This window comes from Bradyrhizobium sp. USDA3010 (assembly GCF_056429065.1).
This window is the reverse complement of the sequence record NZ_JBWJZD010000002.1, coordinates 446000-503670: the sequence shown is the minus strand read 5'-3', so window position 1 is coordinate 503670 and position 57671 is coordinate 446000. Positions and strand designations below refer to the sequence as shown.

At 64.9% G+C, this 57671-nt stretch carries 51 protein-coding genes and 2 pseudogenes (2 of these 53 running past the window's edge); 25 read left to right on the top strand and 28 right to left on the bottom strand.

The genetic code is table 11. The features are described from left to right. The 6 genes from trpD to AC066Y_RS05410 all read left to right on the top strand — a co-directional run. Nucleotides 1-839, top strand: the 3' portion of a protein-coding gene (gene trpD / locus AC066Y_RS05435) for an anthranilate phosphoribosyltransferase (RefSeq protein WP_092114575.1). It extends 175 nt beyond the left edge of the window; the window shows 839 of its 1014 coding nt (coding positions 176-1014); the start codon falls outside the window, past its left edge; the stop codon is at nt 837-839. An 11-nt stretch (nt 840-850) separates the two neighbouring features. Beyond that, nucleotides 851-1672, top strand: a complete 822-nt coding sequence (trpC, locus tag AC066Y_RS05430) for an indole-3-glycerol phosphate synthase TrpC (RefSeq protein ID WP_478272969.1) — start codon at nt 851-853, stop codon at nt 1670-1672. 4 nt (nt 1673-1676) lie between these two features. Then, nucleotides 1677-2192, top strand: a complete 516-nt coding sequence (gene moaC / locus AC066Y_RS05425; protein ID WP_478272968.1) for a cyclic pyranopterin monophosphate synthase MoaC — start codon at nt 1677-1679, stop codon at nt 2190-2192. Nucleotides 2193-2590: 398 nt separating this feature from the next. Further along, a complete protein-coding gene (locus AC066Y_RS05420; protein ID WP_478272967.1) occupies nt 2591-4156 on the top strand; it encodes an ABC transporter substrate-binding protein in 1566 nt (521 codons plus the stop codon). Between the two features lie 108 nt (nt 4157-4264). Continuing rightward, nucleotides 4265-4393, top strand: coding sequence for a hypothetical protein (locus AC066Y_RS05415; RefSeq protein WP_478272966.1), 129 nt, complete (start codon nt 4265-4267; stop codon nt 4391-4393). A gap of 92 nt (nt 4394-4485) precedes the next feature. Continuing rightward, complete coding sequence (locus tag AC066Y_RS05410; protein WP_478272965.1) at nt 4486-7218, top strand: bifunctional diguanylate cyclase/phosphodiesterase; 2733 nt, start codon at nt 4486-4488, stop codon at nt 7216-7218. Between the two features lie 105 nt (nt 7219-7323). Here AC066Y_RS05410 and AC066Y_RS05405 read toward each other — a convergent pair whose 3' ends face one another. Then, the gene (locus AC066Y_RS05405) at nt 7324-8673 is read right to left on the bottom strand and encodes a S41 family peptidase (RefSeq protein WP_092114580.1); all 1350 of its coding nucleotides are present in this window, start codon (nt 8671-8673) and stop codon (nt 7324-7326) included. Between the two features lie 186 nt (nt 8674-8859). Then, complete coding sequence (locus tag AC066Y_RS05400; protein ID WP_478272964.1) at nt 8860-10038, bottom strand: NADH:flavin oxidoreductase/NADH oxidase; 1179 nt, start codon at nt 10036-10038, stop codon at nt 8860-8862. 455 nt (nt 10039-10493) lie between these two features. Between AC066Y_RS05400 and AC066Y_RS05395 the strand changes: the two are divergent. After that, nucleotides 10494-10676: pseudogene (locus tag AC066Y_RS05395) on the top strand (hypothetical protein); the annotation flags it as partial. Nucleotides 10677-10786: 110 nt separating this feature from the next. Here AC066Y_RS05395 and AC066Y_RS05390 read toward each other — a convergent pair. Beyond that, nucleotides 10787-10921 (bottom strand): hypothetical protein, encoded by a 135-nt coding sequence (locus AC066Y_RS05390; protein WP_478272963.1) that lies wholly within the window; start codon nt 10919-10921, stop codon nt 10787-10789. A 429-nt stretch (nt 10922-11350) separates the two neighbouring features. Continuing rightward, on the bottom strand, nt 11351-12367 hold the full coding sequence (locus tag AC066Y_RS05385; RefSeq protein WP_478272962.1) for an ABC transporter substrate-binding protein: 1017 nt from the start codon (nt 12365-12367) through the stop codon (nt 11351-11353). A gap of 351 nt (nt 12368-12718) precedes the next feature. Here AC066Y_RS05385 and AC066Y_RS05380 point away from each other — a divergent pair, with 351 nt between their 5' ends. Further along, entirely contained in the window at nt 12719-13168 is a 450-nt protein-coding gene (locus AC066Y_RS05380) for a GNAT family N-acetyltransferase (protein WP_478272961.1), read from the top strand. A 102-nt stretch (nt 13169-13270) separates the two neighbouring features. Here AC066Y_RS05380 and AC066Y_RS05375 read toward each other — a convergent pair whose 3' ends face one another. Both AC066Y_RS05375 and AC066Y_RS05370 read right to left on the bottom strand, forming a co-directional pair. After that, entirely contained in the window at nt 13271-14182 is a 912-nt protein-coding gene (locus AC066Y_RS05375) for an amino acid ABC transporter substrate-binding protein (RefSeq protein WP_478272960.1), read from the bottom strand. Nucleotides 14183-14330: 148 nt separating this feature from the next. Continuing rightward, complete coding sequence (locus tag AC066Y_RS05370) at nt 14331-15266, bottom strand: DUF3280 domain-containing protein (protein WP_478272959.1); 936 nt, start codon at nt 15264-15266, stop codon at nt 14331-14333. Between the two features lie 223 nt (nt 15267-15489). Between AC066Y_RS05370 and AC066Y_RS05365 the strand changes: the two genes are divergently transcribed. The 9 genes from AC066Y_RS05365 to AC066Y_RS05325 all read left to right on the top strand — a co-directional run bounded on the left by AC066Y_RS05365 (nt 15490) and on the right by AC066Y_RS05325 (nt 24214). Then, a complete protein-coding gene (locus AC066Y_RS05365) occupies nt 15490-16899 on the top strand; it encodes a sensor histidine kinase (protein ID WP_478272958.1) in 1410 nt (469 codons plus the stop codon). Next, nucleotides 16896-17558 carry a response regulator gene (locus tag AC066Y_RS05360; RefSeq protein WP_478272957.1) on the top strand — a complete coding sequence of 221 codons (663 nt, stop codon included), beginning with the start codon at nt 16896-16898 and terminating at the stop codon, nt 17556-17558. The genes AC066Y_RS05365 and AC066Y_RS05360 overlap by 4 nt, the downstream gene beginning before the upstream one ends. A 265-nt stretch (nt 17559-17823) precedes the next feature. After that, complete coding sequence (thrS, locus tag AC066Y_RS05355; RefSeq protein ID WP_478272956.1) at nt 17824-19026, top strand: threonine--tRNA ligase; 1203 nt, start codon at nt 17824-17826, stop codon at nt 19024-19026. A gap of 387 nt (nt 19027-19413) precedes the next feature. Then, the gene (locus tag AC066Y_RS05350) at nt 19414-19551 is read left to right on the top strand and encodes a hypothetical protein (protein ID WP_478272955.1); all 138 of its coding nucleotides are present in this window, start codon (nt 19414-19416) and stop codon (nt 19549-19551) included. Between the two features lie 819 nt (nt 19552-20370). Next, nucleotides 20371-21009, top strand: coding sequence for an HAD family hydrolase (locus AC066Y_RS05345; protein WP_478272954.1), 639 nt, complete (start codon nt 20371-20373; stop codon nt 21007-21009). Nucleotides 21010-21022: 13 nt separating this feature from the next. After that, nucleotides 21023-22234, top strand: a complete 1212-nt coding sequence (locus AC066Y_RS05340; protein ID WP_478272953.1) for a molybdopterin molybdotransferase MoeA — start codon at nt 21023-21025, stop codon at nt 22232-22234. Between the two features lie 231 nt (nt 22235-22465). Next, entirely contained in the window at nt 22466-23170 is a 705-nt protein-coding gene (lexA, locus tag AC066Y_RS05335) for a transcriptional repressor LexA (RefSeq protein WP_076857656.1), read from the top strand. Nucleotides 23171-23412: 242 nt separating this feature from the next. Further along, a complete protein-coding gene (locus AC066Y_RS05330) occupies nt 23413-23841 on the top strand; it encodes a hypothetical protein (protein ID WP_092114590.1) in 429 nt (142 codons plus the stop codon). A gap of 145 nt (nt 23842-23986) precedes the next feature. Further along, complete coding sequence (locus AC066Y_RS05325; protein ID WP_478272992.1) at nt 23987-24214, top strand: hypothetical protein; 228 nt, start codon at nt 23987-23989, stop codon at nt 24212-24214. Here AC066Y_RS05325 and AC066Y_RS05320 read toward each other — a convergent pair. Next, complete coding sequence (locus AC066Y_RS05320) at nt 24211-26496, bottom strand: ComEC/Rec2 family competence protein (RefSeq protein WP_478272952.1); 2286 nt, start codon at nt 26494-26496, stop codon at nt 24211-24213. The genes AC066Y_RS05325 and AC066Y_RS05320 overlap by 4 nt on opposite strands. A 430-nt stretch (nt 26497-26926) precedes the next feature. On the opposite strand from AC066Y_RS05320, the gene AC066Y_RS05315 reads away from it, so the two are divergent. Next, the gene (locus AC066Y_RS05315) at nt 26927-28255 is read left to right on the top strand and encodes an MFS transporter (RefSeq protein WP_478272951.1); all 1329 of its coding nucleotides are present in this window, start codon (nt 26927-26929) and stop codon (nt 28253-28255) included. Between the two features lie 233 nt (nt 28256-28488). Here the strand turns inward: AC066Y_RS05315 and AC066Y_RS05310 are convergent, their stop codons facing one another. The 3 genes from AC066Y_RS05310 to AC066Y_RS05300 all read right to left on the bottom strand — a co-directional run bounded on the left by AC066Y_RS05310 (nt 28489) and on the right by AC066Y_RS05300 (nt 31262). Further along, nucleotides 28489-28851: an SPW repeat domain-containing protein gene (locus tag AC066Y_RS05310; RefSeq protein WP_176531062.1), complete on the bottom strand. Its 363-nt coding sequence runs from the start codon at nt 28849-28851 to the stop codon at nt 28489-28491. Nucleotides 28852-29160: 309 nt separating this feature from the next. Continuing rightward, on the bottom strand, nt 29161-29547 hold the full coding sequence (locus AC066Y_RS05305) for a YybH family protein (protein ID WP_478272950.1): 387 nt from the start codon (nt 29545-29547) through the stop codon (nt 29161-29163). A 35-nt stretch (nt 29548-29582) separates the two neighbouring features. Beyond that, nucleotides 29583-31262, bottom strand: coding sequence for a glutamine--tRNA ligase/YqeY domain fusion protein (locus AC066Y_RS05300; protein WP_478272949.1), 1680 nt, complete (start codon nt 31260-31262; stop codon nt 29583-29585). A 180-nt stretch (nt 31263-31442) separates the two neighbouring features. On the opposite strand from AC066Y_RS05300, the gene gltX reads away from it, so the two are divergent. Then, entirely contained in the window at nt 31443-32864 is a 1422-nt protein-coding gene (gene gltX / locus AC066Y_RS05295; RefSeq protein WP_478272948.1) for a glutamate--tRNA ligase, read from the top strand. 160 nt (nt 32865-33024) lie between these two features. Then, nucleotides 33025-34326, top strand: a complete 1302-nt coding sequence (gltA, locus tag AC066Y_RS05290; RefSeq protein ID WP_478272947.1) for a citrate synthase — start codon at nt 33025-33027, stop codon at nt 34324-34326. A gap of 32 nt (nt 34327-34358) precedes the next feature. Here the strand turns inward: gltA and AC066Y_RS05285 are convergent, their stop codons facing one another. The 5 genes from AC066Y_RS05285 to lpxA form a co-directional block, all read right to left on the bottom strand. After that, a complete protein-coding gene (locus AC066Y_RS05285; protein WP_478272946.1) occupies nt 34359-34694 on the bottom strand; it encodes an ArsR/SmtB family transcription factor in 336 nt (111 codons plus the stop codon). A gap of 6 nt (nt 34695-34700) precedes the next feature. Beyond that, nucleotides 34701-35360: an SRPBCC family protein gene (locus AC066Y_RS05280; protein WP_478272945.1), complete on the bottom strand. Its 660-nt coding sequence runs from the start codon at nt 35358-35360 to the stop codon at nt 34701-34703. Between the two features lie 114 nt (nt 35361-35474). Then, nucleotides 35475-36653, bottom strand: coding sequence for a lipid-A-disaccharide synthase (gene lpxB / locus AC066Y_RS05275; RefSeq protein ID WP_478272944.1), 1179 nt, complete (start codon nt 36651-36653; stop codon nt 35475-35477). Then, nucleotides 36653-37510: an LpxI family protein gene (locus tag AC066Y_RS05270; protein ID WP_478272991.1), complete on the bottom strand. Its 858-nt coding sequence runs from the start codon at nt 37508-37510 to the stop codon at nt 36653-36655. Before AC066Y_RS05270 ends, lpxB begins: the two co-directional genes overlap by 1 nt. 19 nt (nt 37511-37529) lie before the next feature. Next, entirely contained in the window at nt 37530-38324 is a 795-nt protein-coding gene (lpxA, locus tag AC066Y_RS05265; protein WP_478272943.1) for an acyl-ACP--UDP-N-acetylglucosamine O-acyltransferase, read from the bottom strand. Nucleotides 38325-38461: 137 nt separating this feature from the next. Between lpxA and AC066Y_RS05260 the strand changes: the two genes are divergently transcribed. Then, nucleotides 38462-38785, top strand: coding sequence for a KTSC domain-containing protein (locus tag AC066Y_RS05260; protein ID WP_478272942.1), 324 nt, complete (start codon nt 38462-38464; stop codon nt 38783-38785). 8 nt (nt 38786-38793) lie between these two features. Here the strand turns inward: AC066Y_RS05260 and fabZ are convergent, their stop codons facing one another. The 12 genes from fabZ to AC066Y_RS05200 all read right to left on the bottom strand — a co-directional run bounded on the left by fabZ (nt 38794) and on the right by AC066Y_RS05200 (nt 51744). Next, nucleotides 38794-39252 carry a 3-hydroxyacyl-ACP dehydratase FabZ gene (fabZ, locus tag AC066Y_RS05255; RefSeq protein ID WP_016841580.1) on the bottom strand — a complete coding sequence of 153 codons (459 nt, stop codon included), beginning with the start codon at nt 39250-39252 and terminating at the stop codon, nt 38794-38796. After that, a complete protein-coding gene (gene lpxD / locus AC066Y_RS05250; RefSeq protein ID WP_478272941.1) occupies nt 39252-40313 on the bottom strand; it encodes a UDP-3-O-(3-hydroxymyristoyl)glucosamine N-acyltransferase in 1062 nt (353 codons plus the stop codon). Before lpxD ends, fabZ begins: the two co-directional genes overlap by 1 nt. A gap of 32 nt (nt 40314-40345) precedes the next feature. Continuing rightward, on the bottom strand, nt 40346-42889 hold the full coding sequence (gene bamA, locus AC066Y_RS05245) for an outer membrane protein assembly factor BamA (RefSeq protein WP_478272940.1): 2544 nt from the start codon (nt 42887-42889) through the stop codon (nt 40346-40348). Between the two features lie 177 nt (nt 42890-43066). After that, nucleotides 43067-44218 carry an RIP metalloprotease RseP gene (rseP, locus tag AC066Y_RS05240; RefSeq protein WP_478272939.1) on the bottom strand — a complete coding sequence of 384 codons (1152 nt, stop codon included), beginning with the start codon at nt 44216-44218 and terminating at the stop codon, nt 43067-43069. A gap of 44 nt (nt 44219-44262) precedes the next feature. Beyond that, on the bottom strand, nt 44263-45489 hold the full coding sequence (dxr, locus tag AC066Y_RS05235) for a 1-deoxy-D-xylulose-5-phosphate reductoisomerase (RefSeq protein ID WP_478272938.1): 1227 nt from the start codon (nt 45487-45489) through the stop codon (nt 44263-44265). A gap of 4 nt (nt 45490-45493) precedes the next feature. After that, nucleotides 45494-46282 (bottom strand): phosphatidate cytidylyltransferase, encoded by a 789-nt coding sequence (locus AC066Y_RS05230; RefSeq protein WP_478272990.1) that lies wholly within the window; start codon nt 46280-46282, stop codon nt 45494-45496. A gap of 80 nt (nt 46283-46362) precedes the next feature. Beyond that, nucleotides 46363-47121, bottom strand: a complete 759-nt coding sequence (locus AC066Y_RS05225; protein WP_478272937.1) for an isoprenyl transferase — start codon at nt 47119-47121, stop codon at nt 46363-46365. Between the two features lie 21 nt (nt 47122-47142). Next, nucleotides 47143-47706, bottom strand: a complete 564-nt coding sequence (frr, locus tag AC066Y_RS05220) for a ribosome recycling factor (RefSeq protein ID WP_028334007.1) — start codon at nt 47704-47706, stop codon at nt 47143-47145. A gap of 52 nt (nt 47707-47758) precedes the next feature. Further along, complete coding sequence (gene pyrH, locus AC066Y_RS05215) at nt 47759-48475, bottom strand: UMP kinase (protein ID WP_478272936.1); 717 nt, start codon at nt 48473-48475, stop codon at nt 47759-47761. Between the two features lie 69 nt (nt 48476-48544). Further along, complete coding sequence (tsf, locus tag AC066Y_RS05210) at nt 48545-49468, bottom strand: translation elongation factor Ts (protein WP_456722913.1); 924 nt, start codon at nt 49466-49468, stop codon at nt 48545-48547. A 127-nt stretch (nt 49469-49595) separates the two neighbouring features. Then, nucleotides 49596-50588 (bottom strand): 30S ribosomal protein S2, encoded by a 993-nt coding sequence (locus tag AC066Y_RS05205; protein ID WP_478272935.1) that lies wholly within the window; start codon nt 50586-50588, stop codon nt 49596-49598. A 472-nt stretch (nt 50589-51060) separates the two neighbouring features. Continuing rightward, a complete protein-coding gene (locus tag AC066Y_RS05200) occupies nt 51061-51744 on the bottom strand; it encodes a TetR/AcrR family transcriptional regulator (protein WP_478272934.1) in 684 nt (227 codons plus the stop codon). Nucleotides 51745-51857: 113 nt separating this feature from the next. Between AC066Y_RS05200 and AC066Y_RS05195 the strand changes: the two genes are divergently transcribed. The 4 genes and pseudogenes from AC066Y_RS05195 to AC066Y_RS05180 form a co-directional block, all read left to right on the top strand. Next, on the top strand, nt 51858-52751 hold the full coding sequence (locus AC066Y_RS05195; RefSeq protein ID WP_478272933.1) for an NAD(P)/FAD-dependent oxidoreductase: 894 nt from the start codon (nt 51858-51860) through the stop codon (nt 52749-52751). 61 nt (nt 52752-52812) lie between these two features. Beyond that, entirely contained in the window at nt 52813-53613 is an 801-nt protein-coding gene (locus AC066Y_RS05190) for an SDR family NAD(P)-dependent oxidoreductase (RefSeq protein ID WP_478272932.1), read from the top strand. Nucleotides 53614-53828: 215 nt separating this feature from the next. Further along, the gene (locus AC066Y_RS05185) at nt 53829-54692 is read left to right on the top strand and encodes a class I SAM-dependent methyltransferase (RefSeq protein WP_478272931.1); all 864 of its coding nucleotides are present in this window, start codon (nt 53829-53831) and stop codon (nt 54690-54692) included. Nucleotides 54693-54887: 195 nt separating this feature from the next. Continuing rightward, nucleotides 54888-55088, top strand: a pseudogene (locus tag AC066Y_RS05180) (SDR family NAD(P)-dependent oxidoreductase); the annotation flags it as partial. Nucleotides 55089-55135: 47 nt separating this feature from the next. Here the strand turns inward: AC066Y_RS05180 and dnaE are convergent. Continuing rightward, nucleotides 55136-57671, bottom strand: the 3' portion of a protein-coding gene (gene dnaE, locus AC066Y_RS05175; protein ID WP_478272930.1) for a DNA polymerase III subunit alpha. 989 nt of this gene lie beyond the right edge of the window; 2536 of the gene's 3525 nt are visible here — the last part of the coding sequence; its start codon lies off the right edge, out of view — the gene reads right to left on this strand; it ends in the stop codon at nt 55136-55138.

Here is a 57671-nt window from a genome sequence, read left to right as displayed (position 1 = left end):
CGGTCAGCGCGATGCGCGGCAAGATGCTGCGGGTCACCGCTCCGGCGGAGGCCGTCGACATCGTCGGCACCGGCGGCGACGGCTCGGGCTCGGTCAACGTCTCGACCTGCGCGGCCTTCATCGTGGCCGGCGCCGGCGTGCCCGTTGCCAAGCACGGCAACCGCGCGCTGTCGTCGCGCTCGGGCGCCGCCGACGTACTTGCCTCGCTCGGCGTCAAACTCGACCTGACGCCGGCGCAAGTCGGGCGCTGCGTCAAGGAAGCCGGCATCGGCTTCATGTTCGCGCCTTCGCATCATCCGGCAATGAAGAACGTCGGCCCGACCCGGGTCGAGCTCGCCACCCGCACCATCTTCAACCTGCTCGGGCCGCTGTCGAACCCTGCCGGCGTCAAGCGGCAGATGGTCGGCGTGTTCTCGCGGCAATGGGTGCAGCCGCTGGCGCAGGTGTTGAAGAACCTCGGCTCCGACAAGGTCTGGGTGGTGCACGGCTCCGATGGCCTCGACGAGATCACACTCACCGGCCCGACCTTCGTCGCAACGCTCGAGAACGGCGAGATCAGGACATCAGAGGTGACGCCGGAAGACGCGGGCCTCGGCCGGGTCGGCGGCGAGGCGCTGAAGGGCGGTGATGCCGATGCCAATGCGATCGCGCTGTCGAGCGTGCTCCAGGGTAAGCCGAGCGCCTATCGCGACGTCGCGCTACTCAACGCGGCTGCCGCGCTGATCGTGGCCGGCCGTGCCAAGGATTTGAAGGAAGGCGTGGCGATCGGCGCGCAGTCGCTCGACAGCGGTGCGGCCGCGGCGCGGCTGAAGCATCTGGTCGCGGTTTCCAACGGTTGAGAGCGAGAGACATGTCCGACATCCTGACCAAGATCGAGGCTTACAAGCGCGAGGAGATCGCCGCCGCGAAGCGCGCGCGTCCGCTCGCCGAGGTCGAGGCGCAGGCGAAAGCGGCCTCAGCTCCACGCGGCTTCGTCCGCGCCCTCAAGGACAAGCATGCACGCGGCGACTACGCGCTGATCGCGGAGGTGAAGAAGGCCTCGCCCTCGAAGGGGCTGATCCGGGCCGACTTCGATCCGCCGGTGCTCGCGAAAGCCTATGAGGCGGGTGGCGCGGCGTGCCTGTCGGTGCTGACGGATGCGCCCTCGTTCCAGGGCCATCTCGACTTCATGGTCGCGGCCCGCGCAGCGACCAATCTGCCGGTGCTGCGCAAGGATTTCATGTTCGACACCTATCAGGTGGCGGAGGCGCGTGCCCATGGCGCCGACTGCATCCTGATCATCATGGCCGCGCTCGACGATGCGGCGGCCAGCGAGATCGAGGACGCCGCGCTCGGCTATGGCATGGACGTGCTGGTCGAGATCCACGATCGGGGCGAGCTCGACCGTGCCCTAAAACTTCGCTCGCCGATGATCGGCGTCAACAACCGCAATCTGCGCACCTTCGAGACGACGCTTGCGACCAGCGAGGCGCTGGCGCCGCTGATCCCGGACGACCGCCTGATGGTCGGCGAGAGTGGGATGTTCACGCCTGAGGATCTCGCCCGCCTCGAGCGCGTCGGAATGTCGACCTTCCTGGTCGGCGAGAGTCTGATGCGCCAGCAGGACGTCACCGCGGCCACCCGCGCCTTGCTGACGCGGCAGGCCACACCGCGCGCCACCGGCACGCGCTGACGCGATGGCGCGCAAAGCCAAAGCCGGATCGAAAGGACTCGGCACCGCCCTCACCCATATCGACGCCAAGGGCGAGGCGCGCATGGTCGACGTCTCGGCCAAGCCGGCGACCGAACGGACCGCGATCGCCGAAGGCCGCGTCCTGATGAGCAAGGCAACGCTCGCGCTGATCGAGTCCGGACAGGCCAAGAAAGGCGACGTGCTGGCGACCGCGCGGATCGCCGGCATCATGGCGGCGAAGCGGACCTCGGAATTGATTCCGCTCTGCCATCCGCTGGCGCTAACCAAGGTCACGATCGATATCGCAACCGACCGCAAGCTGCCCGGCTGCATCGTCCGCGCCAGCGTCAAGGTGACGGGGCCGACCGGCGTCGAGATGGAGGCGCTGACCGCGGTTTCGGTCGCCTGCCTGACGATCTACGACATGGTCAAGGCGGTCGACCGCGGCATCCGGATCGAAGGCATTCACCTGGTCGAGAAGATCGGCGGCAAGTCCGGACACTATCGCGCCGGCAAGTGATCGCGACCGACGCGCAGCGCCGGCAATGATGGCGATGACAATGCCGGTTGCGATCAAGCTAGATTCGATCGCGGTGGCCCAGGTCTCGTCGGTACAAGAATTCTGCGAGAGCTCATGGTGACTCGCCACTGAACTCCGCACGACGACACGCAAGCAACGTATCGGCGATGACGTCGAGCGTCGTGATAGACCAGGCCGTGAATCGATAAATCTGCCGTCCGACCGAGAAATTCAGGATTACTACTTAAGCCGTCGGGACTTCGTTCGCACCGGAGAACTACGGAAAGCCTCCTTCCTGTTCATGCATTATTGTGAAAGCAGCGAAGTAGTTCTCGTGGGAGTGGTACATGACTCATGTACTCCGCGCGACGAGACGTTCCATCGCATGGACGGGCGCAGTGGCCTCACTGCTGTTGGCGCTTTCTGCCGGGCATCCGGCCTGCGCGCAGAACCGCGGCGGCATCCTGCGGCTCGCGAGCCCTGCGAGCCCGGCCAACATGTCGATCCACGAGGCAGCGACCATCGTTGCCGAGATGCCGATGATGGGCGTGTTCAACAATCTCATTGTGTTCGACCAGCACAAGCAGCAGGTCAGCCTCGACACGATCGTTCCCGATCTGGCGACGAGCTGGTCGTGGAACGAGGATGACACCGCGCTGACCTTCCAACTGCGTCAGGACGTCAAATGGCATAACGGCAAGCCATTCACCGCCGCCGATGTCAAATGCACCTGGGATCTGCTGCTCGATAAGGTGCCCGACAAGCTGCGGCTCAACCCGCGCAAGACCGCGTATGAGAACCTGGCCGACCTAACGACCAACGGCGATTACGAGGTCACGTTCAAACTGAAGCGGCCGCAGGCTGCCTTCCCGATGCTGCTTGCCGGCGGGTTCTCGGCGATCTATCCCTGCCATATCACGGCGACGCAGATGCGCCAGCATCCGATCGGCACCGGCCCGTTCAAGTTCGTCGAGTTCAAACCCAATGAACGCATCAAAGTCGCCCGCAATCCGGACTACTGGAAGAAGGACCGGCCGTATCTCGACGGGATCGAATACACCATCATCCAGGAGCCGTCGACCGCGGACCTGGCGTTTGTTTCCGGGCAGTTCGATATGACATTCCCGTTCGAACTGTCGGTTCTCCGCTACAAGAACATGCAGGCGCGGGTGCCGGAGGCGGTGTGCGAGTTGTCGCCCGGCACCGTTAACACCCACTTGCTGATCAACCGTGCCCAGCCGCCATTCGATCATCCCGATCTGCGGCGGGCGATGGCGCTGACGATCGACCGCAAGGCCTATGTCGACACGATCGGACAAGGCGAAGGCGAGATCGGCGGCATCTTGCAGCCGCCTCCGGCCGGGCTGTGGGGCATGCCCCCGGACGAGATCGCCAAGCTGCCGGGCTACGGCGTCGACGTGCACAAGAACCGCGAAGAGGCTCGCGCCCTGATGCGAAAGCTCGGCTACGGCCCCGACAACCGGCTCAAGATCAAGGTGACGACGCGTGACTGGTCGATATACCGCGACCCGGCGGTGCTGCTGATTGATCAGCTGAGGCAGATCTACATCGACGGCCAACTCGACCTCGTCGACACGGCGCAATACTTCCCGAAGATCCAGCGCAAGGAATATACGGTCGCGCTCAACCTGCAGACGGCAGGGCCCGATCCCGACCCGACCGTGCAACTGTTCTACGGCTGCGGCTCCAACCTCAACTGGGACAGCTATTGCGACCCCGAGATGGACAAGATGATCGAGGCGCAATCTCGCGAGGATGACACGGCCAAGCGCAAGCAGATGCTATGGATAATCGAACGCAAGCTGGCCAACGACGGCGTGCGGCCGATCATTTTCTACCGCCGTGGCGGGACGTGCGAGCGTCCATATGTCAAGGGTCTGACGATCATGGTCAACAGCATCTTCAACAGCTGGCGCATGGAGGATGTCTGGCTCGACAAGTAGCGAGCAGATGAATCCGCTCGCAAAGAACGCCAGGCTTTGGCTGGCCTGGGGCCATACGCGACCGGGTCGCGTCGGCAGCAAGCCTGGCGTGGCGTCCGGGACCAGATCATGGCCGCGCAACAATCCGGCGGTGGCAGTTTCCTCAATTCGCCCGATTGCAGGGCCGTCTTTGGCGTCAACGCAGAAGCTGCCGAATTCAACCAGTTCGAGCAACCATTCGTTAACCAATCCCGCTAACCTGCGCTCCATCTCGTTTGGATACGACTTTCGCGGGCCGGAGGTGCGCGAAACCTACTTCCGGGTGAAACGCCTGGAAGCGATAGCGTCAGATGAAGCAAAACGGCAGCGCCTCGTTCAACGTCACCTCGGTGATCGGCAGTGGTCCGATCCGCTGGCTGATCCTTGGCGGCGCCGTATTGATGGCCGCGATCGCGATCGGCGCCACCCTGATGGCCGAGAATTTCCGCGAGCGCGCCCTGCACAACAGCGAGCGCGAACTCGAGAACACCGTGCTGCTGCTGGCGCGGCATTTCGACCAGCAGCTCGAGGATTTCGAGGTCGTTCAGAAGGACCTGATCGCGTTCATGCGCGACAGCGGGATCGCGACGCCGGAGAACTACCGGCGCCGGATGTCGGCCGCGGACATCCATGCGATGCTCAAGTCCAAGATGGACGCGCTGTCCAATGTCGGCAGACTCAACGTGTTCGACGCCGACGGCATGCTGATCAACAGCTCCGGCGACTGGCCGTTGCCGCAGGTCAGCATCGCCGACCGCAGCTACTTCCAGACTTTCAAATCGAGCCCCTACTCGCCCGACATGCTGGTCGCCCCGGTGGTCAGCCGCGTCAGCGGAGTCTGGACCACCGCCATCACCCGCAAGGTGACCGGCCCACGCGGCGAGTTTCTCGGCGTACTCGTCCGTGGCGTCGAGCCGGCGACCTTCGAGAAATTCTTCTCGACCGTTGCGCTCGGCGAAGGCGCCGCGATCTCGATGCACCATCGCGACGGCACGCTGCTGGCGCGCTATCCCCATGTCGAGGAGATGATCGGGAAGATTTTTCGGAGCGGCCCGGCCGGTCAGCAGCAGGTGTTCGAGCTGCCGCAGAGCACTTCGCGGCTGACCAGCCCGGTCGACGGCAAGGACCGCCTGGTGTCGTCGCGGGCGCTCACCAAATTCCCAATCGTCGTCGTCGCCACGACCACTACCGAAGCGGCGCTCGCCAACTGGCGCGAGCAGATCGGCATCCTGATCGCGGTAACCGCAGCATCCGTGCTGGCGATCGCGATCCTGCTGACGCTCGTGGTGCGCAAGCTGTTGCAGCAGCACCGCACCCAGCAGCAGCGCCTGACGCTGGAGAAGCTCCGGCTCGACACCGCCGTCAACAACATGACGCAGGGGCTGTTGCTGTTCGATGCCGCGCAGCGGCTGGTGATCTGCAACAAGCGCTATATCGAGATGTACGGATTGTCCGCCGACGTCATCCGGCCGGGCTGCAGCTTCCGCGACGTCATCGTGCATCGCCACCTGACCGGCTCGTTCCAGGGCGACGTCGAGCGCTACGTCAACCTCGTGCTGCGCGACGTCGGCATCCGCAACACCATGGTGATCGCGACGCCCGACGGGCGCTCGATCCAGGTCGTCAACGAGCCGCTGGCCGATGGCGGCTGGCTTGCGACACACGAGGACGTCACCGAGCGCCGCCGCGCCGAGGAGCGCATCACGCATCTTGCCCACTACGATGCTCTCACCGACCTGCCGAACCGCGCGCTGTTCCACGAGGAGATCAAGCGCGAGCTGCCGCATGTCGCCCCCGACAGCCAGCTCGCGGTGCTCTATATCGACATCGACGAATTCAAGGGCGTCAACGACTCGCTCGGCCACATGGTCGGCGATGAATTACTCAAGTCCGTTGCGCGGACGCTATCCGGCGTGATCGGCGACGGCGATTTCGTCGCCCGGCTCGGCGGCGACGAATTCGCGATCGTGCAGACCGGCGTGAAGAGCGAGGTCGAGGTCACCGACCTCGTCGCGCGCATCTACGAGGTCATCCGCTCGCCCTATCAATGCCTCGGCCACCAGGTCACGACCGACGCCAGCATCGGCATTGCGCTGGCGCCGAAGGACGGCACCGATCTCGACCAGATCTTGAAGAACGCCGACCTTGCGATGTATGCGGCGAAGTCGGCCGGCCGGCGCGTCTCGCGGTTCTTCGAACCGGCGATGGACGCCGATGCCCGCGCCCGCCGCGAACTCGAGGTGGAGCTGCGGCAGACCATCGCCGCGGGCAGCGGGCTCGAAGTGTATTACCAGCCCTGCGTCGACCTGCGCAGCAACGAGATCACCGGCCGCGAGGCGCTGGTGCGCTGGCGCCATCCGGTGCGCGGCATGATCTCGCCGGCCGACTTCGTGCCGATCGCGGAGGAAACCGGCCTGATCAACCAGCTCGGCGAATGGGTGCTGATGACGGCCTGCAAGGAAGCGGTGAACTGGCCCGATCACGTCAAGCTCGCGGTCAACGTCTCGCCGGTCCAGTTCCGGACCGGCACGCTGGCGCTCAAGGTGATCGCCGCGCTGGCGGCATCGGGCCTGTCGGCGGGCCGGCTGGAGCTCGAGATCACCGAGGCGGTGCTGATCCGCGACGACGAGACGGCGCTGGCCGCGCTGCATCAGCTCCGCGCCATCGGCATCAGGATCGCGCTCGATGATTTCGGCACCGGCTATTCGTCGCTGAGCTATTTGAAGCGCTTCCCGTTCGACAAGATCAAGATCGACCGCTGCTTCGTCACCGACATCGCCGATCCGCAAGGTTCGGCCGGCATCGTCGAGGCCGTGGTCAACATCGCCGCCGAGCGCAGCATGACCACGACGGCGGAAGGCGTCGAGACCGCCCAGCGGCAGCAATTGCTGCGCGAGCTCGGCTGTTCGGAAATGCAGGGCTATCTGTTCAGCCCGCCGAAGCCGGCCGCCCAGATCCGCGAACTCCTGGCCGGGCACCGCCGCGGCCCCGCTGCAGGTCCAACCGCCACGCGCCGGCGGAGGCCTGTCGCCGGCGCGGCGTGAGTTTCGGAAGGACTGGGCGACCTCCTCGTCATGCCTGGACGGAAGCGCGAAGCGCGTCTTCGCGCCAGACGTCCCGGCCACGACGTCGTGAGGAAACGTCCGCGCCTAGTTCGGCACCGGCCGCTTCTGCGCGGCCTTGTCGGCGTTCTTGGCGTCGGCGTTCACGGTGACGCCGCGCAGCTGGTTGAACGCCGCGGCCAGCGCCTTGTCGTTCTTCTCGTCCGGCGGCACGTAGGATTGCGAGCCGGTCTGCTCGGCGCCCTCGGCGGAGAGATGGCCGCGCATCGAGGCCTCGCCCTTGATCTCGGAGCGGGTCTTGAACTCGTCCGGCACGTCCTGCAGCACCTCGATGTCGGGCTTGATGCCAAGCGCCTGAATCGAATGGCCCGACGGGGTGAAATAGCGCGCGGTGGTCAGCGCCAGCGCGCCATTGCCGGCGCCGAGCGGAATGATTGTCTGCACCGAGCCCTTGCCGAACGAGCGCGTGCCGATCAGGGTCGCGCGCTTGTGGTCGTGCAGCGCGCCGGCGACGATCTCGGAGGCCGAAGCCGAGCCGCCATTGATCAGCACCACGAGCGGCTTGCCCTTGGTCATGTCGCCGCCATGGGCGGTGAAGCGCTGCGTCTCTTCCGGATTGCGGCCGCGGGTCGAGACCACCTCGCCCCGCTGCATCAGCGTCGAGGTCACCGAGACCGCCTGGTCGAGCAGGCCGCCCGGGTTGTTGCGGAGGTCGACGACATAACCGTCGAGCTTGTCCTGCGGGACCTGCTTCTGGATCTCGCCGATCGCCTTGCGCAGGCCTTCGGTGGTCTGCTCGTTGAACGAAGTGATGCGGATATAGCCGATGTCGCCGCCCTCGACGTGATACTTCACCGGGCGGACGCGGATGATCTCGCGGGTGATCGAGACCTCGATCGGCTTGTCGGCGTCCTTGCGGATGATCTTGAGCCGGATCGAGCTGTTGGGCGCGCCCTTCATCTTGTTGACGGCCTGGTCGAGCGTCAGGCCCTGGATCTGCTCATCGTCGATCGAGGTGATCACGTCGCCCGACATGATGCCGGCGCGCGAGGCCGGAGTGTCGTCGATCGGCGCCACCACCTTGACGAAGCCGTCCTCCATCGTGACCTCGATGCCGAGCCCGCCGAACTCGCCATGCGTGGTCTCCTGCATCTCCGCCCAGCCCTTCTCGTTCATGTAGCGGGAGTGCGGATCGAGCGAGGAGATCATGCCGTTGATCGCCCCTTCGACGAGCTTGGAGTCCTCGGGCTTCTCGACGTAGTCGGTCTTGATCTTCTCGAACACCTCGCCGAACAAATTGAGCTGCGAATAGGTGTTGTCGGCATGCGCGGCGGCATTGGCGACGGCGAACAGATGCGCCCCCTGCGGCGAGGCCACGAGCAGGGTGAGACACGCCCCCGCAACCGTCCCGAGGAAGAAGCCAACATGTTTGCGCATTATCCGCGATCCTTTTTCGCTATCGGCCGGCAACGTTCCGCAACGTTCGCCTGCCCCACCCCGACGGGGGCACCACACAACGGCTTTTTGGTCGGATCAAGGCCGCCTTGTCACTGGACCATTACGGTCCTGTCACGATGCCCTGGTCAGCCCCAAAATCAGCATTTAGTCAGCACCAAATCAGCCTCAAGTTAGCTCCCGGTCGGCCTCTGGCCCAGCCTCCCGCAGCCCGTTCTGCCAGGTCGACGGCAGGGTCCCGAATCCGCGCTTGGCCCGGGTGCCCAACCAATAGCCAAACTGCGGGGGAACATGGCGAAATGGCCCTTCAACCCCGAGTTTTAGCGCGGCATCCATCGGCCAGTTGGGGTTATTGAGGATCTCCCGGCCGACCGCGATCAAATCTGCTTGTTTGTTGCGCAGGATTTGCTCGGCCTGGTCACCATGAATGATCAGGCCGACCGCCATGGTCATGATATCGGCATGCCGGCGCACATATTCCGCCAGCGGCACCTGATAGTTGTATTTGATCTCCTTGCCGAGGATCGGCGCCATCTCGCTGATTCCCCCTGACGAGCAGTCGATCACATCGACGCCCTTCCCCTTCAGGATCGCCGCCAGCCGCGCGCTCTGCTCCGGACTCCAGCCGGCATTGTCCTCGACCGACAGCCGCACGAACAGCGGCTTGTGGTCCGGCCAGTGCGTGCGCACGGCCTCGGTCACCTCGATCAGGAAGCGCATCCGGTTGGCTTCCGAGCCGCCATATTCATCGCTGCGCTGGTTCGAACGCTCCGAGAGGAATTCGTGCACGAGATAGCCATGGGCGCCGTGCAGCTCGAGCACCTCGAACCCGGCCTCGTGGGCGCGGCGGGCCGCCTGCCCCCAGGCCGCGACGAGGTCCTTCACCTCATGCGTTTCCAGCGCGCGCGGCGCCGGCCAGCGCTCGCTATGGGCGATCGCGCTCGGCGCCACCGGCGTCCAGGCATCCCAATCCTCGATCGCGGCGCTGCGTTCGAGCGGACGGTCGCCCTCCCAGGGGCGGCTTGCGCGCGCCTTGCGGCCGGAATGGCCGAGCTGGATGCCGGCGACCGCGTTCTGCTGCTTGATGAAGCCGACGAGCCGGCTGAGCGGCGCGATGAACTTGTCGTCCCAGATGCCGAGATCGCCGATCGTTCCGCAGCCGCGCCGCTCGACCTTGGTCGATTCGACGATCACGAGACCGGCGCCGCCGGCGGCGAACTTGCCGGCGTTCATCAGATGCCAGTCGGTCGGAAAACCCTTCTCGGCCGAATACTGGTGCATCGGCGGCACCACGATGCGGTTCCTCAGCGTGACGCCGCGGATGGTCATCGGCGAAAACAGCAGCATAACAGCAGCATATCGGACATCGCTTCCTCATGGAGGTCGTTACCCGGTTCGCGCGGGAACCTATACCGGCCGATCCCGTAGTTGCTGCCGACGATATACGCGCCGCGCGATCGTCGATAGAGGCACGGAAATTTCTGTTCCATCGCAACGAATTTTTGCGCGCGGAGGAAATGATGATCGCGGTGCGTGTTGTCCCGGGCAACCTTGAGGAGGACGCACCCATGAGAACCCGCACAACCGCACTGCTCATAGCCGGTGTCATGGTAACCGGCCCGATGCTGGCCCAACACGCGGCGGCCCAGAACCTGCCCAGCCAGAACCTGCAAAACGAGGCCGACAAGGGCGCGAAGACCCGCAACTCCGGCGAATCCGGCTACGTCGGTGATCAGGACAGACCCGGCGCGGCGGCAACGCCTCCGGGACGCCCTGATACCGCCGGTTCCACTGATGCCGCGACATCTCCAAGCGCCCAAAATTCCGGGACCGGGATCAGCGGCGCGCCGGGCAACAAGAACGGGCCGGCTGCAAAGCAAGGCACGGTCGGCTCGAATTCGCAGAACCTGCATGTTCGGGAACAGGATCCGTCGAACGTCAAGGGATTGCCCGGCAACAAGAGCGGCCCACCTGCAAAGCGCTAGGCCAGGCGCCGAGTTGTCAAGCGATCGTCAACCGAGACGGCGCCGGCGGAGCTCGATGAGCTGGATCGGCGCCGGCTTGAAATCGGACCGTTGATCGAAGCCGCTTGACCTTATTGAACCGGTTTGCGGTTCGCCGACAGGTCGGTCGGACAGTTTGCTCCGCATTCGATCGACTTCCCCTGGTCGGCGACGCGCCACACGAGCAGCGCGACAAGGACAATGATGGTGACGGTGAGCTTTGCCAATGCGTCGTGATTCAACTTCGACTCCGAACAGCAAACGACGTTAACAATAAAAATCATCAGTAGGTGAATGTGACGCCAGCAACCTTGGGAACGTGGAGGCGCGTGCGGTCGACGCGCCCGCATTCGGTAGCTGCACGCCATCATGGTACAGGCGTGCCGATGCCGGCAACCTCATCGGTCTGCATGGCAGCATGGCACGGCGGGCGGCGACTGCATTGGAACATTGTTAGCCTGTGTGCCGTTCGGTGGCTGTCCTCTGATCATTGGCCCAGAGGCACGAACACCTACTGCGGCCCCAGCCGTCACGCCGGGGCCGCAAATATTTGCAGTTCCAGGTGGACCGGAATTTTACGCTGAAGAATGCCGCGATCTCCGGGAACCTGCCCGTCCATCACCTAGCCCATATGGGCTACATCCTCACCGTGGCGATCAACTCCGCACGAGCCTTGCTGCGCCCGCGGCGATCGCGTCGTTGAAGCTCGTATCCCAGAATCTTCCGACCTCGGCGCGCGCGTCGAGCACGCCGAGCTTGAGGAAGGTGTCGGCAACCTTCTGGTGGGTCTCCGGCACATCGGGCGTTACACCAGCCAGCGAGAAGTCGTCGCTGCGGCGGGCGAATTGGTCGAGAATGTCCTGCAACGGCAGATGGGTTTCGGCGACCTGCGCCGCTGCATACAGGGGAAAATTCTTGTCGGCGAACGCATAGGCGCGCTGGATGCGCAGCAACAGATCGCTCACGGCCGCGTGGCGCAGCGGATCGTCGACCGCCTTCGGATTGGCGTAGATCGGGAAATTGCCGGAGAGATAGCCGACGCCGGTCTTGAGCAGCCGCGCGCCTTGCCTCGCGATGGCGAGCTGCCCATTGTAGCCATAGATCGCCCAGGCATCGAGCTTGCCGGAGGCGAACGCCGAGTAGCCGTCGGACGGCGTCAGATTGATGGCCTCGATATCGCTGAACGCGAGCCCGGCTTCCTCGAGCTGTTTGGCGAGGAAGTAATGTGCCGTGGTCGCGCGCACATAGCCGACGCGTTTTCCCCTGAGGTCGGCGATCGAATGGATCGGCGCATCCTTTGCCGCCACCGTGACCTGGATGTTGAGATCCTCATGGGTGACGGCGATGAAGCGCACCTTGGCGTTCTGGCGCGCGGCAAACATCGCAGGGATCTCGCTGCCCGATCCAATGTCGAGCGCATCGCCGTTCAAGGCCTCGATGTGGAGCACGCCATTGTTGAGCTCCTTCCATTCGATCTTGTAGGGCGTCTTGTCCTCGCCGGCGGCCTGCAGCAGCGGACGCCAGCCGCCCTTGTAATAGGCCACCCGCAAGGTGACGCCGCCGAGATCGGCGCCCCCACCCGCCCCGGCTTCCGCGCGCACGCCGCCGGCAACCAGACTTCCGGCGAGCACGCCGAGCGCAGAACGTCGCGAAAGGACAAATGGCGTGGTCACCGGCTTAGGCTCCTGATCAGCAGTTACATTGCCTGCAAGCTTAGGAGAAAACTCGACCATGTATATGAGACGCTATTTCGTTTTTCGTCTCGCGCGCGAAAAGCTCTTCCAAAGATTGCGGACGCGGCGCGGAAATCCATTTCCGGTGACGCAATCGTAGCCCGGATGAGCCTACGGGTCGCGCGAACACGCCCGATGACGGGCTCCGCGACATCCGGGGCCACTCAATGGCTGACTACGGTTGGCACCCCGCATATCGCTTCGCTCGTGCGGGCTACCCGCTATTCGCAGCTAGGAACACGAATGATGGCTTCTGATAGTATCCCCGCAGAGAATCCCTGGAATCGCTCCATGACCGAAGCCATTATCCGCTCCGCGGCGGAACACGATCTGCCGGCGGTGTTGAAGCTTTACCGGCATCTTCATCCGCACGATCCGGAGCTGGACACAGCCACAGCCAAGCGCGTCTGGTCGAGCTTGCTGACGTCCAGCTTCATGACCGTGATCGTGGCGCAGGCAGCAGAGCTGCTGGTGTCCTCATGCACGCTCGCGATCGTGCCGAACCTGTCTCGAGGCGGCAGGTCATACGGGGTGATCGAGAACGTCGTCACGCACGCCGACTACCGTCAGCTGGGGCTCGGCCGACGGGTTCTCGCGCATGCGCTCGAGATTGCCTGGCAGGCCGACTGCTACAAGGTCCTGCTGGCGACAGGGTCGCAGCGGGAGACCACCCTGCGCTTCTACGAAGGAGCCGGCTTTCAGCGTGGCGGTAAAACCTATTTCGAAGTACGCCGTCCCTAACAGGCAACGTGGCCCGAATGAGCGAAGCGATATCCGGGGCAGCTTCCAACGGCTGACCACGGGTGAGACCCGCATGTCACTTTCGCTCATGCGGGCTATAAACTACTTCGCAACCTCGTACACATCAGGATCGTAGCTCGAGCTCGGATTGGCGAACGCGTGGCGCAGCGCCGGCGAGATCGGGACGTTGTAGTTGATGCCGTTCGGCGGGGTCGGCTGCTCCAGCCACTTCTTGTACATGACCTCGATCTCCGGGCTCTTGTAGAGCTCTGCCGTGGCGCGGTCGGCGAGCGTCTTGAACGGCGCGTCCTCCCGGCGCAGCATGATGCCGAACGGTTCCGCCTTCGAGAAGGCCTCCTCGCTGATCATGTAGAGCGCCGGCTGCTTGGATCGCGCGATCGCCACTGCAAGCTGCACATCGTCGAGCGCGTAGGCCTGGGCGCGATCGGTCTCCAGCATCAAAAACGCCTCGGCCTGGTCCTTGGCCGGCTGAACGTTGATGCCGAGCTTGCGTTCGGTGTTGACCTTGATGAGCTGCGTGAGGTTCACCGAGCCTGCAACGGCGGTGACCGACTTGCCTTTGAGGTCGTCGATGGTGTTGATGCCGGCGGACTTTTTGGCGGCAAAGCGCGTCGCGCTCAGGAAGTGCGAGTTGGTGAAGGTCACCTGCTTCTGGCGCTCGGCGCTGTTGGTGGTCGCCGAGCAGTGCAGATCGATCGTGCCGTTGACCATCAGCGGGATGCGGTTCGACGAGGTCACCGGGAGATAGTCGACCGCGATGTCGGGCATGCCGAGCTCCTTCTTCACGGCACCGACGATCTTGAGGCAGATATCGAGCGCGAAGCCGATCGGCCGCTGATTGTCGTCGAGATAGCTGAAGGGAACCGAGGCTTCCTGAAAGCCGAGCGTGACCTTCTTCGCCTCCTTGATCTTCTGCAGCGTGCCCGAAAGCTCCTCGGCGGCCGCGGGGCTCGCGGCGAGCGTGAGGGCGAAAACGACGGCGGGCAAACGCATCAGCGGCTCCTGGGCGGTGATCAGACGGTGGTGATAGCCCACACACAGGCCTGGCGATAGAAGATGATGTGTCTATCAGCTATCGCGCTTTGCTATGGTTCGCCTGCCGAGCTTGCGACCACAGCCCGAGACATCCACACCCGGATTGCTACTTCTGCGCCCCGCCCTCGAGCAGGCGGTCGCCGACCAGGTGAACCGCGCCGCGGGTCCAGGAATAATCGGCGCCCATCCGCAAGCCGCTGTCGCCGCGTGAGACGACCGCGCCGCTGCGGGCGTCGCGCACCTGGAAGCCGACCGTGTATTCGGTCCGGCTGACCCGCCTGATCACGCCGATCAGCGATTGATCGGCGCCGAGCTGTTGCGCGATCGCCGCCTCGCATCCGTCACAGTCGCGCAGCGCCCGCGCCTTGACGGGCTCGGCGATTGCGCCGCCGGTATCGACCAGGCGGTAGCGGCCCGATTGCGCAAGCCGGTCGCGGACGCCCCGGGTGACATCGGCCAGCGTGGCGGCATCGGAGCCGGCAAGGCCGGACGACGGTGCCGCGGAATTGTCCTCGAGCTCGAACTCGAACACCGCAAGCCCGATCAGCGCCACGGCGGCGGCCGGTGCCGTCGGCAGCGCAGCGGCAAGAACGGCGCGCACCTCGCGCGACACGAACATCCGCGCATGGTCCCATGCCTCGTCATTGTCGCCACGAAACGTGTAGAGCTTTTCATACAGCACACGGCTCGCGCCGACATCGATGACCGCCACCTTGGCCCACTGCACCAGCGTGCTCATCTTCTGCACGCCGCCGACCACCTTGATTTGGGCGTCGCCGGCGGGCGCCGCTGGCGGCACCAGGCGATAGCGCGGCTCCGCGGCAATATCGGCGCGCAGCGCCGCCATGAACGCATCCAGCCGCTTCTGATGCACGGCGGTCTGGTCGATCACCTCGCCCGAGGTGTCGACATAGCTGAAATCGTCGATGCTGACGCCGAGCGGGGGAGCCACGGCGGCGCCGGTCTCGGCGCGCAGCGGGCAAGGTCCGGCCAGAAGACCGACCAACGCAAGGGCGTGCAAGACGAAGCGGGACTGGCGCATGATTGAGGCCTTTCAGGTGCTGGCGCGGGGTCGATCGCAGCCTAGGCCTGCGGCCTCCGTCCCGCAGCGGAGCGCCTCCCGGCCGCTGCCGGGAAAATTTCACGACGGTGGTCCGCACTCAAGGCGACGCTTCTCGACGCCTTCGTTCTGCCGTTTAATGGGCGTGACGGCCCTGCCCGCAACCACGCGCCGAAGGTCGTCTGCGACCTCTGAGGATACGCCCATGCGGAATTGGTCCGGAAGCGATCTGAAGCTGCGGCTGACGTTGCGCGTGGCTGTGGTGTCGATGCTCTGCTTTGCAGCGATCTCCGGCTACTTCCTGATCGACACCGACCGCTCGGTGCGCGCCAGAATCGCTGCCGTTGCCGATGTCGCCGCCAGGACGCTGGAGCTGCAGCAGAGCAAGATCCAGTGGCTGAACAATCCGCGCTCCGATTTCCCCGATCTCGACAGCGTTGCCGCCTCGGTCATGGCGCCCGGCCTGTGCCTCGCGTTTCGCAGCAATAGCGGCGAGATCAGCCAGCGCTTCTGCGGCGGCACGCAGACCGATACGGCCGCGCCGCCGCAGGCCTTTGCGGCGCTCTATCGCCGCCTGTTCGATCCCGGCCGGGAGACCGTGCGCCCGGTGATTGCGCGGGGCCAGGCGATCGGCGAGGCCGTGGTCTGGGTCGATCCAGGCGTGTTGACGACTGAGGCCTGGCACGATGCCGGCCGGCTGATGGCGGTGCTCATGATCGCGCTGCCGCTACTCTGCGCCCTGGTCTACGCGGCGCTGTCGCGCGCGCTGCGTCCGACGCGGCTGATCCGCGACGGGCTCGAGCGGATCGCCACAGGCGACCTCGCCGCGCGCCTGCCGCCGTTCGATCTCGCCGAATTGTCGGCGATCGGCGACGTCTTCAATCATCTCGCCGAGCGCCTCGCCGCCGCGCTTTCCGACCGCAACGCGCTGACGCAAAAACTGATCCTGGTGCAGGACGAGGAGCGCCGGCATCTCGCACGCGAGCTGCATGACGAGTTCGGGCAATCGCTGGCCGCCATCCGCGCGCTCGCCGCCTCGGCGCGCCTGACTGCGGTCCAGGATTGCCCGGCCCTGCTCACCGAATGCGACGGCATAGCGCGGACCGCGACCGACATGATGGAGACGTTGCGCGGCGCCCTCTTCAGGTTGCGCCCGCCCGATGTCGACGAGCTCGGCCTTGCGGCCAGTCTGGAGGGCCTGATCGCGGGCTGGAACGGCCGCAGCCGGGGACAGCCGCGGTTCGAGATCGCCATAGCGGGATCGCTCGAGCGCATCCCCGCCTCCACCGGCGCCAACCTCTACCGCATCGTGCAGGAGGCGCTCACCAACGCAGCCAAGCACGCCGGCGCCACGCGCGTCATGCTGCGGCTTGAGATGCGCGAGACGGCTTCGGCCGGCGGCGGCAGCGAGATCGTGCTCGCGATCGATGATGATGGCGGGCCGGGTGATCCTCCAGTGAAGTCCGGCATGGGCCTGCTCGGCATGCGCGAGCGGGTCGCGGCGCTGGGCGGGCGGCTGAGCTTCGAGGCCGGACAGTCCAACGGCTCGTCGCTCCGTGTCAGTGTACCCGTCGCGGCCGGCCGAGAGGCCGCACCGGTGGAACGCGCGGCATGAGCAACACGGCGCGAACCATCATGCTGGTCGACGACCACGCCGTCGTTCGGGAGGGCTACCGGGCAATGCTGCAGAAGCAGCCGGGGCTCTCGGTCGTCGCCGAAGCTTCCGACGGCGTCGAGGCCTACCGCCTTTACAAGGAGACCGGGCCCGACCTCGTCATCATGGACCTGTCGATGCCCGGCATCGGCGGCATCGAGGCCATCCGGCGCCTCAGGCAGTGGGACAAGCGGGCAAAGGTCCTGGTGTTCACCATGCACCAGAACGCGGCGTTTGCCGTGCAGGCGATCCGCGCCGGCGCGAGCGGCTATGTCACCAAGACCAGCCCGCCGGAGACGCTGGTGCATGCCGTGATGGAAGCGTTGTCGGGCAGGATCGCGATCAGTCCGGACATCGACCATGAGCTCGCGCTCAGCCACCTTGCCGGCGAGACCGCCGCCGCCGACCTCCTCACGGCGCGGGAATTCGAGGTGCTGCGCATGTTGCTCGCGGAAAAGACCACCGACGAGATCGCCGAGGCGCTGCATCTCAGCCCCAAGACGGTCGCGAACCTGCATTCCCTGATCAAGGACAAGCTCGGCGTCGGCACGGACATCGAGTTGGTCCGCCTCGCGCTGCGCCAGGGCATCCTCACGCCGATCGATCTGGGCGAACGGTGAGCCTTCATCGCCGAATGACTGAGGCTGCCCCACAGCCGTTCTTGCCTTACGGGCAGGTTGACGAAACCGGGGAGACAATCCAGAATAGCGACATGCGCAACATCTGTTCCATGTCTTTGACCACCGCGACGACCAGCCTTGGCGGGTCGTCTCCTGGTCGTATGCGGTAACAGACTGCATAACCAGACAAGGCCCCGCCGGCGACGGACGGGGCTTTTTTCATGCGCAAACTCGTCCGCGCTGCTTCCAATCAGGAGAGCAAGCTATGGACGATCTCGATCACAGAAGCCTCGGAACGCGTCTCGATCTTTGGCACATCCAGGAGGATGCGCCAGGGATGGTGTTCTGGCATCCGCGTGGCAACACGCTTTATCGTGTGCTGGAGGACTACATCCGCCGCAAGATGCGCCGGTTGGGCTATGCCGAGGTTCGAACGCCCCAGCTGCTGCCCCGCGAGCTCTGGATTCAAAGCGGCCATTGGGAAAAATTCGGCGCGTACATGTTCGGCTTTGCCGGCGGCGAGCGCGCAATGGCGCTCAAGCCGATGTCGTGTCCCTGCCACGTCCAGATCTTCAACAAGGGCCTGCGTTCCTGGCGCGACCTGCCGCTGCGCTACGCCGAGTTCGGCGTCTGCCACCGCGATGAGCCGTCGGGCTCGCTGCACGGGCTGATGCGCACGCGCGGCTTCGAGCAGGACGACGCCCATGTCTTCTGCTGCGAGCAGGACGTGCCCAACGAAGTCGCCCGCTTCGTTGCGCTACTGTCCGAAGTCTATGCCGAGTTCGGCTTCCCGGCGCCCGAGGTGTCGCTCTCCACCCGGCCGGCTGCGCGCGCCGGCTCGGACGAATTATGGGATTGGGCGGAAGCGTCCCTTGCCGCGGCCGCGCGCCAATGCGGGCTGTCATACGCGATCCAGCCCGGCGAAGGCGCCTTCTACGGGCCCAAGCTGGAGTTCGCGCTGCGCGACCGGCTGGGCCGGTCCTGGCAATGCGGAACGGTTCAGCTCGACAGCGTTCTGCCGGGCCGTCTCGACGCGTCCTATGTCGGACCGGACGGCGATCGCGCGGTCCCGGTGATGATCCACCATGCGGTGTTCGGTTCAATCGGTCGCGTCATCGCGATGCTGCTTGAACATCATGCCGGCGCGCTGCCGTTCTGGCTGTCGCCCGACCAGGTTGCGGTCGCTCCGGTCTCGCGTGATTACTCTGAATACGCGGTCAAGGTTCTCGATGCGCTCGAAGCAGAAGGCATCAGAAGCGTCCTGTTCGCCAGCGCCGACACGTTGTCGCGACGGATCGTTGCCGCGCATGAGGCGAGTATTCCAGTCGTGTCCGTCGTCGGGCAACGTGAAGCGCAACAAGGCACCGTGAGCCTCCGCGAGCGCGCCGGAGCCGTTTCCGTTTTGCCGCTAAATGACGCCGTCCGGGCGCTTCGAGCGCGTGCTCGTCCGGGCAAGGTCGCCGAGTGAAAATTCGCTGTGCGTTGCCCGCTGTGCCGGGGAGCTCCGCGACCCAAACAAAGGGCCCCAGCGAGGGGGTACACGCTGAGGCCAGAGCAACTTGGTCACACCATCCTAGACCTCGCCCCGGCGCTTTCCTTTGCTCCTTCGGAGTTACCGGATTCATACGGGTCGAAGACTGAACCTTATTGCTCGCTCGCGCGTATCCATAACATCAGGATTTTGCCATTCCTCCTGCGGCTAGAACCAACGCCGCCCGTCGTATTTCAATGCGGGCGGCGTTGCGCGTCTCCGCCCTGCGGCGAGACGCGACCCCGGCGTGCCCACACAGCTGACACGAATGAAAGTTCCCCGGCAGGAACCGGAACGGATATCAGCCGACGTGAGTTGGACAGCATGATCCTTGAAGGATGGAGCACCATCGCCGTGAGCCGAAAAACCCTGCAGGCACGTTCGGAGCAGGCGCTCGTCGTCGTCATCCTCAGCACCGGCGCGCTCATCGCCTACCTCGGCCTGGCGCTTTCCAGGATATGAGAGGTCTGCCCGGCAAGCAGCAAGTCGCTTGACGCACCAAAAGCCCGGAAGGCCCAATCACTGATTTGCCCGACGGCGCAAGCCTCGCAGGATCGAGGGGCGGATCGCGGTCGTCACGAACGTGGGTCGAGATGCGGTGGACGCGGAGCGTTGCGACTGACGAGCGCAGGCAATGCGGACGGCGAAGTCGTGTGGTCCTGACGTCCTAGCGGCGTGTCTCCCGCGAGATGCGAAGCATCGTCGCGAGGCGGTGACAAGCAAGCCTGGTCTCGCCGGGGAGAGCACGAAATAAGCCGTAACCCATCGCGCAGGGAAAGCCGGAGTCTCCGGTCACACCTGTGGTCCTACCCCCGAGCTTTCTACCTTTTGCTCGGGGCCCATGAGTGCGATCGGCACCCGGCTTTCCCTGCGTCCTCTTCAAGAGCGAAGGCGAAACGAAATGCAAAGCTCGGGCATTCATGTCGCGAGAACGTCGATGTGTGACTCACGGATCGTGCAACACATTCGCTGTCGTCCCTGCGAAAGCAGGGACCTATAACCACCGAAGGTGATTGTTGCGCGACGCTGGGGCCACAGCCCTCTTTTACAACACGACCCTGTGGTTATGGGTCCCTGCTTTCGCAGGGACGACGCCGGGAGAAGCCGCCGCTCCTCGGTTCAAGCACAGGCGTCTCTGGAATACTGGATCACCCCATGCGCGGGTGATGACACCGCGTGAATGGACCGAGCCGGGCCAACGTCAGCACCTTGGTCGCATGTCTGCCGCACAAATCGAGGACATTGCCGGCCGCCCGCAATTCTCGTACACGGTTTCACGCAATGACCTCGCAACTCTCTCCCGATTCCGTCGACGTGCTGCTGTTCGATATCGGCCGCGTCGTGCTTGACATCGACTTCGAGAAGGTGATGGCGCACTGGGCGCGGCATGCCGGCTGCGCGCCGGCCGACCTCGCCACGCGCTTTGTCGTCGACGACAGCTTCAAGCATCACGAGATTGGCCGGATCGACGATGCGGCGTTCTTTGAAAACCTGCGGCGGACGCTCGGCATCAACCTCACCGATACGCAGTTCCTGGAAGGCTGGAATGCGATCTTCACCGGCGAGATGCCGGGGATTGCCCCCCTGCTCGCCACCGCCGCCAGGCGGATGCCACTCTACGCCTTCTCCAACACCAATCCGGCTCATGTCGCGCATTTCTCGGTCACCCATGCCGAGCTGCTCAGCCATTTCCGCACCGTCTTCCTGTCCTCGACGATCGGGTTTCGGAAACCCGACGCCGAGGCCTACGATCATGTGGTAAAAGCCATCGGCGTGCCGGCGTCGCGGATCCTGTTCTTCGACGATCTGGCTGCCAACATCGAGGGCGCGCGGGCGCGCGGCCTTCATGCCATCCACGTGACATCGACGGATGACGTGGCGAGGGCTCTGACTGCACTTGGTCTTGAACATTTGGATTGAAGGAGCTCCGAGCGTGGCCCTGATGCCGGTTGCCGATGCCCTGTCCGCTGTCCTCGCCGGCGCCGAACCGCTGCCGGAGGAGATGGTCGCGCTCGATGCCGCCTACCACCGCACCCTGGCGCGCGACCTCGCCGCCCGGCGCACCCAGCCGCCGCAGCCGATGTCGGCGATGGACGGCTATGCCGTGCGTGCGGCCGACGCTGGTGATCTGAAGGTCCGGCTCAGGGTGATCGGCGAAGTCGCCGCCGGCCGGCCGTTCGAGCGCACGGTCGGCGCCGGCGAAGCGGTGCGGATCTTCACCGGCGGCGTGATCCCCCATGGCGCCGACGCCGTCATCATTCAGGAAGACACCGCCGTCGACGGCGACCACATCACGATCACGGAGCTAGCTGCCGCCGGACGGCACATCCGCCCGGCCGGCGTCGATTTCCGTGAAGGCGACGTGCTGCTCGCGGCCGGCAGCCGCCTCTCCGATCGCGCGCTGTCGCTGGCGGCCGCCATGAACCATCCGGAGCTCGCGGTGCACCGCCGTCCCAAGGTCGCGGTGCTGGCGACCGGCGACGAGCTGGTGATGCCGGGCTCGACGCCCGGCCCCGGCCAGATCGTCTATTCCAACGGCTATGCGCTGCGGGCGCTGGCGCGCGCCGAAGGTGCCGAGACCGTCGATCTCGGGGTTGCCGCCGACACGGTGGAAGCCACCACCGCCGGCATCCGCCGGGCGCGCGAGACCGGTGCCGACATCCTGATCACGACCGGCGGCGCCTCGGTCGGCGACCACGACCTGGTCAAGCAGTCGCTGGAGGCCGAGGGCGTCGAGATGGCGTTCTGGCGGATCGCGATGCGGCCCGGCAAACCGATGATGCATGGCCGGCTCGGCGCGATGCGGGTGATCGGCCTGCCCGGCAATCCGGTGTCCTCCTATGTCTGCGCCTTCCTGTTTCTCGTGCCGTTGATTCGGGCGCTGAGCGGCCGGAAAGCGATTCACCATCGCCGCGCGAGCGCATTGCTCGGCCGCGACCTCACCGCCAACGACCAGCGCGAGGACTATCTGCGCGCTCGCCTCGAGGAGCGCGAGGACGGCACGCTGATCGCAACGCCTGTCACGCAGCAGGACTCGTCGCTGCTCGGGAATCTCGCTGCGGCACGGGCACTTCTCGTGCGTCCGCCGTTTGCGCCTGCCGCCGTCAAAGGCAGCGAATGCGAGATCCTGACGCTGCCTGAGTGACAGCGCAGTTTGGATCGCTTGAGCGCTCACCGGATGCGTTCACCGGAAATTAAGTGGTTGCGGAACACATATCGAACATATAGTGTCCGTTCATGATTTGTTTCGAGTACTGGTGTGTACAAATGGGAGGCCGCGAGGGAGCGCTTGTGATGAGCACCGTGCTCCTGAGGTCAGGCCCCGCCTGAAAAGTCTCGGAATCGAACGACGCTACCAACCGGGGGAATACTCGAGATGCTCACGCGCAAACAGTACGAACTTCTGCGTTTCATCAATGAACGTCTGAAAGAGGCCGGCGTACCGCCCTCCTTCGACGAGATGAAGGATGCGCTCGACCTGCGCTCGAAGTCCGGAATCCACCGCCTGATCACTGCACTGGAGGAGCGCGGCTTCATCCGCCGCCTGCCCAACCGCGCCCGCGCCATCGAAGTCATCAAGCTGCCCGAGCTCTCGGCCGGCGGCGGCAACGGCCGCCGCGGCTTCACCCCGAGCGTCATCGAAGGCACCCTCGGCAAGCGCACCAGCACGCCGCCGATCGCCGAGGACGACGGCAACCGTCCGGTCGCGGTCCCCGTGATGGGCCGGATCGCTGCCGGCACGCCGATCGAGGCGCTGCAGACCCGCAGCCACACCATCAGCGTGCCGCCCGACATGCTCGGCTCCGGCGAGCACTATGCGCTGGAAGTGCGCGGCGACTCGATGGTCGACGCCGGCATCCTCGACGGCGACATGGCGCTGATCCAGCGCAACGACGTCGCCAATACCGGCGACATCGTGGTGGCGCTGATCGACGAGGAGGAAGCCACCCTGAAGCGCTTCCGCCGCCGCGGCGCGTCGATCGCGCTGGAGCCGGCCAATACCGCCTATGAAGTGCGCATCCTGCCGCCGAACCGGGTCCGCATCCAGGGCAAGCTGATCGGCCTCTATCGCAAATACTGATGGCGGCAAGGAACGAGCGACACATCGGATCGTTCCTTGAATGATAGCGTAACGTGCGGCCTACCCGATGCGCTCCGATACCTCTCACGCAGCGTCGCGTGTTTGTGATCGGGAGCGTTGGGCGACCAGTCGTACAATCGCCCAGAAACGAGGAGACACTCGTTCGCTATCGTCCACTCTGGTAGAGGCCCTATGCCTCAAGGAGAGGCACGGGTCGCTACCTCGATTTGAGGAGCCATCCGATGTGTGACTATAGTCTGCACGCCGTGGCGTCGCGCCCCGCCATTGTTGGAGAGACGCTGATCACCACGACTTTCCGCGGGACGTCGACCCGCGGCTTTGCTTCGGAGACCGATCCCACTGTCGCGGTCTGCATGCTGCCGGGCACCGAGCTCGCTTTCGCCGAGAACGTTCGCTACGACAGCCGCTGGATCTGGACCAAGACGATGAACTTCCGCGTCGGCGTGTTCAACGAAGTCGAGCCCGACGTTCCCGATCGCCATCATGACGCGGTCGAATTCCCCGACGGCAGCCATGTGCTGGTGACCCAGCTCGTCGAGGGACAACGCGTCAGCGTGCTGCAATTGCCGGCACTGCATCCGCCGGTCGAGCAGAAGCCGAAGGTTGTGGAGCGGCGGCCCTCCGCATTTGCGTCGCTGTTTTTGGGTTGAACGCATCGTCGCCGCGGAATGAGCTGTCCGGCGGCGGGTGACCTAAGCGATTTCGAGCGACCCCGGACGCCGGGTTCCGGGGCGCGGCTGGAGAATTGCGTCGGCGCGCGCCTTGGCGCATCATCGGGCACGGAGGACGTGCGTGGTGGTCGACAAGGTCACATGGCAAAAGGCCGGACGCGTCACGGAGCCGGGCCGGTATATGTTCCGGTTCGGCTGGCTGACGGTGACGGCTGACGACCTGAAGGTCTGGGAGCAATTCCCCGAGGCTTCCTTCACCCTCGTCAAGAAGCCCGACGCCGGCCCCGACTCCGACGAATACCACCTCGGCCTGTTCGAGCTGCCCACCGGCACCTCGCTCGATCCGGGCTAATCCTCGGCCTGCAAATCGGTCTCGGCCGGCGTCGTATCGACGGCGGGCCGCGGCGCGCTGGCGGGCGTGCGCAGCGTCGTCTCGCTCTCGCTATCGCCGGGAACCGCCGGCGACCACGGCCGGTCGATCCCGCCGGGCTTGACCGCATCGATGGCATAGCCGTCCCTGATGCGCCGCAGCACCAGCGCGCCGTGGCGCCGCAACCGCTCGGCATCGATCACCGAAGCCGCGCAATCCTTCGGCGCCGGACGCGCGCTCACGATCAGCGCCGCACGCTCGCAATCGTCGGCCAATGCCTCCGGCCGGCTCGCCAGCGCGACGAAGGCGCCGCGGGGACCTTGCGTCACGCAGCCGCTCGGATCGCAAGAGACACCCTCACCGAGCGATGCGTCGGTGGCGATCCGCGCATCGGCATCCGCCGCCAGCCACTCCTTCACGAGAAAGGCATCCTTGGCGCTGTGCATCAGATGCAGCCGCCCGTCGCCGCCCCGCACCGCGACGTTGCGCCCGTCGGCAGAGACCAGCACGTCGGGCTGCGGCACCCGCACCGCCCAGACCGAAGCCACCACCAGCAGCATCGCACCCGACCAGCGCAGCGGCGAACGCAGCAATCCGAGCAGGATCAGCCCGGCGCTCGCCAGGATCATCGGTCCGACGCCGAACGCCGCCATCCGACCGACTGCGCCGGGGAGCGCTGCGACCCATTGCGTCACCAGGATCATCCAGTCGATGCCGAACCCCATGATCGCCCAGAACACGCCGTCGAAGCCGAACGGCATGGCGAGCAGCCCGAGCAGGCCGGCCGGCATCACGACCGCCGACACAACCGGCATCGCCGCAAGGTTCGCCAGCAGCCCGTAGGGCGTCACGCGATGGAAGTGGAATGCGGCGTAGGGCGTGGTCGCGAGCCCCGCCACCAGCGAGGCCAGCATCAGCATCGTGAGCTCACGCCCGCCCCACAGCGCAAGGCGCGCGGTCGCCGAATGATCGGGCGACGCCAGCAGGTTCGGCAGCCCGATCTGCACCAGCGCCACCAGCCCCAGCGTCGCCGCAAACGACATCTGGAAGCTCGGATGCACCAGCGCCTCCGGCGCGATCGCGAGCACGATCAGCGCCGCCACCGCCAGCGTGCGGAAGGTGATCGCGCGGCGGTCGACGATGACAGCGATCAGCACCACGGCCGTCATGAAGAACGACCGCTGGGTCGCGACCTCCGCTCCCGACAACAGGAGGTAGAACGCCGCTGCGACAAGCGCAGCCGCCGCCGCCCATTTCTTGATCGGGTGTCCGGCCGTCAGCGCCGGAAACAGCGCAAGCAGCGCGCGGATCGTGAAGAACACGACGCCGGCGACCACGGCCATGTGGTAGCCGGAAATCGACAGCACATGGCCGAGCCCCGAGATGAACATCGCGTCGTTGACGGGCGTCGTGATCGCATCGCGCCGGCCGGTGAGCAGCGCCGTTGCGATCGCGCGCTGATCGCCATCGAGCGTGGTGCGGATGCGTGCGTCGATGGCGTCGCGCAAGCCCTGCATGAAGGCGGCATAACGCAGCGCGAGGCCGCCGCTCGCCGATGGCTCCCTGGTCTTCACCGCGCCCATCACGAAGCCGGAGGCGCCGATACCCTGGAAATAAAGGTCGCGGCCGAAATCGTAGGAGCCCGGTCGCTGCGGCCCGAGCGGCGGCATCAGCCGCGCCTTCAATTCGACGAAGCTGCCGACCTCGGGCGCGGTGCCCTTCTTGACCGAGAGCCTGACGCGCTCGAGTTTCGGGACCTCGCGCTGGCTTTCCATCGACACGACGCGCAGCACGAAGCGGTCGGTCTTCTCCCTGACGTCGCGTGTCTCGACGAAGCCGGTCAGCGCCACGGAAAATATCGGCCGCGCCAGCACGCCGTGGGCGATCCGCTCGGTCTTCCATGTCGCGGTCGCAAAGCCCGCCGCGACCGCAGCGAGCATCACGACGGCGGGAAACACGCTGCGCCGGCGCAGCAGCAGTGCCAGCAGGCAGAGCGCGATCGCGACTGACGCCGCGACCGACAGCACCGGCTCGTGCTCGGCCGCGAAATAGAACGCAATCCCGGTGCCGAACGCCACCGGCACCCACGGCAACAACCGCCCGGCCCCCGTCTCCGCGCGCACCCAATGCCGCAATGTCTCGACGAGTGGCCGCCAGATGCCGGCGCACACAGGAATATAGCCGCCGACCGGCGCAGCCGCGCGCGGCGGCCACGTCCCCGCGTAGCCGCGTCTGCCGCCCGGCGTCGTGCCCTGCTCCGCCATTCCGCTCGCGATCCCTGCCGGGGGCAAGGCTAGCGGAAGCTGCGACCTGATCGCTAGCGGAACGGATCAAGAACACGGGACCGGCCAGCCGGGATACCAGGACCGACCTGCGTCACGGCTCCCGGCGGCAGGCCGCCGCCGGTGCCTGCGTCAAACCGGTCGAGCCGAAAGTCTCATTAGGTGCCGATCCCATTGGGACTAGACTGTCCTGATGCCTCCACTCCCGGACAGACAGGGATGAGGTGGCAACGGCTCGCGGCACTGAAGGCCGCTGGAGCTCTTCTCAGGTGGCCCAAAACTCCCCTGAGATCAGGCGTTGCGGACAAACTCGCAAATCTCGCCTGCAACGCCGCGCACCACGCGCACGCCGCGAGCGGATCGAGCGCTGAAAAACGCGAAGAGTAGCGTTTGCAATTGATAGGAGCAGCACATGGCAATTCGAGTACCGAGCGATTTTCGTCGCGTGATTGTCGCTGCGTCAGTGGGAAACATCATTGAATGGTACGACTTCTACATTTTTGGCAGCCTGGCCGCAGTTCTGTCGGTCAAATTCTTTGAGCAATCCCACCCCGTCGCAGCCCTGCTGAGCACGATCGCGCTGTTCACTGCGGGATTCCTGATCCGTCCCCTGGGGGCTTTCCTGTTCGGATGGATGGGCGATCGGGTCGGCCGCAAATATACATTTCTCATTACGCTGAGCGGAATGGGACTGGGGACGGGCGCGATCGGACTGATCCCAACCTATCAGTCGATCGGCCTGACGGCCGCATTCGTTCTGTTCGGCTTGCGGATGATCCAGGGTCTCTGCCTGGGCGGCGAATATGGCGGCGCCATCACCTATGTCGCCGAGCATGTTCCGGACGACCACCGCGGCTACTACACAGGCTGGCTGCAAACCTCGCCGACGCTTGGGATCGTGGTGTCGCTGGCCGTGATCGTCCTGACCCGGACCTGGGCCGGCAATCAGGCCTTCGACGAATGGGCGTGGCGCGTTCCGTTCCTGGTCTCGTTCGTGCTGGTCGCGATCGCCATCTACATCCGCCTCCAGCTCCAGGAGACGCCGATTTTCCAGGAGATCAAGGCACGCGGACAGATGACCAGGAATCCTTGGCGGGAAGCTTTCCTCAGCACCAACATCAAGTACATCTTGATCGCCATCGTCGTCCTGATCGGACAGGGCGTGGTCTGGTACAGCGGTCAATTCTGGGCGCTGTACTTCCTGCAGCAGGTCTCCAAGGTCGATCCGGTTACCTCGGCCTATATCGTCGGAACCGCACTGCTGATCGCAACGCCGAGCCTGATCTTCTTTGGCTGGCTGTCGGACCAGATCGGCCGCAAATCCGTGATCCTCGGAGGAATGCTGCTTGCCGCGCTCACCTACTATCCGCTGTATCTGTGGCTCGGCATGGTCACGCAGCCGGGACACATCAACTATCCGGTCGCCGTCTTCATCATCTTCATCCTCGTCTGCTACGTCGGGATGGTGTACGGGCCGGTCGGCGCGTTCCTGGCGGAGTTCTTCCCGGCCAGGATCAGGTACACCTCGGTCTCGGTGCCGTATCATATCGGCAACGGTTGGGGCGGCGGATTGGTGCCGTTCATCACATCGGCCGCCTTCGCAGCGACTGGCAGCATCGGCTACGCGCTGATCTACCCGATTGTCGTTCCCGCGGTGTGCTTCGTGATCGCCCTCTTCATCATGCCGGAGACACGCAAGACCAGAATTTGGGAGCAGATCGAGGCACGAGCCGCATCGTGACCGAGTGGCCTCGATGAGGGAGCGACCAACGCTTGCGGCAAGAGTCATGGCCTGGTCATGACCGCCCTGCAGCGCGTACGGGACGACGCTTCGTCCTGTACGCGCGTGATTCCGCTGCGGAGCTTGCATCGGCATGAGGTCAACGCGCCTCGGAGGGATCCGGTTTTGCGCAATCCCTATCTCTCCGGCCGCCTGTGACTGGCGGTCAGGCCAACGTTTCAGTCGGCTCCCTCTCAGCCAGCCCGGTGATGCCAGCGATCGTGCCACCAAATGGCAAAATCACGATCCATCGTCAGCTCCCAGCAAGCGAGCACGATCACCGCGATGCCGGCGAGCACGCTGCTCGTCGTGGCCGATCCATGTTCGTAGCTGAACGTCCAGGGTGCCAGCACCAGGGCCAGCCCCATCAGCATCTCGCCCCATTCCTCCAGATAGGACGGAATGATGAATGCCTCGATGGCAAACAGCACGACGCCCAATCCAAGCGCGATGGAGATCCAAAGAGCTGCCCCGGAGAAGCCCAGGGCAAACGGCGACGCGACCAGCCAGACGCCAACCAACAGGCTGACAGCATCCTGCCAGTGTTGAATGCGCATAATCCTCACCTCCCTCTTCCGAGCATATGGTGCGGCGGGGACAAAAAGGCATCGGTCCGACCTGCGATGTGTTGCCGCTCTTGATCCGCAAGCCGACGACCATGCGGCCGTCCGCCCGGAAGCCGCCCTCCACAGCCTCCGACCGTGGTCCCGTCTCGCGATCCAGCGAGGTCCAGACGGCCTGCAAGTCAGGGGCAAGATCGCTTGGCTGACCGGCGGCCGCGAGGTGCACAACGCCCAGCCAAAAACGCTGCCTGACCACGAGGGCCCGCCGGCCCTCGACGCTTATGCCACGCTCCGGCGTGGAGCCTAGATCAGCGGTGTCTGCGACGAGACATGATGGCAGGCGATCTTCCAGTCACCGCCCTCGCGCGCGATCACCCAGGTGATCTTGACGGCCAGCGAGGGCGCATCGCAGTCGAGGAAGAACGACGCGATAGCCGCCATGTTGACGAGATCGGCATTCACCCGTTCGGTCCTGACGTCGCTGAACTGTACTCGCGGTGCGTGCCAGCGCGGTAGGCCGTCAAAGTAGGCTTTGACCCCCTCGCGGCCGCGATAGAGCGTCGGGTTCGAGCCGAAGAAGAAGGCGTGCCGCGAATAGAGCGCAGCAAGCACCTCCGCATCGAGCTTGCCGAAACCCGCGGACCATCTGGCGATGATGGCGGAGGCGACATCGTCTGCTTCGTCAGGCACCGATCGCCTCCGTCCGTTGTTCGCGCCGGATCGCGTTAACCCTTGCCGCCGACTTCCTTGGCGAAGGTGTCGCGCAGGCCGATGGTGCGGTTGAACACGAGCCTGTCCGGCGTCGAATCCGGATCGCGCACGAAGTAGCCCTGCCGCTCGAACTGCATCGCGTCGGGCGAATTGCCCTCGGCGATCGCAGGCTCGACCCGCGCATCGGTGAGCACTTCGAGCGACTGCGGGTTGAGGTCGGCGACGAAATTCGTGGCGTTCGGGCTCGGGTTGGCGAACAGCTGATTGTAGATGCGGATTTCCGCCGGCTTCGACTGCGCCGCCGGCAACCAGTGCATCGTCGCCTTCACCTTGCGGCCGTCGGGCGCGTTGCCGCCCTTGGTCGCGGGATCGTAGGTGGCGCGGAGCTCGACGATCTCGCCCGCGTCGTTCTTCACGACGCTGGTGCACTTGATGAAGTAGGCATAGCGCAGCCGCACCTCATTGCCGGGCGAGAGGCGGAAGAACTTCTTCGGCGGGTTTTCCATGAAGTCGTCGCGCTCGATATAGAGCTCGCGGCCGAACGCGATCTTGCGGGTGCCGGCGTCCGGATTATCGGGATGGTTGATCGCCTCGATCTCCTCGACCTGCCCTTCCGGATAGTTCTCGATCACCACCTTGAGCGGCCGCAGCACCGCCATGCGGCGCAGCGACGTGCGGTTCAGCTCCTCGCGGATGCAGAATTCGAGCATGCCGACATCGACCACGCTGTTGGCCTTGGCAACGCCGATGCGCCTGATGAACTCGCGCACCGCGGCCGGCGGCACACCGCGCCGCTTCAGGCCGGCGATGGTCGGCATCCGCGGATCGTCCCAGCCCGAGACGTGGCCGTCACGGACGAGCTGGGTCAGCACGCGCTTGGACAGCAGCGTGTAGGTCAAATTGAGCCGCGCCATTTCGTACTGGCGCGGCTTCGACGGCACCGGCAGCTTGTCGAGCAGCCACTCATAGAGCGGGCGGTGATCCTCGAACTCCAGCGTACAGATCGAATGGGTGATGCCCTCGATGGCGTCCGACTGGCCGTGCGCGTAGTCGTAGCTCGGATAGATCGACCATTTATCGCCGGTGCGCGGATGGTGAGCGTGCAGGATGCGGTACAGCACGGGATCCCGCAGGTTGATGTTGCCGGCGGCCATGTCGATTTTGGCGCGCAGCACGCGGGCGCCGTTCGCGAACTCGCCGGCCTTCATGCGGCGGAACAGATCGAGGTTCTCCTCGACCGACCGGTCGCGGAACGGCGAGTTCTTGCCGGGCTCGGTCAAGGTGCCGCGGGACAGCCGGATCTCCTCCTGCGACTGATCGTCGACATAGGCATGGCCCGCCTTGATCAGGCCTTCGGCCCAATCGTACAGGCGCTCGAAATAGTCCGAGGCAAAGAAGAGATTCTTGCCCCAATCGTAGCCGAGCCAATGCACGTCGGCCTGGATCGAGTCGATGTACTCCTGCTCCTCCTTGGTCGGATTGGTGTCGTCGAAGCGCAAATTGCACTGGCCGCCGAACTCCTGCGCGATGCCGAAATTCAGGGCGATCGACTTGGCGTGGCCGATATGCAGGTAGCCGTTCGGCTCCGGCGGAAAGCGGGTCACGATCCGGTTGTGCTTGTGGGAGGAGAGATCGGCCTGGACGATGTCGCGGATGAAGTCGCGCCCTGCCTCTGCCGTCATGTCAGTCGTCATCAAATGGTTCCCTGGAGGAGTCAGCTCAACCTTCTGCCAAATTCGCGCCGTCCGGCCAAGCCTGGTTTCAAGGCTTGGTTTCAGGGCCTGGTTCGGCCGGCAAAAGGTCAGCCGGGGCTTTAGTTATGTCCGGTACCTGATATACACCACCGCCCATTCCAGCATACATCGCACGCGATCATGACCAATTCCGTCGTTACCCGCTTCGCCCCCTCGCCGACCGGCTTCCTCCACATCGGAGGCGCCCGCACCGCGCTGTTCAACTGGCTCTATGCCAGGAAGCTCGGCGGCAAGATGCTGCTCCGGATCGAGGACACCGACCGCGAACGCTCGACCAAGGAGGCGATCGACGCCATCCTGGACGGCCTGAAATGGCTCGAGCTCGATTGGGACGGCGACGTCATCTACCAGTTCCGCCGCGCCGCCCGCCATCGCGAGGTCGCCGAGGGCCTGCTCGCCGCCGGGCGCGCCTATTACTGCTACGCCGCCCCGGAGGAGCTCACCGCGATGCGCGAGAAGGCGCGCGCCGAGGGCCGCACCCGCCTTTATGACGGCATGTGGCGTGACCGCGATCCGGCGACCGCGCCTTCCGACGTCAAGCCGACCATCCGCCTCAAGGCGCCGCAGACCGGCGAGACCGTGATCGAGGATCAGGTCCAGGGCCGCGTGGTCTGGCAGAACGAGAACCTCGACGACCTCGTCCTGCTGCGCGGCGACGGCACCCCGACCTACATGCTCGCGGTCGTGGTCGACGACCACGATATGGGCGTCACCCACATCATCCGCGGCGACGACCACCTGATCAACGCCGCGCGCCAGAAGCAGATCTACGACGCGCTGGAGTGGGAGCTGCCGAGCATGTCCCACATTCCGCTGATCCACGGACCCGACGGCTCAAAACTGTCGAAGCGCCATGGCGCGCTCGGCGTCGATGCCTACCGCGCGCTGGGCTATCTGCCGGCCGCCTTGCGCAACTATCTCGTCCGGCTCGGCTGGAGCCATGGCGACCAGGAGATCTTCTCGACCCAGGAGATGATCGACGCATTCGATCTCTCGGGCGTCGGCCGCTCGGCGGCACGGTTCGATTTCGCCAAGCTGGAGAACCTCAACGGCCACTATATCCGGCAGAGCGACGATCCATCCCTCGTGACCCAGTTCGAGAGCGTGCTGGATTATGTTCCTGAGGGCGCCGCGCTGAAGGCCAAGCTCAATGACACCACCCGCGCGCAATTGCTGCGGGCGATGCCGAGCCTGAAGGAGCGCGCCAAGACGCTGATCGAGCTGATCGCGGGCGCCTACTTCATTTTCGCCGATCGCCCGCTTGAGCTCGATCCGAAAGCGGCCGCGCTGCTCACGCCGGAAACGCGCGCGTTGATTGGCCGGCTGCGCACCGCGCTGGAAGCCGTCAACGACTGGACCGCCGAAACCACCGAGACCGCCATGCGGAATTTCGCCGAGCAGAACAATCTGAAGCTCGGCGCCGTCGCCCAGCCGCTGCGGGTGGCGCTGACAGGACGCACGACATCGCCGGGCATCTTCGACGTGCTGGCCGTCCTGGGACGCCAGGAGTGTCTTGCCCGTCTCGCCGATCAGGCGGCGTGATCCTGCATGGACCCCCTCCAGGGTCCATCTTGCAGCGCACATTGCAATGAGCTACCCATCGCCGGACGCTTTCTCCACAAGCCGTTCCGCCCCGCCATGGGCCGCAAATTAGCGACTGGGCAAGGTCGGTTTTCGCAACGATTTCATCGGGGATCTCACGATGGACGCAAAATCCAGCAAGACAGCCACACTCACCATTGGCAACAAGAACTACGATTTCCCGATCCTGAGCGGCACGGTTGGGCCTGATGTCATCGACATCGGCAAGCTCTACGGCCAGGCCGGGGTGTTCACCTACGACCCCGGCTTCACCTCGACCGGCAGCTGCCAGTCCAAGATCACCTATATCGACGGCGACGCCGGTATCCTCGAATACCGCGGCTACCCGATCGAGCAGCTCGCCGAGCACGGCGACTTCCTCGAGACTTGCTATCTGCTGCTCTACGGGGAGCTTCCGACCCCGGCGCAGAAGAAGGATTTCGACTATCGCGTGATCCACCACACCATGGTGCACGAGCAGATGGCGCGCTTCTTCCAGGGCTTCCGCCGCGACGCGCATCCGATGGCGATCATGGTCGCTGCGGTCGGCGCGCTCGCCGCGTTCTACCATGACTCCACCGACATCAACGATCCGAAGCAGCGGATGATCGCCTCGATGCGGATGATCGCGAAGGTGCCGACGCTGGCGGCGATGGCATACAAATACACCATCGGCCAACCCTTCGTGTATCCGAAGAACTCGCTCTCCTTCGCCGAGAACTTCCTGCAGATGTGCTTCGCGGTGCCGTGCGAGGACTACAAGATCAACCCGGTGCTCGCCGACGCGCTCGACAAGATCTTCATCCTGCATGCCGATCACGAGCAGAACGCATCGACCTCGACGGTGCGTATCGCCGGCTCCTCGGGCGCCAACCCGTTCGCCTGCATCGCGGCCGGCATCGCCTGCCTGTGGGGTCCGGCCCATGGCGGCGCCAACGAAGCCGCGCTCGCCATGCTGTCGTCGATCGGAACGGTCGACAAGATTCCCGACTTCATCGCCAGGGTGAAGGACAAGAACAGCGAAGTCCGCCTGATGGGCTTCGGTCACCGGGTCTACAAGAACTATGATCCACGCGCCAAGATCATGCAGAAGATGTGTCACGCGGTGCTGGCCGAGACCGGCCATGGCGATGACCCGATGCTGAAGGTTGCGCTCGAGCTCGAGAAGATCGCGCTCAGCGATCCCTACTTCATCGACCGCAAGCTCTACCCGAACGTCGACTTCTATTCGGGCATCACGCTGAAGGCGATGGGCTTTCCGACCTCGATGTTCACCGTGCTTTTCGCGGTCGCCCGCACGGTCGGCTGGATCAGCCAGTGGAGCGAGATGATCGAGGATCCGCAGCAGAAGATCGGCCGTCCGCGCCAGCTCTACACCGGCGTCGCGCGCCGCGACTACGTGACCATCGACAAGCGCAAGTAAGCTTCATCTCTGACAAGTTCGAGGCGGCGCCATCATTCCTGATGGCGCCGTTTTCGTTTGCCGCGGGCGACTTCGGTCGCGAGCGCATCGAGACGCGGCAGCCAGAACGCCCTGAACTGGTCGAGCCAGGCGTCGACCTCGCGCAGCCGCCCCGGCTCGACGGCATAGATGCGGCGCGTGCCGTCGGCGCGCACCGACGCGAAACCGGCGTCGCGCAGGATCCGCAGTTGCTGCGAGACCGCCGATTGGGTGATGCCGAACTCGCGCTGCACGACGGCGACGACGTCGCCCGAACTGTGCTCGCCGGTCGCCAGCAACTCCAGGATACGCCGGCGGACGGGATCGCCGAGGATGTCGAAGGCGTGCACGGCGCGCTAGCCTCCGCCGCCGGGCTCAGGCTCGCCGCAATAGAACGCGGTGGTGTTGGCTTCTGCCTTGCGCGCGGCCGTCTCATCCGTGCCGGCCTTGATCGAGGCTCGGCACCAGTCGGCGCTGCTGCGGCGGATGAAATCCTTGCCGTCGGCCGTCGTGGGCCAGGCCGCGGCGGCCGCGCGATCGAATGGCTGTCCCGGCGGCGTGGCGAAGTACAAAGCGAGCCCCATCAAGGCGAGGTCCCAGCCGACCCCGACCGCGCCAGGCCCGAAGCGATCCCAGAATTCATCTTCGATGACCGAGAGGTGCTCCAGCTCCAAACGGGTTCCGCTGGAACCGTCATCAGCCAGCGTCACCGTCACCCAGCTGACAGTGCCAGCAAACTCCCAAGTCACAGCAAGCTGACGCGGCGGCTCGCAGGCCGTGATCTGACCGCCCGCCTGCCCCTTGAACTGGTAGCGGCCGCCGAGTTTTAGGTCTCCGGAGATCGGCAGGAACCAGCGCGGGATGCGCTCGGGATTGGTCAGCGCGTCCCAGAGATCGACGATGTCGGTGTCGTAGCTGCGGGTCGCGATGACAGCCCGCGCCGGCTTGCCATCGTGGTCCCGGACAGCGACCTCGCGGACAACGGCTCCGACATAGGCGACGGGATCGATCTTCATGAGGGCACTCCGCATCAATATTAGCTATTACTAATATTAGCGCAGTCTAAATATCCAAAGCAAGCGGAACCGTTGCGGCGGTATGCCTCCGCCAACGACAGGATGAACGAATGACTAGGCCGAACGCCGGCTCATTTCCGCGAGCACGATGTCGGCGGCGCGGACGCTTGGCGGCTGGTCACCGGTCGACATCTTCCCGTCCATCGTCGCGAACGCCACGAGCTGCCGCAGACGGTCGGGCGAATCCGCGAGGACATCGCCCAGCACGCGCGCGAGCTTGTCTGGCGTGCAGTCCTCTTGCAGGAACTCGGGAATGATATCGCTGCCGATCACGAGATTGGCGAGGATCACCGACGACACCCGGATCGCACGGCGCAGGATGAACGCCTCGGCGGCGCCGACGCGATACGCCGTCACCATCGGAATGCCTGACAGCGCGAGCTCCAGCGTCACCGTGCCCGACTTTGCGAGCGCCGCGCGGGCCACGCGGAATGCGGCGCGCTTCTCGGCCTCGCCGACGGCGAGCCGCGGCGCCACGGGCCACGACGCGACGCCTTCGCGCACCATGGCCTCGAGATGCGGCATGGTGGGAAGCACGAGCTCGAACGGGGTTTGCTTGTTGAGCTGGCCGAGCGCCGCGCCGAACAGCGCCAGATGATGCCTGATCTCGCTGCGCCGGCTTCCGGGCAGAACCAGCAGGACCGGCGGCTGCGCATCGCGCCGCTTCTGCTCCCCCTCGTTCGGCCGCAGCGAAGTGAGCTGCTCGGTGAGGGGATGCCCGACATAGCTGCATGGCGGTCCCTGCAGCTTGCGATATTCCTCCGGTTCGAACGGCAGCAGCGCCAGCACGTGATCGACATAGCCTCGCATCGCGCGCGCCCGGCCCGGCCGCCAGGCCCAGACCGATGGCGACACGTAATCGACGATCGCAATGTTCGGGTTGCGCGCGCGGACGCGGCGGGCGACGCGGTGGGTGAAGTCGGGGCTGTCGATGATGACAAGCATGTCAGGGGCAGCATCGAGCACGGCGTCGGCCGTACGCCGGATCAATCGCAGGATCCTCGGCAATTGCTTCACGACGGCGGCAAAGCCGATGATCGAGAGCTCCTCGATCGGAAACAGCGGATCGATGCCCTCGCTCGTCATCTGCCGGCCGCCGACGCCGGAAAATTGCACGGCATCGCCGAGGCGCTGACGCAGCACCTTCATCAGTGCCGCGCCAAGGCGGTCGCCGGACTCCTCGGTCGCGATGAGGAAGATCTTGCGGCCGCTGCTGGGACTGCGCGCCTGCATCAGCCCGCCAGTCCGATGACAAACAGCCCCTTGGCGTCGGCGGCCTCGATCAGCGCCTGCGGATCAGCGGCGAGCGTGTTGCCGGCGATCACGGCGATCCCGGCGATGCCCGCCGCGGCCGCGCCCTCGACCGTGCGTGGACCGATGGTCGGCAGATCGAAGCGCAGATCCTGCTTGCTCTTCGGCGCCTTCACCAGCACGCCGCGGCCGGCCTTGGCGCGGATGCAGCCGTCGGCGCGCAGCCGCGCCACCCGCGCCAACAGCCCATCGGTGCCTTCGATGTCCTCGACCGCAACCACGTGACCGTCGATCACCACGGCGGCCTGACCGATGTCGAACGGGCCGAGCGCATCGAGCACGCCGCGTCCGCGCGCGATGTCGGCGAGCGCGCTCGAGTCCGGCGTCGTGCGTGTCACGGCGCCCTCAGGCATCAGGAGATCGGGCGCGACATCCTTGATGCCGACCATGCGAAATCCCTGCTGCTCGAGGATGCGGCCGACGCTCGACAACAAATGATCGTCGCCGCCGCGGAACGCGCGCACGACATGGCCGAGCAGCCGCAGCGTACCCCAGTCGAGCCGGATCTCCGACAGCGCGGGACGCACCAGGGTGCCGATGAAGATCAGGTCGCGGCAGCCTTCGTCGCGGAACAGCCGGGTCGCACGTCCGAGCTGGCCGACCGAGATCCAGCGATGACGAAACCGCTGCGCACGCGCCGGATCGCAGGCACCGCGCAGCGCAAACAGCACCGGCGTGATGCCGCGCGCGGTGAGCTGATCGGCAACCGCGAACGGCATGGCGCCGCCGCCGGCGATCACGCCGACCGGCGAAGAAAGCGAAGGAGCCGCTGACGTCATGCTGGCGGCCATCCCCTGCTCAATTGACGTCGGCGGGAAGACAGAGCGGGCGGAGCTTGCCGCCCTCGATGAAGGCGAGGATTTCCGCGATCGCAGGATCCTCACCCGCCAGCGGCTGCACCGAAGCCAGCCGATCGGCGAAGATGCCGGGACCGTGGAACAGTTTTTGATAGAACGCGCGCACCACAGCCAGCCGCGCCTTGGTGAACTGGCGCCGCCGCATGCCGATGATGTTGAGCCCTTCGAGCACCGCGTATTGACCGTTGGCTAACCCGAACGGGATGATGTCGCCGCGCACGCCGCAGACGCCGCCGATCATCACCTGCGAGCCGACGCGGGTGAACTGGTGCACCGCCGACAGGCCTCCGATATAGACGAAGTCGCCGATCTCGCAGTGGCCGCCGAGCGTCGCTGACGTCGCGAAGATCACGCCGCTGCCGACCATGCAGTCATGGCCGACATGGCTGTTGTTCATGAAGAAGCCGCGATCGCCGACGCGGGTGAGCCCGCCGCCCTTGACCGTGCCGACATTCATCGTCACGCCTTCGCGGATCGTACAGGCCTCGCCGACTTCGAGACGGGTCGGCTCGCCGCGATAGCTGAGATCCTGCGGCGGCCCGCCGAGCGCGGCAAACGGCGAGATGATGCAACCGGCGCCGATCTTCGTGTGCCCGCCGATCGTGACATGCGCGATCAGCTTGCAGTTCTCGCCCAGCACGACGTTGGGGCCGATGATGCAGTACGGACCGATCTCGGTGCCGGCCCCGATCACAGCGCCATCCGCAATCCGCGCAGTGGGGTCGATCATGCTCATGTCGTTACGGTCCGGAATTCGTTAGTGGCGCCAAGGCGCTATTAGTCGATTGGGGCGGTCGTTAGCGCGACTTTGCCCGCCCTGTCCAGTGACGTATGATGACGGCCTGTTGCAAACGAGAAGGTCGCAACCAATCCATGGTCCGGGCCGCCGCGCTGATCCTCAGCCTGTTCTCCGCGCCGATCGGGCCGGAGACCGTCGATCTCGGCAACAGCACGAGTGTCGATCTCTCGACCTTCGACTGCCGCGACATCAACCGCAGCACGATCGTCCAGCGGGTCTGCTACAGCGCGGGCGAACGCACGCTGCTTGTCGCGGTCAGGGGCAGCTACCAGCACTATTGCGGCGTGCCCACGGAGACCTACGGCGCGCTGATGATCGCACCATCGATGGGCGTCTTCCTCAATCGCGTCCTGCGGATCGCGGGCGCCGACGGCCGATACGCCTGTCGAACGTCCTAGCTCGATCGTCAGTCCGTCAACATCGCGCCGACATCCGCCTCGGCAACGACTTGACCGTTGACCTTGGCGTCACCATGAAACCACCACATCGTCTTGCGGCGGCCGAGCGAGCGCATGTGGTACTCGATGGTGTCGCCGGGCATCACCGGCTTCCTGAACTTGCACTTGTCGATGGTGAGGAAATACACCGCGCGCGGCTTCTCGGTGCCCTCGACCGACTTGATGCCGATCACGCCGGCGGTCTGGGCCATGGCCTCGATCATCATCACGCCGGGGTACACCGGGCGATCCGGGAAATGCCCCTGGAACGGCGGCTCGTTGAAGGTGACGTTCTTGATGCCGATACCGCTGTAGTCGGTGCGGATCTTGATCACGCGGTCGATCAGCAACATCGGAAAGCGATGCGGGAGCGTCTTCAGGATATCGTTGATATCCACGAGCTCGAATTTGACCGGTGCCTCCTCCATCACTCCTGTTCCTTGCCCTTGGCTTCGTTGTCGCGCACCAGGCGCTCCACCGCGATAATTTCCCTGAACCACTGCTTGGTCGGCTTGGCGAAATGCCCGCCCCAGCGACCATTGGCCGGAATGTCGTCCTTGACCGCGCTCATCGCCGTCACCTGGGCGCCGTCGCCGATCTTGAGGTGGTTGTTGATGCCCACCTTGGCGCCGAGCGCGACATTGTCGCCGATCGTCAAACTGCCGGCGAGCCCGATCTGGGCCGCGAGCAGGCAGTGCCGGCCGATGGTTACATTGTGGCCGATCTGGACCTGGTTGTCGATTTTGGTGCCCTCGCCGATCACGGTGTCGCGCAGGGAACCACGGTCGATGGTCGAGGCAGCGCCGACCTCGACATTGTTCTGGATCACCACGCGGCCGGTCTGCGGCACCTTCACGTGTCCTGCCGGCCCGAAGAAGATGAAGCCGTAGCCGTCCTGGCCGATATTGCAGGCCGGGTGGATCAGCACGTTGTTGCCGATCAACGCGAACTGAATGGTGGTCTTGGCGCCGACATTGCAGTCGCGGCCGATCTTGACGTCGGCGCCGATCACCGCGCCGGCGCCGATGATGGTGCCGGAGCCGATCTCGACCCGCGGGCCGATCACAACCAGCGGATCGACGATGACGCCGTCCTCGAGGCGCGCGGTGGGATCGATGATCGCCGATGGGGCGATGCCCTCGGTCCCGAACCAGGATTGCGGCCGCAGCGCATCGGCGTGCCATTCGCGGGCGAGCTCGACGAACACCTGGAACGGCTTCGCAGCGCGCAGCACAGCCGTGCCCTTCGGCACCTGCGCCTCGAAACGCGGGCTGACCAGGCAGGCGCCGGCCTTGGTCGCGGCCAGCTGGTCGGCGTATTTGAGATTGTCGAAAAACGCGAGATGCATCGGACCGGCCTCGTCGAGCGAGGCCAGCCCCCTGATCTGAAGCGCGCCCCTCTCGGGGTCGACCAGTTGCGCCTTCGTCAGCGCGGCAATTTCAGCCAGCGATGACGAAGGAGGACTCTTGAAGAAGATCGGCTGCCCCATTCCATCCGTCGCAGTCCGGTCGAGCAGCGGTGTTAGAAAGACGTACCGCCGCCAAACCGGAATTCTTGCACGCGGTCATACGCACCCTTGGTCAGCGGCACAGCGTAGTCGAAGCGCAGCGGACCAAACGGCGACTGCCAGATCAGGCCGACACCGACCGAGGTACGGACAACCTTGCTGTCGTCAAAACTCAGGCCAAGGCAGGTACCCGGAGACGGCGGGTTGTTCGTCGGCTTCACGCAGCCAGGCGTGTTGACTTCGCCCGTCGCCGCCCACGAGGTCGGTCCCTGGTAGTCGTACAGGCCGCCGGCGTCGGCATAGACCGCGCCCTTGAGCCCGACTTCCTTCGGCAGGAACCAGAACGGCATCTGCAGTTCCGCCGACACGCCCCAGTACTTGGTGCCGCCGACGGCGTCCATGGTGCCGTACGGGTTGATGTCACGCGGACCGATGCCGTTCGGCGCGAAGCCGCGGACCAGGTTCGGGCCCATCTGGAAGTGATCCAGCATGCGCAGATCCTGGGTGCCGAGCTTGTTCAGGATGCCGCCCTGGGCGTGGATCACGCCGACGATGTCCGACACCAGCGGGGTGTAGTACTTCGCGTCGATCGCGCTCTTGATGTAGCTGACGTCGCCGCCGACGCCGGCGAAGTCCTGCTTGAAGTCGATGATCAGGCCGTCGGTTGGGTTCTTGTTGTTGTCGAGCGTGTTGTAGTTGAGCGTGTAGCCCAGCGCCGAGGTCAGGGTCTTGCCACCCGCCAGCTCCTTGCGAACCGGCAGCGAGGCTTCGCCATCGCTGTAGCAGCCGAGACCGTTGGTCGACACCAGGCTGATCCCGTTCAGGTTCGCATAGGCCGGGCTCGGATTGAACGCAGGATTGGGCGTTACGCCGTCAGCCAGGAAGGGATTGTTGTTACAGTTGTTGAGCGTCGACGGCAGGGTGATTTCCTGCTGATAGATCGAGTAGCGCAGCTGCAGCGACAGATCTTCCCGCAGGCTAAAGCCGAGGCGCGGGCTGAAGCCGAGCGTCTTGGTGCCGTAGGCGATGTAGCTGTTGGACAGCTGCTGGCGCTGGTAGAAATCGAGGCCGAGCGCGACGCGATAGTCGAGCAGGTAGGGTTCGACGAACGACAGCGAGTAGCCGCGGGCATACTGGCCGTAGGTCACCGACGCCTTGGCGAACAGGCCGCGGCCGAGCAGGTTGCGCTCGGAGACGCTGACTTCAGCCAGCGCGCCGTCGGTGGTCGAATAGCCGCCCGACACCGAGAAGTCGCCGGTCGACTTCTCTTCGAGATCGACGATCAGGATGACGCGATCGCTGGAGGACCCAGGCTCGGTGGTGATCTTCACGGTCTTGAAGAAGTCGAGGTTCTTCAGCCGGCGCTCGGCACGGTCGACCAGCGCACGGTTGTAGGCGTCGCCTTCCGAGATATCGAACTCGCGGCGGATCACGTAGTCGCGCGTGCGGCTGTTGCCGCGGATGTTGATGCGCTCGATATAGGTGCGCGGACCTTCATCGATCGCGAAGGTGATCGACACCGTGTGATTGTCGAAATTGCGATCGCCGCGCGGACGGACCACCGCGAACGCGTAGCCGCGGCGCGACGCCTCGATCTGCATCTCCTCGACCGACTTCTCCAGCGCCTCGGCGTTGTAGAGCGAGCCGATATTGACGCGCGAGAACGAGCGCAGTGCGTTCGGATCGAGCGTTGCGATCGACGACGTATAGTTGACGGCCGCGACGCGGTACTGCTGGCCCTCTTCGATCTTGAAGGTGACCAGGAATCCCTTCTTGTCGGGATCGTATTCGGTCAGCGCGGCCACGACCTGAACGTCGGCATAGCCGTTCTTGAGGTAGAAGCGGCGCAGCAGGTCACGGTCGGCCTCGACCCGGTCGGGGTCGTAGACGTCGTTGCCGCCGAGGAAGCTCAACAGGTTTGATTCGCGGGTCTTGATGACGTCGCGCAGGCGGGACGCTGAATAGGCATTGTTGCCGATGAACTCGATCGACCGGACACCGGTCTTCACGCCTTCATTGACCTCGAAGATCAGGTCAACGCGGTTGTTCGGCTGCTCGATGATCTGCGGATTGACCCGCACGTCGTAGCGGCCCGAACGGCGGTAGATTTCGGCGATGCGCAGGGCATCCGACTGCACCATCGGGCGCGAGAAGGTGCCGCGCGGCTTGGACTGGACTTCGGCGGTGAGCTGCTCGTCCTTGACCTTCTTGTTGCCTTCGAAGGCAACGCGGCCAATCACCGGGTTCTCGACCACGACCACGACGAGGCGCCCGCCCCGCTGATCGATATGGACGTCCTGGAACAGGCCGGTCTCGATCAGCGCTTTCAGGCCGTCGTCGATCTGGGCCTGGCCCAGCCGACCGCCCGGTCCGGGATGGAAATAGGAACGGATGGTTTCGAGCTCGACGCGGCGGTTCCCCTCCACCGTGATCGAATCGACCGTCTGCGCAAGCGCAGGCGCAGAGACAGCAACGGCCGCCAAGGTAGCCGCCACCGGCGCGGCGAACATGACCAAGGCGGCGAACAGCCCCCCCCTCACTCGCATTCCAAACATCATGCGCAACGCGCCCTTATCTTTCGCAATGCCGGACCGTTCCCCAACGACCCGACAGATTCCCAACCTGCCGCTCAGCTTGTAGCCAACTTTGCCTAGGGGGCAAACTTACTACAGCTGAACATTTCCATTTTCATACCAAGACGTTGCCCATTGGCAACGCCACAGAAAAGTCCCGTTTCAGGACCCAGCGATTCTGAGGATGTCGTTATACGTCGCAAACACCATCAGCATCAGAACCAAACCCAGCCCGATTCGGAAACCCACCTCCTGCGTCCGCTCTGAAAGCGGGCGCCCACGAAGCGCTTCCGCGCTGTAGAACAGGAGGTGTCCGCCATCCAAAAGCGGAATCGGGAACAGATTCAACAGCCCGATCGAGACCGAGAGGATGGCGCAAAGATTGACAACGAACTGGAACCCGGCGCTCGCGGCCTGACCCGACAGCTTCGCGATTCCAATGACCCCGCTCACCTCGGCCGGATTGCCGGTTCCGACGAACAGCGACCCCAGGAACTTGAACGTGCTCGAAATAATGTACCAAACCTGCTCAACACCGATCTTCATGGCTTCAAAGACGCCGACCGGAGTGCTGGATGCTTCGCCGACCTGAGCCTTGTGCTCGATTCCGAGCACGCCGATTCGGTGGGCATTGCCGAAGGGGTCCTTGACCTCCTTCAGCGCCGGCGTCGCCTTCAGCGCAACGACCGCGCCGTCCCGCTTCACCTTGAACCCAAGTTCTGAACCGGCATTCGAAGCTACGATCCGCTGCATGTCGGCGAAGCTCTGGATCGCGCTGCCGTCGATATCGACGACGACATCACCGACCTTGAAGCCCGCGTTCGCAGCGACGCTCTCCGCGACCAGGCCATCGACCCGGGCGATCGTGCTGGGCTTGCCGTAATAGAGCGCCATACCCGCGAAAATCAGGGCGCCGAGGATGAAGTTCGCCACCGGACCGGCCGCGACGATGGCGGTGCGCTTGCCGACCGACTTGTGATGGAAGCTGCCTTCGCGCTCCTCTGCCGTCATGGCGGCGAGCGTCTCCGTCGACGGCGTCGACGCCTCGCTGTCGTCGCCGAAGAACTTGACGTAACCGCCGAGCGGAATCGCGGAGATCTTCCAACGAGTGCCATGCCGGTCGTTGAAGCCGGCAAGCTCCGGCCCGAACCCCAGCGAGAACGTCAGCACCTTCACGCCGGCCCAGCGCGCAACCAGGAAGTGGCCGAGCTCGTGAAAAAAAACAACGATGGTCAGGACGAAGAGAAAGGGAACGATATAGCCGAGGAGCCCATGGCTCAACGCATTGATACTATGAAGAAAATACTCGGGCATTTGAATTCCCCTCGACAAGAGCCATAGGCTCCGTCCCGAACCCTCTAGGTTGCCTTTAAGGCAATTTGAGGCAATAGGGCGGCAGCTCTATTTCGCGCGATATGGTCAACGGAAATCGCATCATCCGCTGAATTCAGTGGTGGCTGATTCCCCGACCTGATCCAATCGTTCATCGTCGCCTCGACCAGCCGGGCGATCGCACCGAACTTGATCTTGCCGGCGATAAACGCGGCGACCGCGATCTCGTTCGAAGCGTTGTAGACTGTCGTCGCGCCATGCCCGAGCCGCAGCGCCTCGTAAGCGAGCCGCAGCCCCGGGAAACGCTGGAAGTCGGGCGCCTCGAAGGTGAGCTGTCCGATCTTGGCGAGATCGAGCTTGGCGGACGGGCCGACGATCCGGTCCGGCCAGCCGAGGCAATGCGCGATCGGGATCCGCATGTCCGGCGTGCCGAGCTGGGCCATCACGGAGCGATCGGAGAACTCGACCATGCCGTGGATGATCGACTGCGGGTGCACCAGCACGTCGATCTCGTCGGGCGCCAGGGCGAACAGGTAGGACGCCTCGATCACCTCGAGGCCCTTGTTCATCATCGAGGCGGAATCGATCGTGATCTTCTGCCCCATGCTCCAGTTGGGATGCTTCAGGGCCTGTTCCAGCGTCGCCTGCTCGATGTCGGCGGGAGCCCAGGTGCGGAACGGCCCGCCGGACGCCGTGATGATCACCCGCGTCAGCTCCTCGCGATTGCCGGAAGCCAGCGCCTGGAACAGCGCATTATGCTCGGAGTCCGCCGGCAGGATGCAGGCGCCGGCCTTCTTGGCCCGCTCCATGAAGATGTCGCCGGCGCAGACCAAGCACTCCTTGTTGGCGAGCGCGACGGTTGCGCCGCGATCGACCGCGGCAAGTGCCGGCTTCAATCCGGCAGCGCCGCTGACCGCGGCCATCACCCAATCCGCCGGCCGCGCCGCCGCCTCGATGATGGCGCTCTCCCCGGCTCCGCATTCGATCCGGGTTCCGGCCAGCGCGTCCTTCAATTCGGAAAGCCGCGCCGGATCGGCAATCGCAGCGAACCGCGCGCCGAACTCCTTGGCGAGCCTGGCCAATCCCTCGACATTGCTGTTCGCGGTCAGCGCCTCGACCCGGTAACGGTCGCGCGCGCCACGCAGCAGGTCCATCGTGCTGTCGCCGATCGAGCCGGTGGCACCGAGGACGGTCACGGACCGCGCTGCGGATGCCGCCGCGGCCTTGTTGTTACGCAACGGAACTGCGCTCATCTCATCACCAAACCATAAGACCGCGTCCGACGCCATCGGCGCCACCACGGAGAAAGCCAAAAATCGCCGCCACAATGACGGCCGCGACAAATCCGTCCAGGCGATCCAAAAGGCCGCCATGGCCGGGAATGATGTGGCTCGAATCCTTCACCCCGAACCGCCGCTTCACAGCGGATTCGAACAGATCGCCAAGTTGCGAGACCACCGATAAAACGGCGCCGAGCATCAGCAGCGGCCCGGCCGTGCCGATCTCGAAGGCGGCAAAGCAGGCCGCAACCACCAGGCTCGCGACGAAACCACCGGCCGCGCCAGCCCATGTCTTCTTGGGGCTGACCCGCACCCAAAGCTTCGGTCCACCGATGCTGCGGCCCGCGAAATAGCCGCCGATGTCGGTGACCCACACGATCAGCAACACGAACATCAGCGCGGCAAAGCCCTTCGCCGTATCGAGACGCAGCAGCACCGATGCGATCTCGGCGGCCGCAGCATAGAGCAATCCCGCGACGGCCCAGTTGCGCCGCACGCCCGAGGTCAGCGCCACGACAACCGCACCGACGGCGAGCACCACCAGCGCCGCATCGATGCGGCCGGCGATCAGGCAAAGTCCGGCGAGCAGCAGCGCGACAACACCGGACGCCATGACGCGGAGCTCGCGACCGAGCCCGGTGACCATGAGCCATTCCGCGAACAACCCAACCGCAACCAGCGTCACCAGCAGCGACCAGGCGATGCCACCCAGATAGGCCAGCGCGATCGCAACCGGCGCCAGCACCAGCGCCGCACCCACGCGCATCGCGAAGTTGCGCGACCCCTGCTCGCTTGCTGCCGCCGGCGACTGCTCGCTTGCTGCCGCCGGTGCGGCTTCGCGCTCGCTCACGAGCCGGTTTTCGCGGCGAGTCCGCCGAACCGGCGCTCACGCTTGCCGTACTCCGCAATCGCGCCTTCGAGCGCCGCCTTGTCGAAATCCGGCCAGTGAATCGGCACGAACACGAGCTCGCTATAGGCGGCCTGCCACATCAGGAAGTTCGACAGCCGCTGTTCGCCGCTGGTGCGGATGATCAGATCGGGGTCCGGAATGTCGGGCGCATCGAGATATTGGCCGAGCGTATCGGCATCGATGGAGTCGGCGTCGCGCTTGCCTTCGGCGACCTCGCGCGCAAGGCGCCGCGCGGCGGCCGCGATCTCCGCCCGCGAGCCGTAATTGAAGGCGACCACAAGGTTGAGCTTGACGTTATTCCGCGTCAGCTCCTCGGCCTCGTTGAGCAGCGCGCAGATGTCGGGATCGAGCCCGGCGCGCTCGCCGATCACGCGCACCCGCACGCCGTCGCGATGCAGCGTCGCCAGATCGTTGCGGATGAAGCGGCGCAGCAGGCCGAACAGATCGCCGATCTCGCTGGCCGGCCGCGACCAGTTTTCCGAGCTGAACGAAAAGATCGTGAGATAGACGATGCCGAGTTCATGGGCCGCACGCACCACGCGGCGCAGCGCCTCGACGCCGCGGCGATGGCCCTCGACGCGCGGCAGGCCGCGCGAAGCGGCCCAGCGCCCGTTGCCGTCCATGATAACAGCCACATGCAACGGACTGCCGGAGCGATCCGGTCCGTCAGTTGCTGGGGCGGCGGCGTTCGACATCTGCTCTTTCCCGTAGCGCCTTCAGACCGTAAGGATTTCCTTTTCCTTGGCGGCGAGCAGCTGATCGACTTCGGCGATCACGCCGTCGGTCGCCTTCTGCACTTCGTTCGACAGGCGCTCCTGATCGTCCTCGGAGATCTCGTGATTCTTCTCGAGCTTCTTGATCACGTCGAGGCCGTCGCGGCGCACGTGGCGTACGGCGACCTTGGCCGCTTCCGCGTATTTGTGCGCGACCTTGACCAGTTCCTTGCGGCGCTCCTCGTTAAGCTCGGGAATCCGCAGGCGCAGCACCTGGCCTTCGGTTGCCGGCGAAAGGCCGAGGTTGGAGTCGACGATCGCCTTCTCCACGGCCTTCACCATCGTCTTGTCCCAGACCTGCACCGAGAGCAGGCGCGGCTCGGGCACGCTGATGGTCGCAACCTGGTTGAGCGGCATATGCGAGCCGTAAGCCTCGACCTGGACCGGCTCCAGCATGGAGGCCGCGGCGCGGCCGGTACGCAGACCGCCGAGCTCGTGCTTGAGCGATTGTGTGGCGCCCTGCATGCGGCGCTTCACGTCGTTGATGTCAAAACCAGCTGCGGCCATGACGCTTCTCCCTTTACTAGAAACCGGCTGTCGACGCCCGGAGGCGCGGCGATCAGCCGGCGACGACCGTGCCGTGTCCGGTACCGCGCAGAATCGCACCGATCGAACCGGGCTCCGCGATCGAGAACACGATGATAGGCAGCGACGTCTCGCGGGCAAGTGCGAAAGCGGTCGCGTCCATGACCTTGTAGCCGCCCTCGATCGCCTGCGAATGGGTCAGGCGGTCGAAGCGCTTGGCTTTGGGGTCCTTCTTCGGATCGGCGCTGTAGACGCCGTCGACATTGGTGGCTTTCAGCACCACCTCTGCACCGATCTCGGCCGCGCGCAGCACGGCGGTGGTATCGGTGGTGAAGAACGGGTTGCCGGTTCCGCCGCCGAGCAGGACGATGCGTCCCTCGGCGAGATATTTGTGCGTCGCACTACGGGTGAACAGCTCGGAAATCTCCGGCATCACGAATGCCGACAAGGTCCGCGCCGGGGTCCCCTTGCGCTCGATCGCCGCCTCGAGCGCGAGGCAGTTCATCATGGTGGCAAGCATGCCCATGGTGTCGCCGGTCGGCCGGGACACGCCGCGCGAGGACACCTCGACGCCGCGGACGATGTTGCCGCCGCCGATCACGACCGCGACCTCGACGCCGAGCTTGCGGGCCGCGATCAGGTCGTCGGCGACGCGGTCGACTGTCGGTTGATCGATACCGAACCCGTGGGAGCCGGCCAGATATTCGCCGGACAGCTTGATCACCACGCGACGATAGATCGGCTCAGCCATGATGCGATCGCTTTCTCATCCCGCGCAGGCAGGCCTCCGGCGCGGACGCCGGACGCCAGGTGTCAGCGGTTACTTCTTGCCGCTGGCGGCCGCGACTTCGGCGGCAAAGTCGCTTTCCTGCTTCTCGATTCCCTCACCGAGAGCATAGTTCACAAAGCCAGCGATTTTGATCGGCCCGCCGACCTTACCCTCAGCTTCCTTCACCGCCTGGGCAACGGACTTGCCGCTGTCGTGGATAAAGGCCTGATCGAGCAGGCAGACTTCCTTGTAGTAGGTCTTCAGGCCGGAATCGACGATCTTCTCGATGACGTTCTCAGGCTTGCCCTGCTGGCGGTACTTGTCGGCCAGCACGTCCTTCTCGCGCTTGACGGTCTCCGGATCGAGCCCGGCCGGATCGAGCGCCAGCGGCTTCGCCGCCGCGACGTGCATGGCGAGCTGGCGGCCGAGCACTGCGAGTTCGTCGGTCTTGCCGGTGGACTCCAGCGCCACGATCACGCCGATCTTGCCGGCGCCTTCGACGACGGCGTTGTGGACGTAGCTCGACACCACGCCCTTGCTCACTTCGAGCGAAGCGGCGCGGCGCAGCGTCATGTTCTCGCCGATGGTTGCGATGGCGTCGGAGATCGCGGTCTCGACGGTGACGTCGCCGACCTTGGCCGCCTTGATCGTCTCGACATCGGCACCGTTATGCAGCGCGACCTGGGCGATCATCTTGACCAGGCCCTGGAACTGCTCGTTGCGCGCAACGAAGTCGGTCTCGGAATTGACCTCGACCAGCACGCCCTTGGTGCCGGAGGTCAGCGCGCCGATCAGGCCCTCGGCGGCCACGCGGCCGGCCTTCTTGGCGGCCTTGGACAGGCCCTTCTTGCGCAGCCAATCCTGCGCGGCCTGCATGTCGCCGTTGTTCTCGGTCAGCGCCGCTTTGCAATCCATCATGCCCGCGCCGGTCGATTCGCGGAGATCCTTGACCATCGCTGCTGTGATCGTTGCCATCGTTCAATGTCCTTCTTGCCTGTACAGAAACCGCGGCGCCCGATGGCGCCGCTGTCAGCGACAGGGAAATCGTTGTTCGTGGAATAGAGCGGCGGCCGGGGCGAGACCCGGCCACGCCGCGTAACTTTTATTCCGCTTCGGCGAGCGTCTTGGCCTGGGCAACCCAGGCGTCGGCACGGCTCGGCAGACCGACTTCTTCGCCGATCTTGTGCGCGGTGTCGTGGTCGAGCTCGGCGAGCTGCCAGTAGTGGAAGATGCCGAGGTCGTTGAGCTTCTTCTCGATGGCACCGGACACGCCGGTGAGCTTCTTGAGGTTGTCGGCGGTGCCGCGCGGACCGGCGAGGCCCTGGAAGCCGGACGGCGCAGCCGCCGGAAGCTCTTCCTGCACGGGCGCAGCCGACGCACCGATATCGATTCCGGAATCGCCCTGCGCGCGCGAGATGCCGTCGATGGCGGCGCGCGCCACGAGATCGCAGTACAGCGAGATCGCGCGGCCGGCGTCGTCATTGCCCGGCACCACATAGGTGATGCCCTTGGGGTCCGAATTGGTGTCGACGATCGCAGCGACCGGGATGTTGAGCCGCTGGGCTTCCTGGATCGCGATGTCTTCCTTGTTGGTGTCGATCACGAAGATCATGTCGGGAAGACCGCCCATGTCCTTGATGCCGCCGAGCGAACGGTCGAGCTTGTCGCGCTCGCGCTGCAGCGTCAGCCGCTCCTTCTTGGTGTAGGAGCTGGCTTCGCCCGACGACAGCACGTCGTCGAGATGGCGCAGCCGCTTGATCGAGGCCGAGATCGTCTTCCAGTTGGTCAGCGTGCCGCCGAGCCAGCGCGAGTTGACGAAATACTGGGCCGAACGCTTGGCCGCATCGGCAACGCCGTCCTGGGCCGAGCGCTTGGTGCCGACGAACAGGATGCGGCCGCCCTTGGCGACGGTATCGCTGACCGCCTGCAGGGCACGGTGCAGCATCGGTACGGTCTGCGCGAGGTCGATGATGTGGATGTTGTTGCGGGCGCCGAAGATGTAATCCTGCATCTTCGGGTTCCAGCGGTGGGACTGGTGGCCAAAGTGAACGCCAGCTTCCAAGAGCTGACGCATGTTGAATTCGGGCAGCGACATAGATCTAATTCTCCGGTTGGTTCCTCCGGAAACGTGTGAGCAAACGAGCCTGAATGGCCCGGTTGCCACCGGACGGCCTTTGAGAGCCATGTTTCCGTGTGAGATGGCGCGGTATATAGCGCGATTTGCGCCAGAAGCAAGGAAATACGGCCGGTTACGCCTGCCGGACGGGCCCAAATCGTGCCGAAACGGCCCTGTTTGGCGGCCGAAGGCCCATCGCGGGTGCGCGCGGCCAAAATATCGAAAAACAACCCCATGCAAAGGAGCAGGCCGGCGCCCGGCGTTGGACAAGCCGCTTGACCCGTCGGGCAAATCACGGCTACATTTCCAATATTCCGAAATCATGCAACCGCTCGCGGGCAGCGCTTTTCGCACCCGAAGCAGAACGTTAGTCGGACCGTGCGGCCGACTCGTCAGTTTTCATGATCGGCTGGCCTGCCTTGACCTGCTGGCCGACGCGGTCACGCACGATTCAAATTTTGTCTTTTGACCTTGGGGCCGGCAAATATCCGCCCACGTGGTCGTTGCCACCGTGCGCGGCGATGAACATGGCGACGGCCGACCGGCAATAGGATTCGATTTCGTTGTCGTCCTCTGCTCTCGCCTCATCGAAGCGTGCGATCATCAGGAGATCGGATCCTTTGAAAAGCGCAGCAAACAAGCGGGCGGACCGGAGAGGATCGGGCACGTTCAGAACCGCCTTCGCGTGCAACTGACGCAACAGGGCCTCGATTTGGGCGATGACATGGGCGGGGCCGCCTTCGAAATGGAGCTTGCTTAACGAGTTTTGACTCGTCTTGTCGGCCATGACCATGGCTTCGAGACTGCGGACGTCTGATCTCAACAGTGTGCGAAGTAGGGATGATCCCACCGCCATGAGCTGATCTTCGACCGAACCATCGACTCCTTCAAGAAGGGCCTGTGGTGCAAACAACTGCTGGCAGCCGGCCGCCATGGCCGCGCTGAACAGCGCCTCCTTGTTCTCGAAGTGCCGATAGATGCTGAGCTTGGATATCTTCGCCCGCTGGGCGACCTTGTCCAATGTCGTCGCTTGAAAACCCAATTCCACAAAGAGTTCGCGCGCGGCGTCGACGATCGTTTGGCCAAGCGCCTCGTTGGCGGGCCGGCCGCGCCGGCCCTGGCTGTTTTCGGTCACCACAATTCCAGTACTTGACAGTATCCTATTTCTTGAATTAAGATACCATGGAGTTTCTGAAATATGCAAGCCAACGGGTAGGTTTCAACCTGTCCTCCAAACGGAGCCCCAACATGGATGACGTCATCATCATCGGCGGCAGCTTTGCCGGTCTCGCCGGCGCCCTGCAGCTCGGCCGTGCCCGCCGCAAGGTCACCGTTCTCGATACCGGCCTGCCGCGCAATCTCTTCGCCCGCCACTCGCATGGCCTGCTTGGCCACGATCACAAGCCGCCGCTGGACATCCTGGCCGAGGCGCGGCAGCAGCTGGCGCGTTATCCCACGATCAAGCTGGTCAGTGCCCGGGCCGAAAGTGTCTCCGGCGCGATCGACGATTTCAACGTCCTCACTTCCGATGGCAAAAGCTTTCGGGCGCGCCGTCTGATCCTGAGCTATGGCGTCGCCGACCAGATGCCTGATGTTCCGGGCTTTGCGGAAAGCTGGGGCATGTCCATCGTGCCTTGCCCGTATTGCGATGGCTTTGAAGTCGCCGGCGAGCATTGGGGCCTCGTCTGGTCCGGCCGGCAGTCGCACAATCAGGTCAGGCTGTTCCACGATTGGACCGACAAGTTGACGCTCTTCGCCGATGGTCACGACATTCCGCCCGATATCCAGGCCGATCTGGCGCGCCGCAACACACCTGTCGTCGATGGCCGGATCGTCGAGATCGCCCATCACAAGGGCCATATCGCCACCGTCAATCTCGATACCGGCCGCAATGTCGCGGTCGACATCCTGTTCGCCAATCCGCGCACCAAGCCGTCCGCAAGCCTGCATGAATCACTAGGCCTCGCTACCGTGGATACGCCCGTCGGCATCGTCCTCAAGGTCGACGAGCGCCGCCAAACCAGCATGCCCGGCATCTACGCCGCCGGCGACCTCGCCACGCCCTTCTTGCCCTCGGTCACCCAGTCATCATCGCAGGGCGCGATGGCGGGTATCTTCGCCCAGCAGTCGATGGTGGTTTGAGAGCACAGATTCCCTTCTCCGGTTGCCGCTGGCCATCAAATCGGAGTTGAGGAAGAGAACGATGTCGAAAGAACCAATGAACAGCTTCGCCGGAAAATGGGCTCTGATCACCGGGGCCTCGAGCGGCCTTGGCCTTGAATTCGCAGATCTACTGGCTGCTCAGAAAGTCAATCTCGTATTGGCGGCCCGACGGCAGGAGTCGATGGAAAAGCTTGCTTCCGATCTCCGCCGCAAATACGGGGTGAATGTGCTGGTCGAGGCGATCGATCTTGCCTCGCCGGGCGCGGCCAGCCGCTTGAAATGCACTCTCGACGCGAGGTCGGTGACCGTCGACATCTTGCTGAACAATGCCGGATACGGCCTGCACGGCGACTTATTGGAAACGCCAATCGAGCGCACCGCGAACATGATCCAGCTCAACATCACGACGCTCACAGAGCTGACCTACCTGTTCGGGCGTGACATGGCTGCGCGGCGATCTGGACATGTACTTCTCGTCGCCAGCCTCATGGCCTTCCAAGCCGTTCCCAGTTACGCGGCTTATGCGGCGACCAAGGCATATGTACTCGCCCTTGGCGAGGCCCTGCACGACGAACTCCGCCCGCATGGTGTGGTTGTTACCACGCTCTGCCCGGGGCACACCGCGACGGGCTTTGATGCGGCAGCCGGCGCAACCACATCGGCGTTGCTGCGCCTCCTCACCACGAAGCCTCGTCCGGTCGCCGTGAGCGGTGTTCGGGCGCTAATGGAAGGAAAGGCGATGGTGATCGCGGGCCTGGCGAACAAGATGGCAGCCTTTTCAAATCGTCTGACGCCGCGATCAATGCAAAGGGCCACCTTGAAGAGAATAGTGGACACTTAACTCCTGGAGCGCTGGCGTGTGGGGCTCATCGAACAAGCGGGGGCTCTGAAGGCCGACGATGCAGACGGAGGCTTCCATCCGGATCTGGTCGTTCCTCTCAAGGATCAGCGGAGAATGGATCGCTTCATCCTGTTCGCCCTCGCCGATCGCTGGAGACGACGCGCGCTTTGGCATCGGACAGCTTAGTTAAGAACGAATCAGAGCAAGGGTATGTCATGGCACAGCACAATGCCGATCGGGTCGCCGACTGGAATGGCCAAAGCGGGGAGCGCTGGATCGCCCACCAGGCCCGGCTCGATGCCAGGCTGGCGGTGTTCGGCCAGGCCGCGATCGAAGCCGCCGCGCCCGCGGCGGGCGAGCGCGTGCTGGACATCGGCTGCGGCGCGGGCGCGTCGAGTCTGGCTCTGGCCGCCCGCGTCGGCGCGGGGGGCCAAGTGCTGGGCGTGGACATATCCGAACCGCTGATCGCCCGAGCGCGCGCGCTCGCCCCGCAGGATACGCCGGCCCTGTTCCGCGTGGCAGACGCCAGCAGCGCCGAGCTGCCCGAGGGGGCATTCGACATCCTGTTCTCGCGTTTCGGGGTGATGTTCTTCGCCAATCCGACAGGGGCGTTTGCTCATCTGCGCCGAGCGCTCAAGCCGAGCGGACGGGTCGCTTTCGTCTGCTGGCGCGGCACGGCCGAGAACGATTGGGTGCGCCTGCCGATGGGTGCGATCAAAGGCATCGTCCCGCCGACGGCGCTACCCGATCCCGAAGCGCCCGGTCCATTCTCGTTCGGCGACCCGGGCCGGGTGGCTCGGATCCTGACGGCGGCCGGCTTCACCGATATTGCTATCGTGCCCTTCGATGCTTCCGTCCCGTTTGGCGAGGGCGCGACGCGGGACGCGGCGATCGACGACGCGGTGAAGATGACGTTCGAGGTCGGCCCGCTGTCGCGCGCACTCGCTGATCAGCCCGACGACATCCGCGCCCGCGCCGCGGCGGCGGTTCGTGCCGCCTTCGCCGGCCGCCCCGGCGAGCGGTCGGTGATGATCGACAGCGCGACGTGGATCGTCACGGCGCGCAATCCGGCGAGCTGAGGGGCATCTTTGGCCGGTCAGCGGGACCAGATGAGGGCGTATTCGCCGGCGAAGCGCTCACGCGGGAATGCCAGCGCCCTATTCCGGCGTTGGACGGACAAGCAGGCCGACACGAGCGCCGGACATCGGTGACAAAAGCCTTTGGGCTGTCCTGCTTTGCCAATTCACCATGCCGGATACGGCTTGCACGGCGACTTTCTCGCAGCGGCCGGCGCAGCTGCCTCACCCTTGCTGCGTCTTCTCACGATGAAGCCGCGTCCGGTCGCCGCGAGCGGTATCGCTGCGCTCTTAAAAGGAAGGGCGATGGTGGTCGCGGGCCTGGCGAACAAGATGGCCGCCTTCTCGAACCGCCTGACGCCTCGATCGATGCAAAGAGCAGCGATGAGAAAAATCATGGCAGTGAAACAGCGCCCCTTTGGAAGCCCAATGCGATCGCCCTGCCCCTACAGCGTCTGCACGTCGACCACGCCCGCGACCGCCTTGATCGCGCCGGCGATCTGCGGCGAGACCTTGTAGCGGCCGGGCAGCTTCATCTCGACCTCGGTTTCGAGGTCCAGCATCATCACCAGCGAGACGTCGCCGTCGGCGCCAGCCGCGGGTGGCGGCGCGGCGGTCGGCTTCACCGCTGGTGCCTTTGCGGAAGCGCCCGGGGCGGGCGCGGCGTCCGGCATGTTGAGCCGGCGGGCGATCGAATCCAGCGGCTTGGTGTCGCGCACGAAGATCCGCAGGCCCTTTTGCGTCTTGGCCGCGGCGTGATCCAGCGGCTCGGCATGCAGCACCCTCGCCCGCACATCCTCGCCCTGCAGCTCGGCGCCGAGCTGCAACAGCACGGCCGCGCCGGGCTCCAGCACATCGCGGTATTGCGCGAGGCCCTCGGAGAACAACACCGCCTCGAAATGGCCGGTCGGATCCGACAGGCCCATGATGCCCATCTTGTTGCCTGTCTTGGTACGCCGCTCCATGCGCGACACCACGGTTGCCGCGACCTTGCCCGCCGTGGCGCCGGTCTTCACCGCACGGGAGAATTCCGCCCAGGATTGCACGCGCAGCCGCTTCAGCGCGGTCGCGTAGTCGTCGAGCGGATGACCCGAGAGGAAGAATCCGATCGCGTCATATTCGCGCCGCAGCCGGTCGGCGGGCAGCCATGGCTCGACCTGCGGCAGCATGATGCTGGGCGCATCAGGGGCGCTGCCGAACATGTCGTTCTGGCCCGAGGTCGCCGCCTCGTGGCTGCGCTGGCAGGCGGCGAGGATCGCATCGGCGCCGGCGAAGACGCGGGCCCGGTTCGGGTCCAGCGTGTCGAACGCGCCGGCGGCCGCAAGGCTTTCTATGATCCGCTTGTTGACGGCGCGCGGGCTCACCCTTGCTGCAAAATCGGCGAGCGAGGTGAAGGCGCCCTTCTTGTTGCGCTCCTCGATGATCTGCTCCACCGCCTGGATGCCGACGCCCTTCAGCGCGGCGAGCGCGTAGTAGATCGTGTTGCCGCTGACCTCGAAGGTCGGGCCGGAGCGATTGATGTTGGGCGCCTCGACCTTGATGCCGAGCCGCTGCGCCTCGGAGCGGAATTCGGAAAGCTTGTCGGTGTTGTTGAGTTCGAGCGTCATCGACGCCGCCAGGAACTCGACCGGGTAATGCGCCTTCATATAGGCGGTGTGGTACGACACCAGCGCATAGGCTGCCGCGTGGCTCTTGTTGAAGCCGTAGTCGGCGAATTTGGCGAGCAGCTCGAAGATCGTCTCCGCCTGTCCCTTCGACACGCCGTTCTTCATCGCGCCGGCGACGAAGATGTCGCGCTGCTTGTCCATCTCGGCGCGGATCTTCTTGCCCATCGCGCGGCGCAGCAGGTCGGCCTGGCCGAGCGAATAGCCCGCCATCTGCTGCGCGATCTGCATCACCTGTTCCTGATAGATGATGACGCCGAAGGTCTCCTTCAGGATCGGCTCCAGGATCGGATGCAGATATTCCGGTTCCTCATCGCCATGCTTGCGCGCGCAATAGGTCGGGATGTTCGCCATCGGGCCCGGGCGATACAGCGCCACCAGCGCGATGATGTCCTCGAAGCGGTCCGGCCGCATGTCGATCAGCGCGCGCCGCATGCCCTGGCTTTCCACCTGGAACACGCCGACGACGTCGCCCCGGGCCAGCATCTGATAACTCGGCGCATCGTCGATCGGCAGCGTTGCGAGGTCGACATGAACGTCGCGCTGCTTGAGCAGCTTGACCGCGACGTCGAGCACCGTCAGCGTCTTGAGGCCGAGGAAGTCGAACTTCACGAGGCCCGCCGGCTCGACCCATTTCATGTTGAACTGGGTGACCGGCATGTCCGATTTCGGATCGCGGTACATCGGCACCAGTTCGCTCAGCGGCCGGTCGCCGATCACGATACCGGCGGCGTGGGTCGAGGCGTGGCGGGTCAGGCCCTCGAGGCGCTGCGCGATGTCGAACGCACGCGCCACCACTGGATCCTCGTCGCGGAACGCCTGCAGCTTGGGCTCGCCTTCGATCGCCTGCGCCAGCGTCACGGGAGCCGCGGGATTCTGCGGCACCAGCTTGGTCAGCTTGTCGACCTGCCCGTACGGCATCTGCAACACGCGCCCGACGTCGCGCAGCACGCCGCGCGCCTGCAGCGTACCGAAGGTGATGATCTGCGCCACCTGGTCGCGGCCGTAGCGCTCCTGCACGTACTGGATCACCTCGCCGCGGCGGTCCTGGCAGAAGTCGATGTCGAAGTCCGGCATCGAGACGCGTTCGGGATTGAGGAAGCGCTCGAACAGCAACGCGAAGCGCATCGGATCGAGGTCGGTGATGGTGAGCACCCAGGCGACCAGTGAGCCGGCACCGGAGCCGCGGCCCGGTCCGACCGGAATGCCCTGCGCCTTCGCCCATTTGATGAAGTCCGAGACGATCAGGAAGTAGCCCGCGTATTTCATGCGGGTGATGACGTCGAGCTCGAAGGCAAGCCGCTTGCTGTAGTCCTCC

Excerpts from the sequence above, each read along its gene's own strand:
- trpC (WP_478272969.1), top strand. The coding sequence starts at position 851 with ATGTCCGACATCCTGACCAAGATCGAGGCTTACAAGCGCGAGGAGATC.
- moaC (WP_478272968.1), top strand. The coding sequence starts at position 1,677 with ATGGCGCGCAAAGCCAAAGCCGGATCGAAAGGACTCGGCACCGCCCTC.
- AC066Y_RS05415 (WP_478272966.1), top strand. The coding sequence starts at position 4,265 with ATGGCCGCGCAACAATCCGGCGGTGGCAGTTTCCTCAATTCGCCCGAT.
- AC066Y_RS05410 (WP_478272965.1), top strand. The coding sequence starts at position 4,486 with ATGAAGCAAAACGGCAGCGCCTCGTTCAACGTCACCTCGGTGATCGGC.
- AC066Y_RS05405 (WP_092114580.1), bottom strand. The coding sequence starts at position 8,673 with ATGCGCAAACATGTTGGCTTCTTCCTCGGGACGGTTGCGGGGGCGTGT.
- AC066Y_RS05400 (WP_478272964.1), bottom strand. The coding sequence starts at position 10,038 with ATGCTGCTGTTTTCGCCGATGACCATCCGCGGCGTCACGCTGAGGAAC.
- AC066Y_RS05380 (WP_478272961.1), top strand. The coding sequence starts at position 12,719 with ATGACCGAAGCCATTATCCGCTCCGCGGCGGAACACGATCTGCCGGCG.
- AC066Y_RS05375 (WP_478272960.1), bottom strand. The coding sequence starts at position 14,182 with ATGCGTTTGCCCGCCGTCGTTTTCGCCCTCACGCTCGCCGCGAGCCCC.
- AC066Y_RS05370 (WP_478272959.1), bottom strand. The coding sequence starts at position 15,266 with ATGCGCCAGTCCCGCTTCGTCTTGCACGCCCTTGCGTTGGTCGGTCTT.
- AC066Y_RS05365 (WP_478272958.1), top strand. The coding sequence starts at position 15,490 with ATGCGGAATTGGTCCGGAAGCGATCTGAAGCTGCGGCTGACGTTGCGC.
- AC066Y_RS05360 (WP_478272957.1), top strand. The coding sequence starts at position 16,896 with ATGAGCAACACGGCGCGAACCATCATGCTGGTCGACGACCACGCCGTC.
- thrS (WP_478272956.1), top strand. The coding sequence starts at position 17,824 with ATGGACGATCTCGATCACAGAAGCCTCGGAACGCGTCTCGATCTTTGG.
- AC066Y_RS05350 (WP_478272955.1), top strand. The coding sequence starts at position 19,414 with ATGATCCTTGAAGGATGGAGCACCATCGCCGTGAGCCGAAAAACCCTG.
- AC066Y_RS05345 (WP_478272954.1), top strand. The coding sequence starts at position 20,371 with ATGACCTCGCAACTCTCTCCCGATTCCGTCGACGTGCTGCTGTTCGAT.
- lexA (WP_076857656.1), top strand. The coding sequence starts at position 22,466 with ATGCTCACGCGCAAACAGTACGAACTTCTGCGTTTCATCAATGAACGT.
- AC066Y_RS05330 (WP_092114590.1), top strand. The coding sequence starts at position 23,413 with ATGTGTGACTATAGTCTGCACGCCGTGGCGTCGCGCCCCGCCATTGTT.
- AC066Y_RS05320 (WP_478272952.1), bottom strand. The coding sequence starts at position 26,496 with ATGGCGGAGCAGGGCACGACGCCGGGCGGCAGACGCGGCTACGCGGGG.
- AC066Y_RS05315 (WP_478272951.1), top strand. The coding sequence starts at position 26,927 with ATGGCAATTCGAGTACCGAGCGATTTTCGTCGCGTGATTGTCGCTGCG.
- AC066Y_RS05310 (WP_176531062.1), bottom strand. The coding sequence starts at position 28,851 with ATGCGCATTCAACACTGGCAGGATGCTGTCAGCCTGTTGGTTGGCGTC.
- AC066Y_RS05300 (WP_478272949.1), bottom strand. The coding sequence starts at position 31,262 with ATGACGACTGACATGACGGCAGAGGCAGGGCGCGACTTCATCCGCGAC.
- gltX (WP_478272948.1), top strand. The coding sequence starts at position 31,443 with ATGACCAATTCCGTCGTTACCCGCTTCGCCCCCTCGCCGACCGGCTTC.
- gltA (WP_478272947.1), top strand. The coding sequence starts at position 33,025 with ATGGACGCAAAATCCAGCAAGACAGCCACACTCACCATTGGCAACAAG.
- AC066Y_RS05280 (WP_478272945.1), bottom strand. The coding sequence starts at position 35,360 with ATGAAGATCGATCCCGTCGCCTATGTCGGAGCCGTTGTCCGCGAGGTC.
- lpxB (WP_478272944.1), bottom strand. The coding sequence starts at position 36,653 with ATGCAGGCGCGCAGTCCCAGCAGCGGCCGCAAGATCTTCCTCATCGCG.
- AC066Y_RS05270 (WP_478272991.1), bottom strand. The coding sequence starts at position 37,510 with ATGACGTCAGCGGCTCCTTCGCTTTCTTCGCCGGTCGGCGTGATCGCC.
- lpxA (WP_478272943.1), bottom strand. The coding sequence starts at position 38,324 with ATGAGCATGATCGACCCCACTGCGCGGATTGCGGATGGCGCTGTGATC.
- AC066Y_RS05260 (WP_478272942.1), top strand. The coding sequence starts at position 38,462 with ATGGTCCGGGCCGCCGCGCTGATCCTCAGCCTGTTCTCCGCGCCGATC.
- fabZ (WP_016841580.1), bottom strand. The coding sequence starts at position 39,252 with ATGGAGGAGGCACCGGTCAAATTCGAGCTCGTGGATATCAACGATATC.
- lpxD (WP_478272941.1), bottom strand. The coding sequence starts at position 40,313 with ATGGGGCAGCCGATCTTCTTCAAGAGTCCTCCTTCGTCATCGCTGGCT.
- bamA (WP_478272940.1), bottom strand. The coding sequence starts at position 42,889 with ATGATGTTTGGAATGCGAGTGAGGGGGGGGCTGTTCGCCGCCTTGGTC.
- rseP (WP_478272939.1), bottom strand. The coding sequence starts at position 44,218 with ATGCCCGAGTATTTTCTTCATAGTATCAATGCGTTGAGCCATGGGCTC.
- dxr (WP_478272938.1), bottom strand. The coding sequence starts at position 45,489 with ATGAGCGCAGTTCCGTTGCGTAACAACAAGGCCGCGGCGGCATCCGCA.
- AC066Y_RS05230 (WP_478272990.1), bottom strand. The coding sequence starts at position 46,282 with ATGCGCGTGGGTGCGGCGCTGGTGCTGGCGCCGGTTGCGATCGCGCTG.
- AC066Y_RS05225 (WP_478272937.1), bottom strand. The coding sequence starts at position 47,121 with ATGTCGAACGCCGCCGCCCCAGCAACTGACGGACCGGATCGCTCCGGC.
- frr (WP_028334007.1), bottom strand. The coding sequence starts at position 47,706 with ATGGCCGCAGCTGGTTTTGACATCAACGACGTGAAGCGCCGCATGCAG.
- pyrH (WP_478272936.1), bottom strand. The coding sequence starts at position 48,475 with ATGGCTGAGCCGATCTATCGTCGCGTGGTGATCAAGCTGTCCGGCGAA.
- tsf (WP_456722913.1), bottom strand. The coding sequence starts at position 49,468 with ATGGCAACGATCACAGCAGCGATGGTCAAGGATCTCCGCGAATCGACC.
- AC066Y_RS05205 (WP_478272935.1), bottom strand. The coding sequence starts at position 50,588 with ATGTCGCTGCCCGAATTCAACATGCGTCAGCTCTTGGAAGCTGGCGTT.
- AC066Y_RS05195 (WP_478272933.1), top strand. The coding sequence starts at position 51,858 with ATGGATGACGTCATCATCATCGGCGGCAGCTTTGCCGGTCTCGCCGGC.
- AC066Y_RS05190 (WP_478272932.1), top strand. The coding sequence starts at position 52,813 with ATGTCGAAAGAACCAATGAACAGCTTCGCCGGAAAATGGGCTCTGATC.
- AC066Y_RS05185 (WP_478272931.1), top strand. The coding sequence starts at position 53,829 with ATGGCACAGCACAATGCCGATCGGGTCGCCGACTGGAATGGCCAAAGC.